Origin of the sequence: Stenotrophomonas maltophilia (assembly GCF_003970865.1) — a bacterium.
Taxonomy (GTDB): Bacteria; Pseudomonadota; Gammaproteobacteria; order Xanthomonadales; family Xanthomonadaceae; genus Stenotrophomonas; species Stenotrophomonas maltophilia_AR.
Map to the genome: position 1 here is coordinate 1 of NZ_RXLZ01000026.1, position 56,516 is coordinate 56,516.

Consider the following 56,516-nt stretch of genomic DNA (forward strand, 5'->3'; position numbering starts at 1 on the left):
CCTACCCTTGTTACTTCGCTTTGGTTTTTTTTTAAAGACACTACTGACACCTTTCAATCTTAAGACGTGCTTTTTTGTTTCCAGATCAGCACCGCATACGGGGTAGGACTCCGTTTCGTGGGCCCGGACATGTGTATCAGGGACAGGCTCGGGCGACTTCTCCTCTCGGCTATCTTCCTGGTCAGCGGCATCGGCAAGCTCGCCGATGCGTCCGGGACCATCGGTTACATCGCATCAAGCGGCCTTCCCCTGCCACAGCTGGCCTACGTGGCAGCGCTGGCCGTGGAGCTTGGCGGTGCCCTGCTGCTGGTGCTCGGCTATCAGGCACGTTCCGTGGCGTTGTTGATGGCACTTTTCGCGCTGGCCACCGCGATCGGATTCCACGCCAACATCAGTGACCAGAACCAGCTGTTCCACTTCCTGAAGAACCTGGCGATGGCCGGCGGCCTGCTGCAGGTCTGCGCATTCGGCGCCGGCGCGTTCAGCCTGGATGCCCGACGCAACGCAGGAGCCGCGTCATGAAGGACACCTGCGAGGATTCAACCACGCCGGAAAGTCCCGGCCGTCGTCACCTGCTCGAGGGCGGTCTGTACGCCGCGGCAGCAACCGTGCTGGGGGCTGGCCTGAGCACCGCAACCGTCGGTCGCGCCGCTGCGGCGCTGCCCGCTCCCCAGACAGGAGGTCCCATGTCACCCGACGCCCTTCAGGCCCTGTCGCTGTTGCTCCCCGGCGCGGTGTTCGCGCAAGGCAGCAAGGCATACGACAGCAGCCGCAGCACCTGGAATGGAACGATCGAGCAGTCTCCTGCCGCGGTGGTGCAGGCGCGCTCCAGGCAAGACATCATCGCCGCGGTCACGTTCGCCAGCGCACACAACCTGGGTATCGCGATCAAGGCGACCGGGCATGGCGCCCTGAAGGCCGCCGGCAACGATGCGATCCTGATTGATACCTCGCGCATGAAGCGACTGGTGGTCGACGCAGAACGCCGCACGGCCACCTTCGAGCCTGGCGTGGTGGCCATCGAGTTCCTGCGTGCTGCCCAGGCGCACGGACTGGCCGCACCGACGGCTGTTTCACCCTTCGTTGGAATGACCGGCTACACGCTTTCTGGCGGTTATGGCGACCTGCCGCGGGTATTCGGCCTGGGTTCGGACAATCTGATTTCGGCCGAGGTCGTACTCGCGGACGGCAGCACCCTGCGCGTCAGTGAGACCGACAATCCAGACCTGTTCTGGGCAATGCGCGGTGGCGGCGGCAATTTCGCGGTGGTCACGTCGATGACGGTGCGTCTGCACCCGGTCAAGCAGGTGTTGTCCGGTGTACTCACCTACGACATCGAAGATGCACGTCGCCTGGTTTCGAGCCTGCGCAGGTGGGATGACACGATTCCAGACAACATGACCATGGCGCTGAGCTTCTTCGCAACGTCCGTTACCGGCACGCCGCGCCCGGTGGTCACGCTCGCCCTGGTCTATTTTGGCAATCCCGAACAAGGGCAGCCGCTCGTCGATGCGCTGGTGGCTGACGTCAAGCCCATCAGCAACACGGTCAAGGCGCAGAGCTATCTCTCGTACTTCGAGAATGACGTCAAGGACCCGGGCTATGGCTTCCGGAACTACTGGCATGGCGTACTGATCGACGAACTGACCGACCCGGTGGTCGACATCCTGCGCTCTACCGTCGAACAACCGGATTCGATGATGATGCTGTTGTTCAGCTACTACCGCGGCGGTGCGTGGAGTCGCCTCGACGAAGGCACGACGGCGGTATCGCATCGCAATGCCAGTTGGCTGCTGAACGGCCGTGCCTTCTTCAAGGGTGATGCCGCCACCGTGGCCAGGGCGCAGGCGCAGGTGTCCGGCCTGGCAAGGCAGCTGGCGCCCTACAACAGTGGCGTGCCTTTCACCTACGTCGAGTACGAGGGTCCGTCGCGACTTCCGGACGTGTACGGCGAAGCGAAACTGGCGCGACTGCGGGAGATCAAGCGCCGCTACGACCCGTCGAACCTGCTGCGCTTCAACGCGAATATTGCGCCTGCGTGAGGCCCCCCGTGGCCCGTGCTTCGGCCTGCAGCCAGTCACGGAACTGCATCACCTTCGGCAGCGAAGCGCAGGCCGGCCGGTACACGATGTAGTACGCCAGCGCCGCGGCAACGGCGATCTGCGGAAACAGCCGTACCAGCCGGCCTGCTGCCAGGTCGTCCCGCGCCATCACGCTGCGCGCCAATGCCACACCCCTGCCTTCGATGGCGGCCTGCAGTACGGCTGCGGAGTTGTTGACCTGCAGGCCGCGGGTAGGGTCCACATTGCCGGCGCCCGCACGGTGCAGCCACTCGCTCCAGCCCATGAAGCCGGCACGACTGTCCACCGACAGATCGTGGATCAACGGCTGTCCTTCCAGCTGCGACGGGTGGTCCAGCGGCCCATGCGTGCCAAGCCAGGCACTCGCGCAGACCGGAAATACCTCCTCCTCCATCAGCCTGTCCGCCGTCAGCCCCGGCCACTGGCCGTGGCCATAGCGCACGCCGATATCGATGCCGTCACGCTCGAAATCCACCAGGTTCAGGCCAGTGTGCAGTCCCACATCGATATCCGGCCAATCGTTCTGGAAGTGTTCCAGCCGTGGCAACAACCACTTGGAGGCGAACGCTGGACTGGTGCTCACCGTCAGCAACCCGCCATTGGCATCTTCCTGAAGCCGCGAAAGGCCACGGGTCAGCCGATCCAGTCCTGCGCGGATGTCCGGCAGCGCACGTTCTGTGGCGTCGGTCGGGATCAGCCGACGGGCACCGCTCTTCTCCCGCGTGAACAGCTCCACGCCCAGCACGTCCTCCAGCGACCGGACAAGCTGGCCTATCGCAGCCGGGGTCACGTGCAGTTCCGCTGCTGCGGCACTGAAGCTCTGATGCCTTGCCGCGGCCTCGAGCGCACGCAGCGCGGTGAAGTTCAGATGTGCCTTCATCAGCAAGATGGTTTTTCTTTGCGTCCGGCCAAGAATAAAGCATTTGAGAGGCACGCCGCGGGGGCGGAGGATCGGCCTCCTCTCCCCGGCCGGCGATCATCGGCCACGCATACGAAGGCACTCCAGATGAACGACATCTTCAAAGGCAACAAGGTTCTGGTCATCGGCGGCACCAGCGGCATCGGCCTGGCATCGGCACGCAAGGTCCTGCAGGGCGGTGGCCGGGCCGTCATCGTCGGCCAGCGCGCCGACAAGACCGAGCGGGCACGGGCCGAACTTGCACAGTTCGGACCGGTTGCAGCGCTGTGCGGCAACCTCGCCACCGACGACGGCCTGGACAGCCTGATGGCGGGCATCGCCAGCGCGCACCCGGATGTGGATCTGCTGGTGAATGCCGCCGGCATGTTCGTGCCCAAGGCGTTCCTGCACCACAGTGCCGACGACTATGAGCAGTACATGCGCTTGAACAAGGCGTTCTTCTTCATGACCCAGCAGGTGGCGGCGAGCATGATTGCGAATGATCGCCCCGGTGCCATCGTCAACATCGGTTCGATGTGGGCACGCCAGGCCATCGCGGCCACGCCGTCGTCCGCGTACTCGATGGCCAAGGCGGGACTCCACGCCCTCACCCAGCATCTGGCCATGGAACTGGCGGGAAACAGCATCCGCGTCAACGCCGTATCCCCGGCCGTCGTGCAGACACCGATCTACGAAGCGTTCATCCCCAGCGAAGACGTGCAGAGCGTGCTGGAGGGATTCAACGCCTTCCATCCGATTGGCCGCGTCGGCACCGCGCAGGACGTGGCCGAGGTGATCGCGTTCCTGCTGTCGGACAAGGCGTCATGGGTGACGGGCGCGATCTGGGACGTGGATGGCGGCGTAATGGCCGGTCGCCCCTGAGCAAGTGCAGGCCGGGCGTCGGCGCCCGGCCTCTGCAACCTGTCTACCCTGCTTCGCGGATCTGGCGTGCGGCCTCCCGGAGGCTTTCGATCAACCCCGCGATGGCAGGGTCGCTCGTCGTCGCTTCGCGCCAGTACATGCCCAGCGCACCTGCAGTGCCCATCGACAACGGCAGCCGCGCCATCTGCTTCAGGCGAACGAAATGGTCGGCCACGTGCGCCGATACCGCAAGCAGCAGATCGCTGTCGCGCAGCAGCGAGATGCTGGCCAGCATCGACGAAGACTCCACCGTGCACGGCGGTGGCGCCAGGCCGATTTCCGCCAGGCTGGATTCAAGATTGCTGCGGATTGGAGTGCCTGTCGGCCAGACGATCCATGGATATCCGAAAGCCTGCTGCCAGGTGGGTGCTCGTTTACGCGTCAACGGATGCCCCGGACGTGCGACCAGCACGATCGGCTCCACATACAGCAGCTCGTACTGAAGGCCGGGAGGCGGGCTGCTGCTCCCAAGGCGGCCGACGGCCACGTCCACCTGTACCCGCTCCAGCTGTACCAACAGTTCGTCCATCGGACCTTCGCGCAGGCCGATCTGGATGTCCGGCTGCAGCCGCATGTAGCGCACGATCGCATCGGGCACCAGGTTGAATGTCGCCGCCGGCGACGTCGCCAGCATGACCCGGCGCAATCCTCCGTGGCGTACGGCTTCCACATCCTCTTCCGCACGCTGCATGGCGTTGAGGACCCGACGCGCGTACAGCAGCACCAGATGCCCGGCGCGTGTCGGGCTGATGCCACGCGCGTGGCGCTCGAACAGCGGCGTGCCGACGTCATCTTCCAGTTCACGCAGCCATTTGGACAGGCCGGGCTGCGTGGTGTGCGCCGTGCGGGCGGCTTCGGACAGGCTGCCGGTCTGCTCCAGCAACAGCAGCCACTGCAGATGCCGCATATGCAGGCGGCGCGACCAGTCGAGCAACTCGGGCATGTGAATTCCTGTATGGATCAATACGCAAATATCATTTTCGCATTGTAGGTCAACCTCCTAGTCTTGGTGTCGATGGCACCGCTCCGGGTGCCGGCAGGACGGAGTTTCCGATGCATTCGATCTCTTCCCTCGACGCACGCACCGCGTTCAACCAGGACATCGCCGCGGACCGCCTGGTGCCGCTGTGGGACCAGCTGCACTCGCTGGTGCCCCGCGAGCCCGCCAGGACCATCCAGGCAGCACTGTGGCGCTACCGCGAACTGCGCCCGCACCTGATGCGCGCCGGGCGATTGTTGACCGCCGCCGAAGCGGTGCGACGGGTACTGGTGATGGAGAATCCGGCGATCCCCGGCCGGGCATCGATCACCCAGAGCCTGTATGCGGGCCTTCAGCTGATTCTGCCGGGCGAGGTTGCGCCCAGCCATCGCCATACGCAGTCGGCCTTGCGCCTGGTGATCGAGGGCCGCTCTGCCCACACCGTGGTCGATGGCGAGCGCATTCCGATGGCGCCGGGTGACTTCATCATCACGCCTTCGTGGACCTGGCACGACCACGGCAATCACCAGGAAGGCGAAGGCGGAGAGCCGGTGGTCTGGCTGGATGGACTGGATATTCCCCTGCTCGGCTTCCTTGGGGCCCAGTTCGCCGAAGAACACGCCAGTGAAGAGCAGCCGCTGACACAGGCCGACGGCAGCAGCCTGGCCCGCTATGGATCGGGCCTGTTGCCGGTCCGCCACCGCGTCCGCTCACCGGTGTCCCCCCTGTCGCACTACCCCTATGAGCGTACCCGGGAGGCCCTGCATGCGCTGCTGCGCAACGGCGAGCTTGATCCCTGGGACGGCATCAAGCTGCGTTACGCCAATCCCGCGACCGGGGGCTGGGCCATGCCCTCCATTGCCACCTGCATGCAGCTGCTGCCGGGCGGCTTCCAGGGCCGAACCTGGCGCAGTACCGATGCCACGGTGTACTCGGTGGTGGAAGGCCGCGGTGACGCCATCATCGGCGGCCAGCGATTCGCCTTCGAGCCGAAGGACACCTTCGTGGTGCCGTCGTGGGCTGGCCTCTCATTGCATGCCAGCGAAGACGCGACACTGTTCAGTTTCTCGGACCGACCGCTGCACGAGGCCCTGGGCCTGCTGCGCGAATCACGTGAGCCGGTCTGAGGCATCGACCATCCACGGCTACCGGTTTCCGATCCCCTTCCCTTTCTGTACCAGGAGTGGCGTCAATGTCCTATCTGTTCCCACCTGCGCCGGTGGTTGGCGTACCGATCGTCGGCAGCGCTGACCGCTTCCCTGTCCGTCGCGTGTACTGCGTCGGGCGCAACTATGCCGCCCATGCACGCGAAATGGGCTTCGACCCGGACCGCGAGCCCCCGTTCTTCTTCTGCAAGCCCGCTGATGCTGTGATTCCGGTACAGGACGGTGAAGAGCTGCTGCTTCCGTATCCCCGCGAGACCCATAACTACCACTACGAGATCGAACTGGTGGCCGCGATCGGCACCGGCGGTTCGGATATCCCCGTGGAAAATGCGTTGTCCCACGTATTCGGCTATGCCACGGGCCTCGATATGACCCGGCGCGACCTGCAGATGCAGATGCGCGAGATGGGGCGCCCCTGGGAAATCGGCAAGGCATTCGATCAATCGGCACCGATCGGGCCCTTGCATCCCGCTGCACACAGTGGGGCAATCACACAGGCCGAGCTCTGGCTGCAGGTCAACGGAGAAGACCGGCAGCGCAGCAGCACTGCCGCGCTGATCTGGTCGGTGGCCGAGACCGTCGCCTACCTCTCGCGCTTCTTCGCGCTGCAGCCGGGTGACTTGATCTTTACCGGCACTCCCGAAGGAGTGGGTGCCGTCGTTCCCGGCGACCTGATGGTCGGCGGCATCGCCGGCCTGGGCGAACTGAAGGTGCGCGTGGGCGCCTAGCCCAGGCTTGCCTGCGATGGCCCCGAACGGGGCCTGCTTCCACGTCACAGGGCTGCGCCGCGCGCGGCCAAGGGGAGGGTCATGTCCGCAATCCTGTACAAGGGCGCTGTCGACGTCCGCGCGTTCGTCGATGCGCAGAAGCTGAGTGGATTCCAGTGGCGGGTACTGGGACTGTGTTTCCTGGTGGTTGCACTGGATGGGTTCGACACCGCCGCCATCGGCTTCATCGCACCGGCATTGAGCCATGACTGGTCGTTGAGTCCGGGGCAGCTCAATCCGGTCCTGGTGGCCGCATTGGGTGGGCTGGCAGTGGGTGCGTTTGCCTGTGGGCCGCTTGCAGATCGCTTCGGCCGCAAGCGCATCCTGATGCTTTCAGTGCTGCTGTTCGGTGGATTCAGCCTGGCCTCGGCGTGGGCCGGTTCGGTAACCGAGCTGAGCGTGCTGCGCTTCCTCACGGGCCTTGGCCTGGGAGGCGCGATGCCACAGGCGGTGACGCTCACCTCCGAGTACTGTCCGCAGCGGCGTCGCTCGCTGCTGGTCACCACCATGTTCTGCGGCTTCACCCTGGGCTCGGCGCTGGGCGGGGTCGTCTCCGCGCATCTGCTGCCGCTGTACGGCTGGCGCTCCGTGCTGGCGCTGGGCGGCATCCTGCCCCTGCTCGTGTTGCCTGCACTGGCACTGTGGCTGCCCGAGTCCGCGCGGTTCCTGCTGCTCACACCCGGCAATGAAGCACGTGTGGCCCGCCTGTTGCGTGCGATCGCGCCGCTGCCGGCCGGGTGGACCGGTGGGTTCGTCGACGCCTCCGATCCCGTTTCCGCAGTGGGCGCCGATCGTTCGCCGCTGCGACGCCTGATCGCGCCGGAACTTCGGCAGGGAACCCTGCTGTTGTGGGGCGCGTTCTTCATGAGCCTGCTGATCATCTACCTGCTGACCAACTGGCTGCCTACGCTGATCAAGGGGACCGGCCTGAGCCTGAGCCAGGCAGCGCTGTTGACGGCCCTGTTCCAGGTAGGGGGCACGCTGGGTTCGATTCTGCTGGGCGCGGCGATGGATCGGGTCAACCCTTATCGTGTGCTGGCACTGGCGTACCTGGCTGGCGCACTGTGCATCGGCGCAATCGCGCGCTACTACACCGATTTCTGGTTGCTGGGTGCATTCGTGGCCGGCGTGGGCTTCTGCATCAGTGGCTCCCAGGTCGGGGCGAATGCACTCGCCGCGTCGTTCTACCCCACTGCCAGCCGGGCTACCGGTGTCTCATGGGCGCTCGGTGCAGGGCGCATCGGTTCCATCGTCGGTTCACTCAGCGGCGGCGCAATGCTCGGCCTGGGCTGGGGCATGCACGGCATCTTCAGCCTGCTGATGATTCCGGCGGCCCTCGCTGCGCTGCTGATCTTCTGCATGGGCCGACGCTACCGCCCTGGCGCCGCGCCTCCGGCAGCGGCTCCGGGGCACTGATTTCTCCGCTACGAGCCTGCCATGATCCTCTACAGCTTCTTCAACAGTTCCACCTCTTACCGGGTGCGGATCGCCCTTGCGCTGAAGGGACTTGCGCACGAACTCCGCACCGTCGACATCCGTGCAGGCGAACAGTACGCCGGGCCACACCGCACATTGAGCCCTGTGGGAGGCGTGCCGGTGCTGGTCACCGACGAGGGCGAGGTGATCACCCAGTCGCTGGCCATCCTCGACTATCTGGACCGCATTGCCCCGCAGGTTCCGCTGTACCCGGCCGATCCGGTCCAGCGTGCCCACGTGCTGGAGCTGGCGCTGCTGATTTCCTGCGACATCCACCCGCTCAACAACCTGCGTGCGCTGAAATACCTCGCCGATCCATTGGCGGTGGGCCCTGAGGCGCGTTCAGCGTGGTATGCGCACTGGATTGCGGAAGGGCTGGGCGCCGCCGAGGTACTGCTGCAACGCCGTGGATCGTCGACGTACTGCTTTGGTGATTCGCCTGGCGCAGCAGACTGCTGCCTTGTGCCGCAGGTGGCCAACGCATTGCGCATGGGGTGCGACCTGACGCCCTACCCACGCGTGCAGCAGATTCATGCGACCTGCCTTTCCCATCCCGCGTTCCAGGCCGCAGCGCCGGAGCGCCAACCCGACCATCGCCCATAAGCCTCGCCAGCCCTCGCTGCGTGCATCGGCTGGTGCCTCATCGTCCATGTGTTTCCGGGAGAGATCGCATGACCCTTCATTCTTATGCTGGCCGTTGCTGTACCACCCCTGTTGCGATGTGCCTGGCGACCCTGATGGGCACGTTGGCGACCATGCCGGCCCACGCGGCATTGCCCTCTGGCAATCTGGGCCTCACCTCGTTCAATGATGGCAAGTCAAAGCCAGGCGATCTGTTCCAGCAGTTCGTCAACGTCTACGAGGCAGACCGGTTCATGGATGCGCACGGTCGGCCGCGCCCGGTCGACAATGAGCTGCAGACGCTTGTGTTGGCGACCTTCGTCGGCCGCATCACCGAGCACAAGGTGTTCGGCGCCTGGTACGGGTATGAGGCGCTGCAGCCGATTGTTCTGGTGGATGCGGATTACACGCCTGCGGTGCGTGCCGGCAATGGGCTCGGCAACCTGAGTGTCAGCCCCGTGGTTCTGCAATGGCCCGAACAGACACTGTTCGGGCGGCCCTACTACCAGCGGTTGAACCTGCAGGTGCAGCTGCCGACGGGAAGCTATCGCCGTGACCGGGCCATCAACCCGAGCAGCAATGCATGGGCCTTCAATCCGCATTACGCGCTGACCTGGGAGTTTGCCGACAACTGGGAGCTCAGTTCACGCATCCACTATCTGTGGACAGGCCGCAATTCCGACCCGAACCCAGCGATCGCCGCCGACTACATCCAGCCCGGCCAGGCCCTGCATGCGAATGTGTCGGTATCGCGTGCCGTCGGGCAGCACTGGCGCCTTGGCGTATCCGGGTATGCGCTGAAGCAGATCAGCGCCGAACGCATCGATGGCAGGACACGCGCCGATTCGATGGAACGTGTCAGTGCGCTGGGGCCCGCTGTGCAGTTCGGCACCGGCAGGACCCGGATCATGTTCCACTACTACAAGGAGTTCGACGCCGCCAACCGCAGCGAGGGAGACCGCGTGCTGGTGCGCTGGTTCCAGCTGTTCTGATGGATCAGACCGCCTTTCAGATTCGCGTCGTGGCCATGAACCGTTCACGGTCCTGCTGCGTGCGGCGACGGATCTCCTCCAGCGCCTGGCTTTCGGTCGCCTGCAGCATGGCCTCGAACAGGCGCTGGAAGTGATGGCGCATCGCATTGCGCGCAGCCACCGGATCGCGCGCACGCAGGGCTTCGAAGATGGCCATGTGCTCGTCGGCACGGCTGGCGCCATCATCATGGCAGACCCGTGCATAGACCTCGGTCACCCGCGGCAGTTCGCTGCGCATGCGCCAGATCTGCTGCACGAAGAACTCCACCACCGGGTTACCGGAAAGCCGTGCGATGGCCAGGTGGAAACGGCGGTCGTACTCGCCGGCTTCCGCGTCGCTCAGGTCGCGACGGCACAGCGCTTCGGCCAGCGCCTGCAGCTCGGCAATGCCGGCATCATCCAGATTGCTTGCCGCCAGAGCGGCGGCCTCGGCCTCGAACACCGCGCGGGCGGCAGTGAGGTCGAAGGCACTGACATCCGGCAACCCACCCGGAGCCTGCGTCGGGCGCGGCTTCACATGCACGCCCGAACCGATGCGGATCGCGATCCAGCCCTGTGCTTCCAGTGCGATCTCGGCTTCGCGGATGGTGACGCGGCTGACACCGAACCGTTCGGCCAGTTCACGCTCGCCCGGCAGCCGCGAGCCCGGCGGAAATTCGCCGTCCTCGATCAGCTTGCGGAGCTTGGCAGCGATGGTCTGGTAAAGGCGGTTGGCGGACATGCGGCTGACCCTTGGCGATTCCTTCCGGGTCCTTGCCCTGCCACCGCGGCCGGCAAGGGTCCGGTTGGAGCGACGGCGCGACCACTGGCCGCGCCGCCCTGTTCAGAACTTGTATCGTACACCGAAATACGCACGCCGCCCGTAGGTAACCACTTCGCGGAAGTTCCCATAAAGCGGCTGGTAGGCCACGCGTGGCTCGTTGGTCAGGTTCATCAGCTCCAGCGACAGCGACAACTGCTTGTTCACCCGGTAGCGCAGGCGCAGGTCCACGCTGGTGTTGTCATCGTAGTAGCGGTTCTGCTGCGCGGTGTTGCCGGTGAAGTCCTGGTAGTAGTGCGAGCGGAACTTGCCGATGGCCTGGATGTTGAAGCGCCCGACGTCCCAGTAGATCGAGCCGGACAGCACGTGCCGCGAGAAACCACTCAGGCCAGCCGGCGGCACGATCGCCGGAATGATCGTGCCATCACTGGCCAGCTGCTCGCCCAGTCGCGAGTCCTGGGTCCGGTAGTCGGCATCGGCGTAGTTGTAACTGACCTTGAAGCCCAGTCCATCGAACGGCTTGGGCAGGTAGGACAGTCGATGGGTGGCGGTCAGCTCGAAGCCGGTCAGCGTGCTGTCCTCGTCGGTGGTTACCTGCTGGCGCACCGGCACGGTCACGCTCTGGCCGTCGATGGTGTAGGTCTCCGGCACCAGCGCAGTGGCGGTGCCGCCGTTGAACTGCTTCCAGTACACCGCGCCGGCCAGCATCGTGTCCGGGTTCGGGTACCACTCCAGTGACAGGTCGCCGTTCCAGGACATCAGCGGCTGCGCGGCGGGGTTGCCGCTGGCGCTGATGTCATCCAGCGCGTCGGCCAGATTGCCGTAGGTGGCATCACTGCTCACGTTGATGGTGCGCCCGGCGCCCAGCGCAGCGATGTCCGGCCGTGACATCGCGCGGTATGCACCGACCCGCAGCAACACGTCCGGGCGTAGTTCGAAGGCCGCGTTGAGGCTGGGCAGCAGCTTGTCGTTGCCCGCCTTGAACACCTGCGTGCTGTACTCGCCGGTGGGTTGCAGGCGGATCGTGCCGTCACCGTTGTCCTCGATGCGCAACCCGGTACGCACGCCTTCGGAGCGAACATCGGTCTTGACCCAGCGCAAGCCGAGGTTGCCGGTCACCGGCAAGCCGAACAGGTTGCTGCTGAACTCACCCATCAGATAGAGCGCGCGTGTCTTCTCGGTGATATCGACATTGTTCGGATCCTGGAAACCCGGATCCAACCCACTGTCGAGGCTGCCACGGAACGACTGGTACAGGCAGTTCGGATCGAAGTACGCCCACGAGGAGATCGTGTTGCCGCTGGCGGCATCCATGAAGTCATCCTGCGGGAACGGCGCGCGGCAGGCCTGGTTGGCGGCGATGATCTTCGCCTTGTCGGCCGCCACGCGCTGGTCGTAGTCGGTTACCAGGGTGTTGTCGCGCAGGCGGTAGTCAGCCTGGCTGGCACGCACGCCGCCCTTGATGCGGGTGAAGAAGCCGGACTCGGGCATGAAGCTGGCATCGAAGCGACCGGCCTTGATCCTGTGGTCGTTCTCCGTTGCGCTGGAGGTGACGCGCGCCGCGCCGGTGTAGGCGTCCCAGTTGTTGGGGTCGAAGTTCGGCGCCAGGGCAACACTGGGCACTTCGCCGTGCCAGTCCCAGTCATAGTCCACGTAGCCGGTGGCACCACTGCTGATGCCCGGCACGATGGCATTGTTGACGTCGCGCTGGTTGGCGCGCAGGCGGGTCATGCGCTCGCTGTCGAGGCGATTGGTGTGCGAGTACGAAAGATCGGTGGACAGTTCCCAGGCCGGGGTCGGTCGCAGGATCAGGTTCAGGCCACCCCCGGTGTATTCCTCGCCACGCCAGTAGCGGTTGGAAGTGGAGTCGATCGAGGTGCTGCCATGCAGGTGACGCACGATGCCCCCTGCGTCCACATCGCGCCGGGTGATGCCGCGGCGAGCGTTGGACAGGCTCAGATCGCTGCGGTTCTCGTACCAGTTGCGCTCGGTGTGTTCGAAGTCGAGGTTCACTTCGACCACATCGTTGGGCCGCCACTGCAATGCGGCGAACTCGCTCTGCCGGTCGTTGCGCTCCTGCTTGAGGCGGTAGATGCGGCTGCTTGGCACCAGGTAGTACGGCGCGCCGTTGGCGATGGCCTGCGCGGACACTTCATTGCAGTTGGCATTGCCCACGTTCTGCGTGCCATCGCAGGCATACCAGGTGGAACCACTGGTGATGCTCTCTTCCGGGTCGGTGCCATCCAGGCGCTGGAAGCCCAGCGAGATGCCCAGCTTCTGCCCGTTGCCGAACTCGAACTGGTCGATGTAGCTGGCGGTGCCGCGATAGCCGATGCCGTCGTCGTCGCGGTACTTCTTGTCATACTCGGCCCAGCTGCCACGCAGGTCCAGCTGCGCCGCACGCTTGCCGTACTCCAGTGGACGCACTGTTTCCAGGCCGATGGTGCCAGCCACGCCGCCTTCGATGATGTCGGCGCGCTGGGTCTTGTAGATGGCCACCGTATTGATCAGCTCGGCGGGAAACATGTTGAAGTTCACCGAGCGGTCGCCGCTGCCGTTGGTGATCTCGCGGCCATTGAAGTTGGTGCTGCTGAGGAAGGCGCCCAAGCCACGGATCGAGATCTCCGACGCACCGGTCTTGTCGCGGGTCGAGGCGGCGCCGGTCAGGGTCTCGATCGCGTCGGCCAGCGAGGGCGCCGGCAGGTCGCCGATGTCATCGGCCGAGAGCACGTCGGCAATGACCGTGTCGTCGCGCTTCTTGTTGATCGAACTCTGCATCGATTCGCGGATGCCGGTGACCTGCACCTGGTCCAGCGTGGTGGGATCCTGCCCTGCCGCGTCCTTGCTGGATTGCGCCTTGGCCGTGGGCAGGCCCGCCAGCACGGCGAGCAGCGCCACGATCAGGGGTGTGGGGGACAACGAGATGCTGTGCACTGCTCCGGCGGGTCGCCGCATGGTTTCCTCCTCCCAAAGGATCGCCTGCATGCCAGGCGTGGGACGCAGCTTCGGCACGGCGACATGAAAATGTCAACCAATTGGTATGCGAATGTTCAAATGCCTTTGATCCATACCAGTTGATCGCAATTTAATGTGCTCATGCAGCATGACTTTGCGCGAAAGCTGGCTTACAACAGACCCGAAAGTGGTATGCAGGCTCACCCTGAAACGACGGCCCGGCCGTCCCTGGAAGGATTTCATGCGCATTCACTCGCTGGCGCGTCACCCGTCCAACAACGCATCACTATTTTGCCTGACCACTGGTCTGGTCATGTGCCTGACCACTTCAGCGGCAAGTGCAGCCAGCTGGCTCGTCCACGATGTCGCGGAGTTCACTACCGCTGCCTCGGCGCTGCAGCCCGGCGATGAGATCGTGTTGGCTGACGGCACCTGGACCGACGCCCGGCTGCTGCTGAAGGGCCAGGGCACGGCAGACGCGCCGATCGTGCTGCGCGCGCAGACCGCCGGCAAAGTTGTCCTCAGCGGGCGCTCAGACCTGCGCCTGGCGGGGAGCTACCTGCAGGTGTCCAACCTGGTGTTCCGCAACGGCTATGCGCCGGGTGATGCGGTGGTGGCGTTCCGCGAGTCGAGCAAGGCCGTCGCCAGCAACAGTCGAGTCACCGGCCTGGTGATCGATGATTACACCAACCCCGATGCCAGCGACCAGGACTACTGGGTATCGCTGTATGGCAGCAACAACCGGTTGGATCACAGCCAGTTGCGCGGCAAGACCAACGCCGGGCCGACCGTGGTGGTGGTGCGCGATGCCACCCAGGGCCTGGACAACCAGCACCGTATCGACCACAACTGGTTCGGGCCGCGCCCGGCGCTGGGCGTCAACGGGGGCGAAACGATCCGCGTCGGCACCAGCGATAGCTCACTGAGCGATTCCAACAGCACGGTGGAGGACAACTGGTTCGAAGGCTGCGACGGCGAGACCGAGATCATCAGCAACAAGTCCGGTGGCAACACCTACCGTGGCAACGTGTTCTACCGCTCTGCCGGCGCACTCACGCTGCGCCATGGCAACGGGAACCGTGTGATCGACAACGTCTTCCTCGGCGATGACAAGGCCGGCACCGGCGGCGTACGCATCATCAACGCCGACCAGACCGTCAGCAACAACTACTTCGAGCGGCTGGCCGGGTCCAGCAACCGTTCGGCGTTGGCGGTGATGGATGCGCAGGCCAGTCCGCCGCTGTCCGGCTATGCGCCGGTGGTGAATGCCACGATCAGCCGTAATACCTTCGTGGACGTAGCGAAGATCAGTTTCGGCGTCGGCCACGATGAAGCCAAAGGCATCGTGGTCGCCGCCAGCAGCAGCCGCTTCACCGGCAACCTGATCGTCAACCGCAGCAGCAGGAACCCGCCAACTGCCGCCAGTTCGCTGGCCGGCATCGACTTCAGCGGCAACGTGCAGTCGCCGTCAGCCAGCACCGTGTTCCCGGGTGGCGTAGAAGGCCGTGGCGTCAGCCTGCAGCAGGCTGCCAGCGGATTGTGGGTGGCCACGCCTGCCCTGCCCGCCGTGGGCGCCGATCCTGCTCTGGCGATGACCGCGCGCGAGGCGACCGGCGTCGCCTGGTATCCCAAGGTGGGCGAAGTTGCCCCGTCACGCACCGGCAATGGAGTTGATCGATGAGGTTGCAGCCGCTGTTCGTTTCCCTGGCCCTGGCCGCCCCCTTCGCCCTGCTGCCGACCGCGTCGCTGTCCGCAGCGCCCGCAGCCGCCGCGCGGCAGGCCGACACCGCGCCGGTGCTGGTCACCGCTGCGCAGTGGCAGCAGATGGCCAGCGAAGGCCGCCGCTACCCGTGGTTCTCCAAGGAGCAGGCGCGCACCGAGGCAACACTGAAGAAGATGATGAAGGCCGGCATCGACGTGCCGGTGCCCAAGGACAAGGGCGGCGGGCGCACCCATGAACAGCACAAGCGCAACTACCAGGCACTGTTGGCGGCGGGCACGCTGTACCGGCTGACCGGCGACCGGGCCTACGTGGACTACGCGCGCGACATGCTGCTGCAGTACGCCAAGCTTTACCCCACGCTGGGCCCGCACCCGGAAGGCCGCGGCCAGATTCCCGGCCGCGTGTTCTGGCAGGTGCTCAACGATTCGGTGTGGCTGGTCAACGCCATCCAGGGCTACGACGCGATCCGTGACTCGCTGTCCGCCGAGGACCGCGACACCATCGAATCGAAGGTGTTCCGGCCGATGGCCGAGTTCCTCGTCAGCGAACCGAAGAACTACGACCAGATCCACAACCATGCCACCTGGGCGGTGGCCGCCACCGGCATGACCGGCTACGTGCTGCGCGACAAGGAACTGGTGGAGAAGTCCCTGCGCGGCAGCCAGAAAGATGACCGGTTCGGCTTCCTGCGGCAGATCGACCTGCTGTTCTCGCCCGATGGCTACTACGAGGAAGGCCCCTACTACCAGCGCTATGCGTTGGCGCCGTTCCTGCTGTTCGCCAACGCCATCGAGCGCAACGAGCCGCAGCGGAAGATCTTCGCGCGCCGTGACGGCGTGCTGTTGAAGGCCGTGGATGTGCTCGTGCAGACCAGCTACGACGGCCTGTTCTTCCCGATCAACGATGCGATCCTGGACAAGGGCATCGACACCGAAGAGCTGGTGGCCGGCATCGGCATCGCCTATGCGCGCACCGGTGATGACCGTCTGTTGTCGGTGGCCCAGCAGCAGAAACGCCTGCTGTTGTCACCCGAAGGCCTGCAGTTGGCGCAGGCGCTGGCCGCGGGCAAGGCCAGGCCCTTCGATTATCGACCGGTGCTGCTGCGCGATGGCCCCGACGGCGAACGCGGCGGCCTGGCGATCCTGCGCATGAACGGCGAACGCGGCCAGGCACTGGTACAGAAGGACACGATGCAGGGCATGGGCCATGGCCACTTCGACAAGCTCAACTGGCTGTTCTACGACAACGGCAATCCGGTAGTGACCGATTACGGTGCAGCACGCTTCCTCAACGTGGAAGCCAAGCGCGGTGGCATCTACCTGACCGAGAACCGCAGCTGGGCCAAGCAGACCGTGGCCCACAACACCCTGGTGGTGGACGAGCAGAGCCACTTCAAGGGCGACTGGAAGCGCGGCCAGGAGCATGCCCCGCAGGTGCGCTTCTTCCAGGCCGATGCCGATACCCAGATCGCCTCGGCAACGATGCGCGATGCCTATCCCGGCGTGGTGTTCACCCGTACCCAGGCGCTGCTGCGCCACCCCGAGATGGGCCTGCCGGTGGTGCTGGACCTGCTGCAGGTGCACGGCGACAAGGCCGCGCGCTACGACCTGCCGCTGCACTTCAACGGCCACATCGTCACCACCGGCTTCGAGGCCGAACACTTCCCCGCCCAGCGCCCGGTGCTGGGCAAGGACAACGGCTACCAGCACCTGTGGCTGGATGCACGCAGCAAACCCGGCAGCGAGCCGCGTTCGCTGGCCTGGCTGCTGGATGGACGCTTCTACACCTACCGCTTCGGCAGCAGTGCGCCGTCACAGGCGCTGCTGGTGGAAAGCGGCGCGAACGATCCGGAATTCAACCTGCGCCGCGAGCCCGCCCTGCTGCAGCGCGTGGAAGGCCAGAAGGACGTGACCTTCTTCAGCGTGCTGGAGCCGCATGGCGAGTACAACGGCACCGCCGAGTATGTGCACGGCGCAGACAGCCGCATCAGGGACATCGTGCGCAGCCGGGGCAGCGATGCCGAGGTGATCGAGCTGCGCCTGGCCAGTGGCGCGCGCATCGCCCTGGGCGTGGCCGACGACAGCAGCGCCAAGGGCGAGCACAGCGTGTCCGTCGAAGGCCACACTTACCGCTGGAACGGCAGCCATGCGCGCATCGACCGTAGCAATGGTGACGGCAAATGAACGGCCCTGCGGTGGTGGCCAACCTGCGCAAGGTGCCGGTGCGTTCAGCAGTGCGCTGGCTGATCGTGGGCCTGATTGCCGTGGCCACGGTCATCAACTACATCGACCGCAACGCACTGGCGGTGATGTGGCCGGAAATCGCCAAGGAAGTGGGCGCGACCAAGGATGACTACGCCCTGCTGGTAACGGTGTTCATGCTGTTCTACGCCGCCGGCCAGTTCCTGTTCGGGCGCCTGTTCGACATGATCGGCACGCGCCTGGGCTTCGCCCTGTCGATCAGCGTGTGGTCGATCTCCATCGCCCTGCACTCGATCACCCATTCGATGTTGTCCTTCAGCCTGGTGCGGGCGATGCTCGGCATCAGCGAAGCGGGTGCGTGGCCCGGCGCGGTCAAGGCCAATGCCGAGTGGTTCCCGGCGCGCGAGCGCGCGTTGGCGCAGGGCGTGTTCAACGCAGGCGCCTCGATCGGCGCGATCGTTTCCGCACCGGCCATCGCTGGCCTGTACCTGTGGCTGGGCTGGCGCGGCACCTTCGTGCTGGTCGGTGCCATCGGTTTCCTGTGGCTGCTGCCGTGGCTGTTTGTCTACCGCGCCGGGCCGGACAAGCACCCGTGGGTGAGCGATGCCGAGCGCCGGCTGATCCAGGAAGACCAGGCCGGGCAACAGGCGGTGGTGGCGCCGAAGGCCAGCGTTCGTGAGCTGCTGGCCCACCGGCAGAGCTGGGGCATGCTCGCCTGCCGCTTCCTGCTGGACCCGATCTGGTGGCTGTTCGTGTCCTGGCTGCCGATCTATCTGGCTGAAACCTTCGGCTTCGACATCAAGCAGATCGGCCTGTTCGCCTGGGTGCCGTTTGTCGGCGCGATGCTGGGCAGCCTCAGCGGCGGCTGGCTGTCCGGCCGGATGATCCGCGCCGGGCACAGCGTGGATCGCGCCCGCAAGCTGGCCATCACACTGGGCTGCGTGATCATGGCCCCTGCCCTGCTGGGTGCCGTGCTGGCCAACCAGCCGCTGCTGGCGGTGCTGGCGATCGCTGCGGTGCTGTTCGGCTTCCAGGTGGCCATCGGCAACATCCAGACCCTCCCCGGCGATCTGTTCGACGGCCGCTCGGTGGGCACGCTGGCGGGCCTGGGCGGCCTGGCGGCGGTTGCCGGCACCTTGATCACCACCTGGCTGGTGCCGGTGCTGACCCGCCACTCCTATGCCCCGATCTTCATCCTCGTTGCCGCGCTGGTGCCGCTGTCGCTGGCTGCGCTGTGGTGGTGGACCGGACCTATCCGGAAGCTCGACCGCCGCGGCGGTTGAGCCGGCATCTCTCTTTACATTCCCCCGCAAACCAAGGAGTTTCCCGCATGTCGTTCCAGGACAAGGTGGCCATTGTCACCGGCGGTGGCCGCGATATCGGCCGCGCCGTTTCGATCAAGCTGGCTGCCGCCGGTGCACGCGTCTGCATCAACTACGCCAATGATGAAACCAGCGCCCAGGAAACGCTGGCACAGATCCAGGCTGGCGGTGGCCAGGCCATCGTGCATCGCGCCGACGTCACCGATGCCATGGCCGTCGCCGGCCTGGTCGCTGCGGCACAGGCCGCGTTCGGCAAGCGCATCGACCTGCTGGTGAACGTGGCCGGTGGCATGGTGCAGCGCCGGCCGCTGGCCGACATCGACCCGGCGTTCTTCCACACCGTGATGGACCTGAATCTGACCTCGACCTACCTGACCACGCACGCGGTGGTGCCGCACATGCGCGAAGGCGCGGCCATCGTCAATTTCGCCTCGCAGGCAGGTCGTGATGGTGGCGGTCCGGGCGCATCGATCTACGCCACCGCCAAGGCGGCGGTGATGACCTTCACCCGTGCCATGGCCAAGGAGCTGGGGCCGAAAGGTATCCGGGTGAACGCACTGTGCTGCGGCATGATCGCCACCCGCTTCCACGACGAGTTCACCAAGCCGGAAGTGCGCACGGCTGTTGCCGGCGCCACCCCGCTGCGCCGCCAGGGCGCGCCGGACGAAGCCGCCGACGCTGCGGTGTTCCTGGCCTCGGATGCGGCGGCGTTCATCACCGGCGTGAATCTGGACGTCAACGGCGGCACCTACTTCTCCTGACACCTGACCGGACTCCTGCCCATGCAGCGCTGGACACTTCTGTTTTCATTGACGCTCTGCTCCGCCATGACGGCGCCCGCTGTGTGGGCCGCACCCGTGTGGGTCACCGCCTGGACGGCCGCGCCTGCGCCCGACCGCAAGGACGGAACGTCCGATGCGCCCGTACAGTTCGCCGCACAGACCGTGCGCCAGGACATGCGTATCGGCAGCCGTGGCGATGCGCTGCGGCTGCGCATCAGCAACGAGCTCGGCACGGCGCCCTTGCGGGTCGAGGACCTTCGCGTGGGAGTGAAGAACGGCAAGACCGCACCGCTGCCGGTAACGGTGGATGGCCGCGCGGTCATCGAGGTGCCGGTGGGTGCCGCGCTGCTGAGCGACCCGGTGCGGATGCCGGTGGCGGCGCTGCAGGAGATCAGCGTGAGTGCCTATTTCCCGCAGCCCGCCCGCCCCGCCGTGCGCCGCACCGAGCTGCGGGTGGCGGATGGCAGGCAGACAACCGTCGCCGACAGCGTGCGGCTGAGCTACCAGCAGAACGTGTTCTCGGCAGTGATGGTGCAGCGCGCAGATCGCCCTCAGGTGATCGTGGCGCTGGGCGATTCCATCACGGAAGGCGCCACCGCACGTCGCGGCACCTTCAACCAGTGGCCGGAGCGGTTGGCGCAGCGCCTGCAGCAGACCTGCCCGAACCGGTTCGTGGTGCTCAACCAGGGCATCAGCGGCAACAAGCTGCTTGACCATGGCCGTAGCCACAGCGCGCTGTCACGATTGGATCGCGATGTGATCGCGGTGGCCGACGCCGATCAGGTCATCCTGTTCGAGGGCATCAATGACATCCGCCACGGCGGTGGCGCGCAACCGCTGCCTGGCCGCAATGCCGCGGACATGCTGCTGGGCTATCAGCAGGTTGCGGCGCGGCTGCATGCACACGGCATACGCGCCTGGCTGGGTACGTTGACCCCATTCGGCGGTTCCGAGCGCTACGAGCCCGTGTCCGCAGCCACCCGCACCACGATCAACCAGTGGGCACGCGGCGGCAACAGCGGCTTCGATGGCATCATCGATTTTGATGCCGCGCTGCGTGACCCGAAGGCAGCCGAATCGTTGCCCAACGACATCACCCGCGACCATCTGCATCCCAACGACGAAGGCTACCGGCGCATGGCCGATGCCATCGATCTGCGCATGCTGGGCTGCACCGCCCCCGAGTGAGAGAGAACCGATGAGCCGCGTCGTCTGTTTCGGTGAGTTGCTGCTGCGCCTGGGCGCACCCGGTCGTGAACTGCTGCTGCAGACGCCGCAGCTGCAGGTCCACGTGGGGGGCGCCGAGGCCAATGTTGCGGTCTCGTTGGCCTGCCTGGGCCATGATGTGCAGATGGTCAGCACGGTAACCGGCAACGCGCTGGGCCGGCATGCCGTGGCCGAGCTGCGGCGGCATGGCGTGGGCGTGGCCGGCGTGCGTGAAGTGGAGGGTGACCGCATGGGCCTGTACTTCCTGGCGACCGGTGCGGTGCAGCGCGCCAGTGAAGTGGTGTATGACCGGGCGGGGTCTGCATTCGCAAACAGCAATGCCAGTGACCATGCGTGGCCCGCCCTGTTGTCCGGCGCGCACCTGCTGCATGTATCGGGCGTCAGCCCGGCGCTGGGCGCCAACGTGGCCGAGTCGGTGCTGGGGGCCGTGCGTGGGGCTCGCGCGGCCGGTGTGCAGGTGTCCTTCGACGGCAACTATCGTCCCTCACTGTGGCAGCGCTGGGATGGCGACGCAGCGGCGATCCTGCGCGAGGTCTTCGCCGAGGCCGACATTATCTTTGCCGATCATCGGGACATCGAACTGGTGCTGGGGCTGCACTTTCCGCAGGACGACGCGGTCGCCCGAACCGAAGCCGCTGCGGCCGCTGCCTTTGCCGCCTTCCCGCACCTGCAGTGGCTGGCCTGCACCCAGCGCCACGTAGTGAGTGCAGACCATCACATCCTGGGCGCGCTGCTGCTGGGGCGCGACGGCACGCGGACGCAGGCACCACCACGCCCCCTACCCGGTATCGTTGATCGCATCGGGGGTGGCGATGCCTTTGCCGCCGGCATCCTGCACGGATTGCTGTCCGGGCTCGACGTAGAAAGCACCGTGCGCTTCGGACTGGCCGCGGGCGCGTTGAAGCACGCCATTCCCGGCGACTTCAGCCCGGTAGCTGAGGCGCAGGTGCTGGCCCTGCTGGGCAATGCAGGCGCGGATGTCCGGCGCTGAACGTTGAACGCGCGTGGTCACTCTGCCGGCGCGCTGACGAAGCGACGATTGGGGCGCAGGTAGATGCTGCCGGAACGGGCATCCAGCAGGATATTGAACTGCTGCAGGACTTCGCTGCCAAGCGTCCCGTCGTCCGTGGAGCCTTCGTCATCGACAGTGATCGAGGCTTTCGGCCCTTTCAGTTGCAGGGTCGAAATGCTGGCCAGGGGCACACGGACGTCCACCGCGCGGATCTTCCGGCCCGCGCTGCCGCTGAACTGTGACGTGCCGAGTCGTTCCGGGAACGCCTCCTGCAGGCGGTGGGCGGTGCCGAACGCGTAGGACAGGTCGATGTTGCCGTTGCTGCCCGTGTCCAGGGCAAGCCAGGGCGCGAAGGTGCTGCTGCCGTTGCCGAGCGTGACCTGGATGGCCGGGATATTGTCGATCCAGCGCACGTTGGCCCGGACATACCCGGCAAGGTCGGGAACATCGTCGTGCACGCGCAGCAGGCTGCGGTCGTAGTCGATTTCCAGGACCTTGCCCTGGAAGAAGGTCCAGCCCAGCACCGCATCGAAGGGGCGTCCCTTGTAGTCGATCACCACCGCTCCCATCGGTCGCTGCATGCTGCCGATCCGGACCGCGTTGTGCGTGCTGTAGTCGAGAAGCGTCACGCCATCGGAACCCGTGTTCTCGCTCTGGTCATCAATGACCAGCTTCGCGTCCTGCTGGATGTGCCTGGCAACCGCCATGGCCGACGCGCCGGTATCGACGAGAAAGCGCAGTGGTCGCGAGCCATTGATCGTACCCTCGACATAGATCCGGTGATCCTTGCCCTGCTCGAAGGGAATGTCGGTGACCGCAGCACCTGCTGCGAGAGGCACCAGCATGATCAGCATCGCGCATTGCAGCGCAGTACGAGGCAGTTCGTACATCCCAGGGCTCCTTCCGTCAGTAGAGCCGCAGCAGGTGCCGTGCCCATTGCGGATTGGATGCCGCTGCCGGTGAAAAGGTTTAATGCACCGGTGCAGCGCCACCGGCAGGCCACCGGGACCGGATCATCGTCCGGAGATCCACGCTTCAAGTGCGGCGGTGTCCCGCATGTCGCCGTCATAGCGGCGATCCGGAACATGCGGTTCATTGGAACTGCGCACCCGGCCTCGGAAAACCTTCATCGGTACGGAGATCCTGGCCAGGCCGCTCGGCAGCCGCTCCGGCCTGACATCCATGTAGAGGCTGTCGGCTGAAGTTTCGACGCCGACCTGCATTGCGCCCAGCCGTTTCCACAGATCCAGCGCATCGAGGCAGGCCGAGCCGCAGGAGGCATCGGCCACGACCACCACCCTGCCCGTGTGTCCGGGCCCAACCTGTTCTACCTGCGATGCCGCGGCGGCCGGATCATTGGCCGGTTCCCGCCACAATGGCTGACCTTGCTCCCTTGCCTGCGCCATCCCTTCGGTCACGGACTCCAGCATGTGAAGCAGCGCGGGTGATGCGTCAGGTGCCTGCTTCAGTTTCTCCAGAAAACCACGAAGCTGTGCGATGTTGGGCTCGGACGCCCGCCACTCCACCCAGCTGTCGTCACGCACTGCATCCACGGCGTCGCGCCCCCAGATCAACCGCGCCAGCTCGATGCTCCAGTGCGACGCACCACCGCTGTTGCCGCGCACATCGAGCACGATCAGGGGCGCCTGCCGCAACGCATCAGCCACCGGTGTGAGTTGCTGCAGCATCCGGGGCAGCTCCTGGAAATTGGCCGCAGTGGGATCGGCGTTGAAGCTGCTGGTGGTGATCCAGTAGCCACCGCCTGGCATCGTGTGCCAGCCATTGACCGGGCGGAAGCTGCGCCGGGTATCGGTCAGGCGCTCCTTCCGGGCTGCCGGATCGAGTGGCGTCCAGCGCAGCGCATGGCGCTGCTCTCGACCATTCACATGAAAAGCGCAGCTGCGCAGCGTGGGCACGAACGGATTGCCCTGCTCCAGCAGCACTTCACCGCCACCCTGGATGCGGCTGGCCTGCAGGTTCCAGCGCCCGCTGAAGTCACCCACCCGGCGCGCGGCCAGCGTCTGCGCATCGATGCCGTCACAGGACAGCAATCGAGCCCCCAGCGGCGGATGGCCCGGACCACCGTCCACGGTCATGACCACCTGCGCATCGCCGTCGAAACCGGTCAGGAACCCCGGCCACTGCGTTGGAAGATCGGGAACATCGGCAAGTGCGTTGAGGCTGACGTGGCCGTCATTGAAGGAGGCCGCGTAACCCTTCATGGCCCACCAGTAGCCTGCGAAGCTGTCGACGTTGACCGCGCGCGCGCGGGCAAGCGCCGAGGCAGCCTCCAGCTGCGGAACGAAACCGGGATTCCGCAGATCCACGGCGCCCGGGTGGCTGCCGCGCATGGCGGCGTCGGCAGCGTCCAGATCCTTCAACAGCGTGTCCGACCAGTCGATCGGCGCACCTTGCGCGGTGGGCGCCGCAAGCACCGCACCGAGCAGCAGCCATGCAATGACCATGGATTGATCCCGTTGCCGGAACAAACGCCAGTCTCGCAGTTTTCCAGCCTGGCGTACCGCGCCCGCCGCAACGGGCGCGGCCTTCCATCAATGCAGCGGCAGCTTCAGTACCGACGGCGCGTTCACCGGTGAACTGAAGGTCACCGTGCCACCCAACTGGCTGATGCCCGCATAGCGCAGATCCACCGTATCAACCACCAGGGTCAGGCGGCTGCCGGCCGGAATGTTCCAGCTGCTGGCTTCCAGCCGCAGGTCGATGGTCTTCGCCTGCCCCGGGGTGACACCACGCAGCGTATAGGGCTTGTGGCTGATCAGCTGGCCGTTGCCCAGCACGTCCTCGGCATACAGATAGGCATAGAGCGTGGTGTTGGCGCGGCTGGGCGTGACGGTCAAGCGCACTTCCGGCGTGCCGTCCAGGCGCTGCGCACTCCATTGGATCGGCCCCTGCCAGACACCTGCGGCGTTGCGGCCCACGAACGGCACATAGGCACCCGGCGGCAGATTGATCATCTGCAGTGCACCGGAGGCCATCGCCACGCCGGAATTGGCAGCGGTCAGCAGGCCACTGCCGATGCGGTAGCTCCAGCCGGTGCTGCTGCCGCTCGCGGCCAGGCCGCCCGTGGGCAGCAGCAGCCCTTTGGGTGCGGTCAGCGCATAGCTGACGGCGCCGGCATTGGTCGCCTGCCAGTTCGGGTAGGTGCTCCAGCTGCCCTTCTGCGACTTCAGCTGCACCGCAGGCTGCCGGTCGATGCCATTGGCTTCGCCCTTGAGGTAATGGTCGAACCAGTCGCCCACCGAATCGTAGACCTCGTTGGGAATACCCAATGCGCCAAAGGCTTCGTTGAGCGCGTGATCGCCATGGCGCAGCTGCAGCTGCTTGGGGCCTTTCAGGCGGTTGAAGAAATCAACCAGCTGGCCTGGCGGGAACAGGCTGTCGTTGAAGGCGTTGGCCAGGAACACCGCTGGCTGGTTGGCGTTGATCTCGTCGATGCTGGACCCGGGGCTGCGCTGCGCCGCCACCGGCAACAGCGTGTCCACCGCGCCCTGGTAGTTGCCGACCAGCACATTGCGATTGATGGTGGACAGCTCCGGTCCGGGGCGGCCGGTGACCAGCCCGGCTGCCACCAGCAGCGCGATGCCCTGCGCGCTGGGGGTGTCGTTGCTGTACAGCGACGCCTGCAGGTCGGCCCAGCCGCTCAATGCGGCCACTGCCTTGATGCGCGGATCGCGTGCGGCCGCCAGCAGGCTGGTGCCAGCCCCATAGGAGATGCCCGATACGCCGATTCGTGACGGGTCGGCGCGGGTGTTGTCCAGCGCCCAGTCAATCAGCGCACTGACGTCCTCGACCGTGGCCGGCCCGGCGATGTCGATGCTGCCGCCGGATTCCCAGAAGCCACGCGAGCTGTAGCTGATGACCACGTAGCCACGCCGGGCCAGCGACTGCGCCACGCCCACGTATTCCACGCTGGGCACGGCCCAGCTGCTGGGCATCACCAACAGGGGATACCGTCCGCTGCCCGCGTCCTGCGGTTCGATGACGAAGGCCCCGAGAGGCGTGCCATCCCAGCTGGGAATGGTGCGATGGGTGGTTTTGACCGTGGCCGCCCAGGCGGTGGGCGCCAGCCCGGTCAGCAGGATCAACAGCAGCAATACCTTGCGCATCGTGGTCTCTCCCCGTCGATGGTGGTGCAACGGGTTGGACCGTACCAGTGCGAATGGTGGGTGACACCTTGCGACGCAGCATCGCCGGGCAAGGGCTCCGCCTTCAATGCGAATGCGACGTGCTATCATTCAGCAACGTCAAGAACGTCCCAGCCATCGCCAGCGGACTCGCTCCAGAGTGCTGCCCGATGTAGAAAACCCGATCGTTCACTGCCTGCCATGTGCAGCGCTGCACCCGCGCCTACTCCTGGCCCAGGTGCCTCATCCCCCCCTCTTTCCAGCGTAGTCGCGACCCTGCGGCTGCTTGCGCTTTCATGGACATTGGAGCCAAAGGAACCCGTGCAATACGGATACCAGTCAATACCAGGCCGCGCCCGCCCCGCGCCCTCAGCCATCCTCGCCTTCGCGCTCGCGCTTTCCCTGGGCGCCTGTGGATCTGAAGCCGACCGGGTTCACGCGCCTTCTCCATCAATCACTGATGCGGCATCGGAACCTCTGTCCGCCGCCGCGATCCGGCAGGGTGCTCCGTTGCACGCCGCCGGGAACTCGGTACTTGATCGCTACAACCACACAGATCGACTGCGCCCCCTCATTGCGGATCTCGAATACCTGTCCGGCAGCGGCGATGGCAGCGCCAGCCTGATCCTGAGCCGCGTCTACAGCGAATGCAGCGGCTCGATCGACGCCTCGCTGCTCAGCGTCGCGGAGATTCCGCGCGAACGCCTCAGTGCACTTGCGCGCAGCAGCGGATGGCTGAAGCAGCGCTGTGATGGCGTCGCCGTCACCGCGCCCGAAGCCATCGAAAGGCAGCGTCACTACCGCGATCTTGCCGCCGAACAGGGCAGTCTCGTGGCCCAGATCGAAAAGACCGTGCTTTCGGGAGCGCTTGTCCTGACCGACAGGAACTTCTCAGTCGAGGATCACCGGACACTGGTCGACGCGGTCCTGATGCAGGACGACGGCGAAGCCTACATCGCACTCGCTGGCCTGATGGGTGACACCGCTGCCAGCCGCACCCGGCAGATGCAGCCTTTCAAGGTCGGCACGCAGGTGGATGAAGTCGCTTGGATCCTGGCCGGCTGCCAGAAAGGAGTGCCCTGCGGTACCGACTCCGCCCTGCTGAACCGCATGTGCGGGCAAGCCGGCATGTGTGGCTATGGATCGGTCGAGGATACCTACGCCAATGGCGTACTCACCAACGAAGAAATGGACGAGGCGCGTACCCGCGCTTCTACGATCATCGCAATGTCAAGGAAGATGAAGTGAACGCATCTGTGGTACGGAAGTTGTTGCTGGTAACGCTGATGGTCCCGGCGACTGTTATGGCTGCCAAGGGCATGGGAAAGGTGATCAATGCCGCTGATCGCATCTACAAGGATCTGGCCAATGTGGTCGATGCCAGCATCGGCTCCGATCTCGGGATCCGGCAGGCCGCCATGTTCCAGATGGTGGGTGCCTACCGCCTGTCGCATGGCCTTGCTTCGGTGAAGCGCGGCGAGACAATCACCTTCATCTGGCCGGACGGCTCCGCCGAGAAGGGACTGGCCGCTGATCCCTTCCTGACCACTGGCATCGAGCCGATTCCAGGCACTCAGATGACCAAGAAACAGATGTCCCTGCGCTGCGGCTCCTGCCACAACCAGTACAAGTGAACCGCAGGAAGCAACCGGTTCCGGCTGGCTGCACACTGCACATCCGGACGCTCCCTGCCGCACCCTAGCACGCGCGCGTTTCACCCACGCGCTGCGTGATCTGACACATCTCCAGTGCTTGCGGGCGGTCACAGCTTCGTCTTTTCGTCGTTGACCTAAAGACGGCAGCTTGTGACGCTTACGGCACGGCAGGGCCTGCATGGCCCCACCCGTGCGGTCACCTACCGCAATCCGCAGCACCCGACTCCGCAACGTCTCCACATGACCTCGCTCCGGCACGGTCGTGCTGGACGTCTGCGCCCTGAACTTCTGCTGGAGAACCGCAATGCGCCTTGCAAGCTTCTTCCTCGCGTTCGTCCTCAGTGCCGTCGCCGGCGCTGCCCAGGCCCAGGTCGTCACCCTCAACAAGGGTGGCTTCGTGCTCACCTACGATTGCAGCATCCACAGCGCCACGCGCTACGAGTACACGCTCACCGCAGACACCGGCTCGACTGCGCGCCCGTCAAGTTTCTACAAGGACCCCGACCTGCCGGCCGGCTGCGTGGGCCAGAGCAGCACCGCCTCGTACGCCAGCATCAGTTCCGGCTATGACCGTGGCCATCTGGTGACGTCCAACCACATGGACTACAACGCAACCTACATCCGCCGCGCCAACTACATGACCAACATCGTCCCGCAGGTGTCCAGCTTCAACCAGGGCATCTGGGTGAAGGCCGAGAACGTGGCCGAGTGCTACCGCGACATTGCGCCGGTGGATGTCTATGGTGGTGTGGTCTACGGCGACGCCTCCAACGACTACTTCCTCTCCAGCCACGGCATCCCGACGCCGGAGTTCTTCTGGAAGACCATCATCACCCGTGATCCGAACACCGGCACGGCCAAGGCGATCAGCTGGATCATTCCCAACGAAGCCAATCTCGGCAGCCTCGACAGCTACCTGGTGACCATCGCCGATCTGGAGGAGCTGCTGGGTGCCAGCTACGTGGCGATCAACGCACCGGCCTCGCTGAAGAACATGCTGCCGACCAGCACCTGGCCGCAGCCGGCGGGCTGTGATCTGGGCTGACCGGCCTGCCGGGAACGGGTGGCACCCGGTCCGGGTGCCACGCAAGGATGGCTGTGGGAAAATGGCGGGCAATTGCACCACCGCATTGCCCCCTGGAGCTGTAGATGTCCCGTTTCCCGTTTGATGCCGTGCTGTTCGACTGCGACGGCGTACTCGTCGACTCCGAGCCGCTGGTCGCCCGCGTTCTCTCGGAAATGCTGACCGCACGCGGCTGGCCGCTGACCCCGGCGCAGGCGGGTGAAGTCTTCCTCGGCCAGTCCGTGGCCCATCTGGCAGGCCTGATCGAGGAGCGCACCGGCAAGCCGTTCACCGAGGAATGGCTGGAGGAGTTCCGCCAGCACCGCAACCGGGCACTGGAACGTGACCTTGAAGCGATCCAGGGGGCGCCCGAGGCCGTGCGTGCGATCGCTGCGGCCACCGGCGGGCGGATCGCCTGCGCTTCCGGTGCCGACCTGTTCAAGGTGAAGCTGCAGCTGGGCAAGGTGGGCATCCTCGATGCCTTCGGCGACCACGTTTTCAGCGGCCAGGACATGCCACGCACCAAGCCGCACCCGGACGTGTATCTGGCTGCTGCCGCAGCACTGGGCGTGGACCCGACGCGCTGTGCGGTGATCGAGGACACCGTCACCGGCGCCACTGCGGGCGTTGCCGCAGGCGCCACCGTCTTCGGCTTCAGTGAGGGCGGCCCGCACCACAGTACGCCCGAAGCCCTGCGCGCTGCCGGTGCAAAGGTGATCTTCCAGCGCATGGACCAGCTGCCGGCCCTGCTTGCCGCCTACGCAGTGAACGCCGTCGCCTGACCCTGCTCAGCCCGCAGCGCCCAGTACGGCGCTGCGGCGCTTTCCGGCGTAGTGCAGCGCGAACAGGTACAGGCCGGTGAACAGTTGCAGGAACAGCGGCGGCAGCGGCGAATAGGCGATCCACGCCGCAGGCTCGCCCTGCCCCAGCCCGCGCACCACGAAGTTGGCGATCACCGCCAGGGTGAAGACGATCGAGGTCCAGCGATGCACGGGCCGCGCCCAGCCACCCCGGCTCATTGACGACGCCTCGCTTCGGAGCGGGCTTCGATCATCTTCCAGCCATTGCCGGACGGGTCACGGAATCCGGCGTCGACGGCGCCATAGCGCTCGATCGGCTCCTGGGTGAATTCCACGCCCTGTGCCAGCCATTGCGTGTAGCGCGCCTGGCAGTCATCGACCGCCAGCACCAGGGGCGGCATTGCGCCTTTGGCCACCAGCTGCTGCAGCGAAAGCGCGGTGGCCGCATCGTGGGTGGGCGGGCCTGGCACGAACAAACCCAGCTGGAAGCCGTCCTGGCCCGGGCTGCGTACCGTCAGCCAGCGGTAGCTGCCGTTGCGTACGTCGGTATGCACTTCGAAGCCGAGCTTGCCGACGTAGAACGCCAGCGCCTCATCCTGGTCGCGCACATACAGGCCGACCGTGTTCACAGTGTTCGTCATGGGACCTCCCTCAGATGGGGTCCACGTTAGCAATCGCCTCGCGGCGGCGCTTCTCCAAAACTGCGATCTTCAGGTCCGGGCGCTGCGCGGCGCGTGCGTGGCATTCGGGCACGCTGGCCGACGCCGCCTGGCCAGCACGCTCACGCTCACGCACACTGCCCGGGCTGTCACCGGTGATGTCACGGAAGATGCGGCCAAAGGTACCCAGGCTGCTCCACCCGGTCTGCGCGGCGATTTCGGTGACCGGCAGGTCGGTGTCACGCAACATCGCCACGGCCCGTTCGATGCGCCGGCTGAGGAGATAGCGGTGCGGCGGCAGCCCGAAGGCCTGCTTGAACGAGCGGGCGAAGTGCGCCGGCGACACTGCACTGACCTCGGCCAGGCGCGCGACAGGCCATTCCTCATGGCTGGCCCGATCCATCCGGTCCTTGGCACGCAGCAGGCGCCGCAGCAGTTCGGGGCTCTGGTTCATGGCATCACCGCCTGGGCCAGGTAATGGCGGCTCGCACGCCGCGCCTCGGCGGCCTGCTCGACCAGCCAGTCACGCAATGCAATGACCTTGGCACTGCCATTCCGCGCCGTGGGTGCCACGAACCAGAAGCTGCGACCATCGCTGGCGACACCCGGATGCGCCTGCACCAGCCGCCCGCTGTCCAGCTCGGCCTGGAAAAGGATCGGCGAACCAATGGCGATGCCCTGCCCTGCGATCGCGGCGCCGACATCCAGATGCTCGACGGCAAAGGGCGCGACGAAACTCTCCGGTGCCGGCGGTGGAATGTGCCCGTGCGCGGCAAACCACAGCGCCCACCAGTCCGGCCGCCCGAGCAGGGGAATCTCCAGCACGGCGCTGCCCAGCCCACGCGCCGCCGGCAGCAGCGCTGGCGCACACAACGGTGTGAACACGCTGGGAAACAAGGGAGTTGCCTGAAGACCTGGCCATTCGCCCTGGCCATTGCGGATGGCCGCATCGAAGTGACCGGCGGCCAGATCCTGCGGCTCTGCCGACAGGTCCAGCTCCAGCACGAACTGCCGGTGGCGGGCGCGGAACGTGCCCAGCCGCGGCGTCAGCCAACTGGTGCCCAGCGTTGGCAGCACGGACAGGCGCAGTCGCGCCGCATCCACCTCAGCGGCGCGCATGAAGCTGGCGCGCAGTGCATCGAATGCCCGGGTGGCCTCCTGGGCGACGCTGGCACCTGCCACCGTCAGTTCCACGTGCTGTGCGTGGCGCACGAACAGGCAGGTACCGGTCTGGGCCTCCAGCCGCCGCACGTGATAGCTCACCGATGCCGCACTGGTGTCGAGCTCTTCGCCGGCACGCGCGAAGCTGCCCAGCCGCGCCGCCGCCTCGAAGGCGCGGATGGCGGCAAGCGATGGCAGCTGGCGTTGGGTGACCATAAGTGTGACTTAGCCTGAGCCCCGATATCTGCGTGGTCAATCCCCCTCCTGTCCGCAACGATGGAGGCACCTTCCACAGGGGATCACGCACATGGATCGACGGCAGTTCCTGGCCACCCTGGCCGCCGCGGCGGCGTCGACTGCCCTGCCCTCCGGGCGGGCGCTGGCCAGCCACGGCGAAGACTGGAAATGGTTGCAGGGTAACTGGCAGGTCCGGCACCAACGCCTGAAGGAGCGCCTGGTCGGCGATACCCGTTGGGAGTCCTTCACCGGTTCCAGCGCGGTCTGGCTCACCCTGGGCGGACTCGGCACCATCGATGACAACGTCATGGCGCTGCCTTCAGGTGCCTACAGGGGCCTGGGCGTACGTGCATTTGATCCGGTGTCTTCCACGTGGTCGATCTGGTGGATCGATGGCCGCAATCCTGCCCATATCGAAGCCCCCGTGCGTGGCGTTTTCGAGGGCGATGCGGGCAGCTTCCGCGGCACCGACCGGATCGACGGACGCCCCATCGACGTGTGGTTCCGCTGGCATGACATCCACGGCGAGGAGCCGTGGTGGGAGCAGGCGTTCTCCGACGATGCTGGTGCGCACTGGGAAGTGAACTGGCGCAACGGGTTCCGCCGCACCGCTGCGATCCCCTCTCCGCTTCCGAAACTGCCGGATGCGCCGGGCGATTTTGATTTCCTGGTGGGTCATTGGAACGTGCGCCATCGTCGCCTGCGCGCTCGGCTGGCAGGCAGCGATGCGTGGGACGCGTTCAACGGCACCCTGCACAACTGGCCGGTATTGGGAGGATTCGGCAACGTGGGTGACAACCTGATGGACGTGCCTGGAGCACCGCTGCGCGGCATGGGCATCCGCGCCTGGAACGCGGCGGAGCAGCACTGGCTGAGCTGGTGGCTGGATGGCCGGGAGCCGACCCGCATCGGCGCGCCACTGCGCGGTGGTTTCCAGGCCGGTGTCGGCCGCTTCTTCGGCGAAGACCAGCACGACGGTCGATCAATCCAGACGCGGGTGATCTGGTCGCGCATCACCCTGCGTTCGGCGCGCTGGGAACAGGCGGCTTCGATTGATGGTGGGCGCAGCTGGGAAACCAACTGGGTCAGCGACTTCGAGCGACAGGCATGAAGGCGCTGCTGGCCGTGATGCTGCTGGTTGCTGCGTCGCCTGCCGCGTCTCCATCCAGGGTGCTGCAGATCGTCGGCCCGGCCGAGCGCTTTGCCCCGGGCGTTGCATCCACGCAGTACGACGAGATTCGACTGACTTTGAGCCCGGACGGAAAAACCGCACTGTGGTTCAGCCGCAACCGCCCGGGCGGTCCGGGCGGGTATGACATCTGGGTCTCCCGCAACGATGGGCAGCGCTGGCGGCCGGCGACGCCGGTGCCGTTCAACACGCCGGGGCGCGACTTCGATCCCGCCTTTTCCGCCGATGGCCGCGTGGTGTATTTCTGTTCGGATCGCGCAGGCAGCCAGGGCGGCGACGATCTGTATCGGGTCAGCATGGGGAGCGACGGTCGATTCGCGGAGCCGGTCAATCTTGGCCCCGCAGTGAACAGCGCGGCCGATGAGTTCGCGCCGATGCTCTCGCCGGACGCCGCCACGCTGCTGTTCTCCAGCGATCGCGCAGGCGGTGCGGGTGGCCATGACCTCTACGTCGCTGCGATGGTGCGTGGCATGGCGCAGCCGGCACGGCCGCTGCCGGGAGACCTCAATACCGCAGCGCAGGAGTTCGATGCCACCTTCCTGGGCGACGGCCGGACGCTGGTGTTTGCCCGCGCCCTGGACTTCGGCAGTGCACCGGTGCGCCAGTTCATTGCCTACCAGCGTGGAGGCCACTATGACGCGGGCCTTGCATTGCCCTCCCCCTTGAACGAGGTCTCCGGCGACAGCTACGGCGCGATGCTGGATGGCTCACAACCCGACACCTTGACCTATTCTGCACGGCGCGCGGACGGTGCAGGGTTGGACCTGTACCGCATCCGCTACCGGATGATGCGCCCTTGAAGGCGGATGTTGTCGATTTTCGGCACCCCGGTTCGTCGAGAGGATGACTACCCAGGAGAAAGCGCAGATGGCCTCACACCAGTCCCTTGCCTGCACCTGCGGCCAGGTGCGCCTGACCGCCACGGGCCAACCCATTGCCACCGTCGAATGCTGCTGCGACAGCTGCCGCAAGGCCGGCGCCATGCTGCAGTCGATGCCCCGAGCACCGGACGTACTGGGCCCGCACGGCCAGACGCTCTTCGTAATGCACCGCAAGGATCGCGTCAGCATCGATGCCGGGCATGCCATGCTGCGCGCGTTGCGGTTGTCCAGCAGGGGCGGCAGCCGCCGCGTCCTGGCGGGATGCTGCAATACGCCGCTGTTCCTGGAGTTCAGCGGCGGCCATTGGCTGAGCCTGTATGGCCTGTTGTGGCCGGCATCGGCAAGACCCGCCGTGGAGATGCGGACCATGGTCAGTGATCTTCCCGATGCGTCTGTCCTTCCCGACGATGTGCCGAACCTGGAGACCCGGTCGCTGCGGTTCTATGCCCGGTTGATGAAGGCCTGGATCGCCATGGGCTTCCGCAGCCCACGCATCGAGATCGCGGGAGATACCCATGTCTGAGCCCGAGCGGATCGAGATCGAGAGCATCACCACGCCCGGGCACATCCAGCGCGTGGATCGCGCCAAGTATCTCGCCATGCGCCATGCCTTGCTGCGGGCGCTGCCTGCGCAACCGCCAGGCCTGACGGTTGTGCAGGCCAAACAGGCGCTGCTGCCGCACCTGCCCGCCTCGCTGTTCCCGGCAGGTGCCACCGCCGGCTGGTGGTTGAAGGCCGTGCAGCTGGACCTGGAAGCCAAGGGCGTGATCGAGCGCGTCGCGGGCAAGCCGTTGCGCCTGTTCAAGCACCTGGCGGCCGGCTGATCAGCGCTGCGCAGGCAGCTCCAGCCGGTGCTTGCGGCACAGGCGATACACCGTCACCCGCGATATCTGCATCTGCCGCGCGCACTCGGAGACGTTGTAGCCGGTCTGGCGCAGGGTCTGCAGCAGCAGATCGCGCTCGGCCTGCCCCCGTGCATCGTGCAGCATCGCCGCGGGCAGGACCGCCGCCGATGCGCCCAGTTCCAGGTCACGCTCACTGATCAGCTCGCCTTCGGCCATGATCGCTGCACGCTGCACACGGTTCAGCAGTTCACGCACGTTGCCGGGCCAGTCGAAGCGCCGCATGGCCTGCACTGCGGCCGGTGCAAAGCCGCGTGCACGCACGCCGTGGCGCAACCGGAAGCAGCGCAGGAAGTGCTCGGCCAACAGCTGCACGTCGGCACCGCGCTCGCGCAGCGGTGGCATCAGCAGGCGCAGCACATTCAGACGGTAGTAGAGATCGCTGCGGAACCGCCCCTGCGCCACCGCGTGTTCCAGCTCGACGTGGGTCGCGGCAAGCACACGCACGTCTGCGCGCAGCGGCTGGCTGCTGCCCACGCGCTCGAAGGTTCCCTCCTGCAGCACGCGCAGCAGACTGGTCTGTGCCTCCGCCGGCAGATCGCCCACCTCATCAAGAAACACCGTTCCGCCATGGGCCGATTCGAACACGCCGATCTGCCGCTTGTCGGCACCGGTGAACGAGCCACGTTCGTGGCCGAACAGCTCCGACTGCACCAGGTTGGCCGGAATCGCACCGCAGTTCACTGCAATGAAAGGCCTGCCGGCGCGCCCCGACAGCGCATGCAGCGCGTGTGCGGCCAGTTCCTTGCCTGTACCGGTTTCACCGGTGACCAGCACCGGCAGTTCCACCGGCGCAAACTTGTGCAGCACCGTGCGCACCGCATGCAACGCGGCGCTTTCGCCAATCAACGCGTGCGGTCCGTGCCCACTGCAGGTTGCGTCGACAGGCGGATCATCCGCGTCGAACTGCTGGCGCATTGCGCAGACCAGGTCCTGCAGGCCGAACGGCAGCGTGAAGCGCGCGCAGCATCGCTGCAGCAACGGCAGCCAAGCCGGCGATGTGGGTCCGGCACCCGGTGGCAGTACCGCCAGCCAGGGCAGATGCTGGTGCTGCTCGATCCACGGCGCCAGCAGCTGCAGCGCGACCGCATCGAGATGGCGCAGATCGAGCACGGCGAGCAAACGATCGCGCCCACGCAGGCCAATCGCCATGGCGGGATCGGGATGGATGCTGCGCACATACCAGCCCGCTGCCGCCAGCGCACTGCGCTCGTTTGCCAACGGCTCGCCAAACCAGAGCACGCAACGTGACGTAGAAGCCTCCGGGACCGCTGCCATGCTTCCCCCAGCATCCGGACACCGTCGGCGGACTGTCAGGCAATCACCGGCGTGCCGCCCCCCGCCGGGACCTCTACGGCCACCGGGGTGGCCTTTGTTGGGCGGATCCTAGCGCTTCCCTAAACGGCGACGCAATGAGCAGTGCGTCAAGAAATTCGAGGCTGAAGCGGCACCGTTGCAGACGGCGACGTCACCTGTAACACCGATGCGACAGTCGCCCGCCGCCCTTGCCCTGCGGTGCCTGGGGCTCCGAAATCCCAACAATTCCGCGACGTGCCTGTAACAGCATGGCAGCAGCCCGGTCAGGTGCTGCACGGTCACCATGTTGGCGCGTGGGCACTTCGAAGTTGGCACGGTTGATGCGTGGTTCCGCCGCACCCATCGCGGGAGATCGGCATGGACGGCACCACCCTAATTCGCGGCCTGGCCGCAGCGCTGGCAACAGCCCTGCTGTCGGTTGGCGCCGACGCGTCCGCATCGGGCGCCCGCCAGGGCGTGAAGGCACAACCGGGCGAAATCGTCCTGTTGCGGGACGTCTCCGCGCGGCCGGCCTATCGCATGGCACCACCGGGCATGGCGCTGATTGCCGACCCGAAGCCGCAGCGCGAGATCGCCACCGCATTGGGTGCCGGCGGCACGACGACCGGCATGGACGAGTTGAGCGATGAGGACTATGCCAGCATGGGCGCCGGCCAGGCAGCGTCCATCGCGGCGCCGGGTGGAACCACCGTTGAACGGGTCACCCAGCAGGCCCTGGGCGGCACGCTTGGCCGCAGTGGCGACGGCATGGTCGGCAGCAACCTGGGGGGCGCCATGAGTGGTCCGCTCGGTGCGGTCGGCAACAGCACCCGCGGTATCGCCGATACCGTGCGCGGCGCACTGGCCCAGTTCCCCCTGCAGGGCACGGCCCCGGCAGGTGGAAAATGAAAGCCCTGCACGGATTGCTTCTGCTGCTCGCTGCCGCGCCGTGGGCAACCCGGGCCGATGACTACAGCGGCATGCTCGCCTATCTCGACGTGGCCCGCATCGACGGCCACGCACTGGCCGGGGCCAATGGCGCCATCGCCGTGAACCAGGCCGCCGGGGACCTCAACGTGCAGGCCAACCTGCGGGGTATCGCCAAGGGCGATCGCGCCGACGTGGCGATCAATGCGCGGCAACTGCAGCAGGACAACCGCGTGCTGTCCGGGCCGCTGCAGGCCACTGCATTCATTGGCGGTGACGCACTGGCCGGTGCCAGTGGCATCGCATCCATCAACCAGGCCAGCGGCATCGCCAACACGACGCTCAACGTCGTCAGCGCGACGCTGGCCCGACAGGGCATACGCGAAACCGACGATACGGCCTTGGCCGCCGAGGGTTCCGCGTTGGCAGGGGGGCGGGACGACACCGGTCGCGGCGTCGCGACGGGCACCCGCAGCGCCGGTGTAGCCAGCACCGCACTGCGGGGATTCGACGGGGTCCTGCAACTCAATCAGATCGCGGGCAACGGCAACGACACGGCCAACGTACTGGGCCTGGTCGTGCAGGACCGCCCGTGACAACCACCCAACCGATGCACCACCTGATGAGAGAGAGGGCACCATGAAAGCGACCGTCAAACAGACCATGCTCGCCATGGCGATTGCCACTGCCTCGACCGCCGCTGCGGCCAATGGCTGGGACAACCAGAACGCCAACGCGAACATCAACCACAACCACACCGTCAGCGAAACCCGCAACGACACCCACAACCACACTGACAACGACGTGCGCAACCGCACCGTCAACGTCAATGTGCAGAAGCACAGCAACATCCAGGCCGACGAACGCAAGGAGAAGAACAACCACGGCGTCGACGTGAACCTGGAGAAGGACCTGCGGCTGAGTACCGACATCAATTTCTCCGGCGACCCGAACATCACCGGCGACATCGACCTCGACTCGGCGGCCATTGCCGTGATCGACAACCGCCAGTCGATCAGCAACAACGCCACCAGCAACAGCCTGGTCACCAACAGTGCGTCCATCGGTGACAGCGTTGGCGCCGGTGCATCGGGCAATCTCGGCTTCAACGTGGTCTCCGGCGACAACAATGCCCAGGACAATGCCGCGTCGCTGTCCGCTGCCGATGCGTCCTTCAGCTTCGGCATGGCCGACGCCGAGGTGTTCGTCAACCAGGCCGGCTTCGGCAACGCCACCATGAACTCCGGCGTCACCAACGCCGCAGGTCTCGGCGGCAACGCCTTCGGCGGCGCGTCCGGCAACATCGGCGTGAACATCGCCTCGGGCAACAACAACGAGCAGAAGAACGCGCTCGCGGCCTCGGTAGCGACCACGGCGGTGGCGCAGTCGAGCATCAGCTCCAACCAGGTCTCCACCGGCAACACGGTCAGCAATGCCGGCTTCGTGCAGTCCTACACCGATACCGTGCAGGTCGGCATGCGTGGCGGCGTCAGCGGCCTGACCCTGGCCTATGGCGCCGGCACCTACCGCGGCACCGGCAACGCCTACCAGATGGCCAACTACTACCTGGATACGTGGAATGGCGAGCTGCCGCACCCGGGTGGCAACAGCACCGGCCACATCGACCTGGACAACGAGATCCAGAACGCCACGATGAACCCCAACCGGCCGGGGGTGGGCGGCCTGGGCTTCGATACGCGTGAGAGTGGCACCAGCCAGTTCGTCGAACTGGGCGTGGCCGACCTGTATGCCAGCCTCAGCGGCACGGTCAGCACCACGCGCTGGGTGAACGTCAACGCGACCAACACCTCGGCGTTGTCCGGCAGTGCCTTCTCGGGCGCCTCCGGCAACATCGGCGTGAACGTTGCTGCGGGCACCGGCAACCTGCAGGCCAACAGCCTGGCCCTGGCAGTCGCCCAGCCCAGCACCGGCGGCGGTGGCGGCAACGGCGAGTAAGCGCAACACCCCGGCCGTCCGCCAATGGCCGGGTCCCCGGGAGCCCCTGTTCCTCCTCCCCCTTGGAACGGGGGCTCCCCCCTGCTGCCGGAGAACGTAGATGATCCGTTGCCCTCCATCGATGCGCCTGCTGGCCTGCCTGTTGCTGCTGGGCACCGCATCGGCATGGGCGGGCGAGGTCCACTTCGCCGGCGTGCTGCCCAACGGCGCGCTGCTGCAGCAGAAGGTCGAAAGCATGCAGGAGCGGCGCTACCGCAACGTGGTGCGCCAGCACACCGACTACAGCTGCGGGGCGGCCGCATTGGCGACCATCCTGCGCCATGCCTATCACCTGCAGACCGACGAAGCGACGGTGATCGAAGGAATGATGGGGGTTTCCGATCCAGCGCTGGTGGCAGAACGCGGCTTCTCGCTGCTCGACATCAAGCGCTACGTGGAATCGCTGGGCATGCGTGGCCGGGGCTACCGCATCGACGAAACACGACTGCGCACCCTTCGCGTGCCAGGACTGGTGCTGATGGACGTACGTGGATTCCGCCATTTCGTGGTGCTCAAGCAGGTGCGCAACGGCATCGTCGAAGTGGCCGACCCGATCTTGGGCAACCGCAGCCTGGCGCTGCCGGAGTTCCTGGCCGCCTGGCCATCGCGCGCGGTCTTCGTGGTGATCGGTAGCGATTTCGATCGCAACACGGTTCTTCTGCAACCCAGCGAACGGCCCAGTGCCCGCGCGCTCTACGCGCGGCAGGGGCCGATCACCGATGCCGAACTGGTCGACTTCGGCTTCAGCCACGCCGACCTGTTCTGAGGAGGTACGACCATGTTCCGCCAACACGTATGGATGGCTCTGCTGCTGATGGCCCCTGCCCTGCCCCTGCAGGCCGCCGACGGCAGGATCGGGCGTGGACTCACGGAAATCCCCGATCCGGAGCTGAGCCTGATGCGGGGCCGCTACACCGTGGGCGGCAACAACGTTGCCTGGTTCGGGGTCACCATGGTGTCGCAGTGGCAGGCCAGCAACGGCACGACCCTGCAGGGCAGCCTGACCCTGGGCATGGACTTCCGTGGCGGTGGGGCGCCGAAACTCAGCTTCCAGCCCAGCGTGCATGTCACGGCAGCCGACGCGCCGCTGCCCGATACCCACGGACGCAGCATCGACAGCAGCGGCCTGGCCAACGCCAGCGGCCTGGTGCAGAGCGTGCAGGTGGCCGGCGATGGCAATGTCGCGCGCAACGTCACCACGCTGACCGTTCGCGAGGGTGGCGTGCCGGCGGTTCTTTCTGATGGCGCAGGCAATGTCAGTGCGCAGCAGGGCGGCGCCAGCGCGACGGCGGTGCTGGAAGGCAACCAGGCACGCCTGCTGCTGCAGGTGGATGGCCAGGGGCTGGTGCAGCAGTGGATCCGCAATGGCAGCGTCGGCCAGGGCATCGCCCTCGCCGGTGACGGCCAGATCGCCAGCAACCAGCTGCGGCTGGAGCTGGTGCGCAACGCCGTGGGCGGCAATCTGCCGTTGAGCCAGAACGTGGCCCAGGCGATTGCGTTGAACCGCGGCATGGGGCCGGGCCAGTAGCAGGGCCTGGCATTGGGGGAAACGCTCCACAACGCAGGACACGAACATGCACACCCTGATGAGGATCACCCCGTTGGCGCTGGCGGCGCTGGCGGGCACCGCCCTTGCTGCACCGCCGACGCCTGACGATGGCGCTGACGTGCAGGCCCTGGCCAACCAGCTGGAACAGCTGAAGGCCAACTACGCACAGGAAGTGCGGCGGTTGCGCGAACTGGACATGCAGGTGCAGGCGATGCAGGCGCGCCTGGGCGGGCGGGTTGGCCCAGCCTCGACCCCACCGGCCGCGCCATTGGCGCAGGCGGCCGCCGCCGCGGTTCCGCCGAGCAGCGAGGGCTACGCCAGTACCGCTGCCGAGGCCCAGCAGGCCAAGCAGGAGTCGCGGCGCAGCGTGGACGACGTGAAGCAGCAGCAATCGGCCCTGTTCTCGCGCCGCTTCACCATCGAGAACAGCCTCACCTACGCACGCTACGACCGCAAGCAGCTCACCCTCAACGGCTTCCTCGCGCTGGACGCGATCTTCCTCGGCAACATCGCCATCGAGAACGTGGAGTCCGACTCGCTGACCTACAACGTGGCGGCCCGCTGGGGCGTCAGCCCGAACCTGACGCTCAACCTGGATGTGCCCTACCTGGCGCGGCGCACCGTGTACCAGAAAGGCGGTGCCGGCGGTGCAGCGGCCGCCATCGCGCAGGAGCAGACCAACGGCAACGGCCTGGGCGACATTGGCCTGAGCGCGAACTACCGGCTGTTCGGCGAACGCGGCTGGCGTCCGGAGACCGTGCTCACGGCCGGTGTCACCGCCCCCACCGGGCGCGCACCCTACGGCCTGGACTGGAAGGTGATCGAGCGCGATGACGACGACTACATCCGCTTCGCCGTGCCGCGCGAGCAGCCCACCGGCAACGGCGTATGGCAGGCCAACCTCGGCCTGTCGATGGTGAAGACTGCCGACCCGGCCATCCTGTTCGCCAACATCGGCTATGTGCACTCCATCCCACGCGGATTCAACGACATCGACAGCAATCCGGACACGGTCAACCCGGGCGACGTGAAGCTGGGCGGCTCGGTGTACTTCGGCGCAGGCGTGGCCTTCGCGTTCAACGAGCGGACCAGCCTGAGCCTGTCCTTCAGTGACCGCATCAGCGCCCGCGCCTCCACCCGCTTCCAGGGCGGCAAGTGGATGAAGGTGATCGGCAGTGACGCCAATGCGGCATCCCTGAACCTGGGTGTTACCTATGCGCTGAACCAGCACACCACGCTGGTGACGCTGCTGGGCATCGGGCTGACCCCGGATGCGCCGGACTTCACGTTGGCGTTCAAGATTCCGTACATGTTGTAGCTGCTTGAACAACTCGCCGCAGCCAGTCATCGGCATGGCTGGGACGGCTGCCCTGGCCTCATCGGTATCGGCTGAATACACACTCCAGAAGTGTGTCCATCGGCTTTGAATAACTTCCCTGCAGACTATAAAGGAGCTTCATCCGCCGAAAGCGCCGGCTGATCTCTTCATCAGAGAACTCAGGCGATCCCGATCGATTTGCGAGGAAGAATCCATCGATCACCGGACTCAGCACTGCCTCGACAAGCTTCACTGGATAACCACGCCCAAGAATGGGCCTGATCTCTTCCCGGAATCGGGAGTAGTCAGGGACATCTTCGAGTGAGCACTCATCAAGCAGCGCATGAATGGCGTCTGCGAATGCATCGGCCTCGACGGAGAACCGCGCTTCGATGTCTGGCAGCAGATCAGCAGCCCTGGCGAACGCACGATCGATCAGATCTGCAACCAGGACGATCTGTTCGAATGCCGCTTCGTCCTCACAGCAATCGCGCAGTGCCTGTCGCATCGCCGCAAGCCGATCTGGGAGAGCAGGATGAGAGTCCGCAACAGGCGCATGATCGCCCAGGCGTTCCAGCAAGGACCACGACTGCAGCGCGAACTCCGCAGCTGCATAGCTGAGCATGTGAAAATTCGGATCATCATCACGCGCCGAACTGGCGTGCATCGAGAGCTGCACCGCGATGTAGTCGCAGACAAGCTCCTCCTCCACGGCGCCGACAGTTTCTGGCCGCTCCTCCCGCAGCTTATCCTCGACGTCACACATCACATGCGCGAGTTCATGTGCAACCAGAAAACGCTGAGCACGCATGGCGAGCTCGCTGGCATAGATGCGCTGATGCTTTGAGATTTCGTAGTCAGGGCCGAAACTGCCCTCGCACTGCCACCAGACAATTTCGCCGAGAATGCGTGCCAGCTCGTCAAGCTCAAGCCCCCTGGAAGGATTGCTTTCAAGACGAATGAGCGCACTGGAAAGAGGTCTTGCGACCCGATAGAGGTACTCGGGGAGCGCTGAGGTCATCACGATGCCGTAACTCCCGTCCTGGAACGTCTGGACGTATACGGCAGGGTTGTGCTCGCAGATCTCCGCAGCTGAGATCCGGCCATCGTCAAGGCGGCTGATGATGGACTCTGGAAGCAGCGGCCGCAGATCTCGAAGAACCATCTGCACCCGGCAGGTGGCATCTGGCAAGCCAGTTGCCACAGGTAGTTCCAGCTCCTCGGCAATCTCAGCGATCAGTTCCGGACGCACTTTGCCGAGCGGGTGATCCTGTTCCTGCTTCCGACGTTCGATGAAACTGCTGGCTTGAGTACTCATCCCATCAGCCCTTCCGTTTGAGCTTGAGCTTGAGCCCCGCCTGGGTCCCGGCCGAGAACTTCCCGAGCAGTTCAACGCCGCCGCTTGCGGTTACGGCCAACGAAAGTTCGATCTCATCCACAACTACTGAAGTCGACGCCAGAAAGCCATCCTCCAGCATCTTCGAGAAATGATCGGCCATTTTTCGGACACTATCGTCCATTTCCATGGCACCCACTTCGACCACGCGTGCCATGCCGGACCGCATCGACGCCAGGCCATTTCTTACATTGCCTTCGGAAGGCTCTTCAACCAGAACGCGAATAACTTCCATGAATCCCCCTGTTCTTCCGTTGATACTCTGAAGTTCATGCTGCCTCGTTCGAGGCACGCCGATTATGTCTCGGCGGCGCGCCCCGGTGCCAGATCATTCTACTGCCGTGACCCGCTGAGCCGATCACGGCACAAGCGGTCGAAAGGAGCAACGGCATTCACCCACCGGCACCACAGCCGCCCCCGGCCACTGCTATATTCAGTCCAGCTCGGCAGGCATGGTGCCTGCCCTCGAATCACAGGGAGTTGGTCATGGGTCTGGTACAGGCGGTGAAGGGTGCGGTTGGCGGTGTGCTGGCCGACCAGTGGAAGGACTTCTACACCGTGCCGGCGGGCCTGCCGTCCACGGCGGCCCTGTTCGCGGCGGTGCCGCAGGGCACCAATGCCGGACGCGGCTCCAACACCAGCGGCTCGTCCAACATCATCAGCAACGGCTCGAAGATCGTCGTGCCGGAGGGCTACGGCCTGCTGCTGTTCCAGGACGGCGCGATCACCGCGTTCGTCGCCGAACCGGGTGGCTACGAGTGGCGTTCGGACGATCTGAACTCGCAGTCGATATTCGCTGGCGACGGCCTGGTCAGCACCTTCATCAAGCAGAGCTGGGAGCGCTTCAAGTTCGGCGGCCAGCCGGGCTCGCAGCAGGCGGCCTACTTCGTCTCGCTGAAGGAACTGCCGGACAACCGCTTCGGCACCCAGTCGGAAATCTACTGGGACGACGGTTTCCTCAATACCCAGGTCGGCGCGGTCACCCGTGGCTCGTACACGCTGAAGATCGTCGACCCGATCCTGTTCGTGAAGAACTTCGTGCCGGCCAGCTACCTGCAGCCGGGCCAGGTGTTCGACTTCACCGATCTGGACAATGCCGCCGCCAGCCAGCTGTTCAATGAAGTAGTCGGCTCGCTCGCACCGGCCTTCAGCCTGTACACCAACGATCCGGGCAAGGGCAACCGCATCACCAAGCTGCAGCAGGACTCGCTGGGCTTCGCGCAGAGCCTGTCGGCCGCCGTCGAGCAGGGTTACCAGTGGAAGTCCGACCGCGGCCTGGCCATTGTCAAGACCGCCATCGTCTCGATCGAGTACGACGCAAACACCCGCGAACTGCTGAAGACCGTACAGCGCGCCGATGCGCTGTCCGGTTCGCGCGGCAATTCCAACCTGCAGGCCAGCGTCGCCCAAGGCATCCAGTCGGCCGGCGAGAACGGCGGTGCGGCAGGCCTGGTCGGTGTCGGCATGGCGTCTGGCATGTTCGGTGTCGGCGGCATGCAGCAGCCGGTCACCCCGGCTGCCGACGATCCGGTCGCCAAGCTGAAGAAGGCCAAGGAAATGCTCGATCTGGGCCTGATCACCCAGAGCGATTACGACGCGCTCAAGGCCAAGGCACTGGGCCTGTAACCGGCAGGACGCACACCCAACATGTCCGATCCCCGAAACGGCCCACCGCCGCTGCCCGGATCCGCGTCCGCGACGCCGCCGCCCTTGCCGGCGGCGTCGTTGGATGGGCCCGGTTCGCCGCAGGACGTCCCTCCCCTGCCCGGCAGCTTCCCGCTGGACACCTCGAAGCTGCCACAGGCCATCCGCGATGAAGTGGAAGCCCCCGATCCTGTGGCCATCGATACCTCGGCCAGCGAGCTGAAGGACGGCCTCAACCGCTGCCCGAAGTGCGGCGCCACCGACATCCGGCCCAAGGCCGGTACCGACATCCTCGTCTGCCTGTACTGTCGTCACGAATGGCATGGCGCACGCGTCGAGGAGGAATTCGGGCTGGGCGAGGCCATCGACCAGCTGCGCGGTACGGTCATCGCCTCCGGTGCGCGTGACATCGATGCCGACACCTCGGCACTGATGACGTTCAAATGCACCGGGTGCGGCGCCGAAGTCACGGTCAATACCGAGAGTACGATGACGGCGCGCTGCCACTGGTGCCGCCACGTCTTCGGCGTCAATGAGCAGATTGCCAATGGAGCAGTGCCCGATGCGGTGCTGCCCTTCCACATCAAGAAGGACGATGCGGTCGCGCGCATCCGCCAGTTCGTCGACAAGCGCCGGATGTTCGCGCTGAAGGCATTCAAGGATCAGTTCACCCCGGAAAACGTGGTGGGCGTGTTCCTGCCCTACATGATCGTCGACAGCAATGTCAGCGCAGCGGTGGCTGGCAAGGGCGAGGTCCAGACCCGGCAGTACACGGTCGGCAGCGAGAAGAACAAGCGCACCCTGTATGACGCCGATGTCTACCAGGTCGAACGCCAGGTCGATTTCACCGTGGATGATCTTCCACTGGAGTCCTCTGCCGAGCGCGGCAATCTGGATACCCGCGCCAACACCAACAACATCATCAACACCATCCTGCCGTTCGATACCAAGAACGCCGTGAAGTGGAACGCCTCGTACCTGGCCGGCTTCACTTCGGAGAAGCGCAACCTGGATGTGGAAAAGCTGCGGCCGCGGCTGGAAGACCAGCTGCTGTCGATTGCCCGCGCACAGGTGGAAGGTTCGGTGAAGCGCTACAACCGTGGCGTGCGTTGGGAACAGGAGCAGCTGGAAGTACATGGCACCCGCTGGGTGTCGATGTACCTGCCGGTGTGGCTGTACTCGTACCACCAGCCCGGCAAGAACGGCGGCATGCTGCACTACATCGCGGTGAACGGCCGTACCGGCGAAACCATGGGCAGCGTGCCCGTGCAGCAATGGAAGATGCTGCTGGCGGCACTGGCCACCGGCACCGTCATTGAAGCCCTCGCAATTGCCTTCCTGGTGGCATCGACATGAGCGACGACAGTGGCCTCTGGCTGTTGGCGGCAGGTCCGGCCGGCGCAACCGCGCTGTACTGGGCGCTGTACCGCTATTACCGCAACACCGACAAATCGCATTCCTTCGAGCACGAAACCGAAATCGAGGCACAGCCCGTGACCGGTTCGGACCAGAAGGTCGACCGGATCACCGGCACCGAGGACAAGCGCATCCGCGGTGACAACGTGTATGAGTACCGGAAACGGGTGGTGAGGGTGAAACCCGATCAGTAGAGCCAGGCCATGCCTGGCTGAAAACCCGATGAGTAGAGCCAGGCCATGCCTGGCTGATCGACAACGCAGCAACGACGACGGTGAACAGCTTCAGCCGGGCAGATGTGTACGCACCTGCGACTGTGGGCTGCTTCGCAGATCAGCCCTGCCTGTCATGCCTATACTACCGCCGCTTCCACCCCGGCCATCGCAGCACCTGCCGGTGGAAGCGGCGGGGCTGGATGTCCCCGCCGGGCCGGCCGCCACGCTGCCGCCGGCCCTGCCAGTGATTTGTAACCCGACGCGGTTCAACCAATCACCAGGGGGAAGGCTATGCGCTATACACGTCGTGATTTTCTTGCCACCACCGCCAGTGCTTCATTGGCGTCCTTGGTCGCACCCGGGGCCTGGGCCAGCGGCGCTGCACCGGCCGACAAGGCCGTGCAGGCACGCTACCACCGCTACAACGTCACCAGCCCCGAAGGCCAGCGCATGCTGGCCAGCTACGCACGCGGTATCAAGGCCATGCTCGCGCTGCCGGCAGACGATCCACGCAACTGGTTCCGCAACGCCTTCGTGCACCTGATGGACTGCCCGCACGGCAACTGGTGGTTCTATGTCTGGCACCGTGGCTATGTCGGCTACTTCGAACAGACCATCCGCACGCTCAGCGGTGATCCGCAGTTCGCCATGCCCTACTGGGACTGGACCGAGCTGCCACGGATTCCCCCGGCGATGTTCGACGGCCTGCTGACGCCCACCGACAGCGCCTATGCGCCGTACACGCGCAACCTGGCGGTCTTCACCCGGTTCATGCGGCCGGCACTGCAGCGCTACTGGAACACGCTGGATGCAGGCCAACGCGATCAGCTCAAGTTCCGCGGCTATCTCACCGCAGACGATGTCTGGAACGATGTGACCGGCTACAGCGTCGCGGAAAAGACCGGCATCTCGGGCAATGCGGCCTATGCGATCACCTGCGGCGCCCGCTACCTCTGGCGCGAGAATCCCGGCTTCGATGCAAAGACCGCTTCGGCCGTGTCTCCCGATACCATTCACGCGGGGCTGTCGCCGGTCGAGTTCTACAACGACGATGTGAGTCGCAGCTTCACCAGCTCGCGCACGGCCTCGCACGTGGTGCAACCGGACGGCGCCACGAAATTCTCGGTGCTCGAAGGCTTCCCGCACAACAAGGTGCACAACTGCATCGGTGGCGTCGGCGCGGTCGATCCCGGCCCCTACGGCAACATGACCAACTTCCTGTCGCCACTCGATCCGATCTTCTACCTGCACCACGCCAACATGGACCGCCTGTGGGACGTGTGGAACCAGCTGCAGCAATCCCGCGGCAAGCCGATCATGCCCATCAACGTCGACCAGCGGCGTCAGTTCATGAACGAACCGTTCCGGTTCTTCGTCGATGCACAGGGCAAGCCCGTGGGCGAGCGTCCGGCCAGCGCGTTCTTCTCCACCACGGCCTTCGACTACGACTACGTCTACGGGGGCCGCAACGACCTGCTGAAGGCGGCCGCGCTGCCGGCGGCGACCGGTGCTGTGCGGCTGGTGCGCGGCACGCGTTCCGATGGCGCCGTCCGCGTGGCCGTGCCCAATGAGGCGGTACGCGCACACCTTGCCACATCGGGCCCGCGCCAGTTGATTGCCGAAGTGACCCTGGAGCGACCACGTGGCTTGAACAATACGCGCGAGTTCGACGTGCTGATCAACGCACCGGCCGGCACCGCGTCCGTGGCGGCCGACAGCCCGTACTACGCCGGCACCGTATCGTTCTTCGGGCCAACCATGGCCGGGATGGACCACAGCCATCCCACCACGTTCGCGGTGCCGCTGCCGCAGAAACTGGGGGCCCTGCAGGCACTCACTGCTGCCGATGGCGGAACGACCACACTGGAGATCCGCCTGGTCGCATCCTCCGGCCAGGCACCGCAGACGTTCCCGGTGCTCGACGCAGCCATCCTGGTGGCGCCGCTGCAGCCGTGATGATGCACGGCAGGTGCCGGTCTGTCCGACACCTGCCCTCGGCCTGGCAGGTTTCAGCCGGCCTGCCCCAGCCGCACCTTCAACTGCTGGATCTCCTGCTCGCTGACCCCGATCGACTTCAGGTAGCCCTCCGCACCACCGTACTGGCTGTGCAACGCCGCCAGGAACTGCTCCATGTTGTCCGGCGCGGTACCGGCCATGCCCGCCATCTTGCGACCGATCTCCGGGTTCTGCTTGACCAGCGCCATGATCTGCGCGTTCATCGCGCTGTCCTTCGGCTGACCTTCCAGGTAGTGCGCGGAGATCGCGTAGTTGTGCACGATCTCGGCCTTCGGCACGCCGGCCAGGTCCAGCAGCAGGCCGGCGATGATGCCGGTGCGGTCCTTGCCGGCCGTGCAATGGAACAGCACCGCACCGTCCTGCTGCGCGGCAATGCGCTGGAACACCTGCTTGAACTGCGGCTGGCTGTGGCCCAGCCACTGCACATAGGCTTCGCCCAGCGAATCCGGGAAACTGGTCATCATCTTCTGCAGATCCATCTTCTCCGTACCCATCAGCGAGATACGCTGGTAGTCGAAGCGGTCGTCCCTGGCCAGCAGGTCCGGCGACTGTGCTTCCTCATCGGCGGTGCGCAAATCAATGTCCAGTTTCACTCCAGCAGCAGACAACGCATCGCGGTCGGCTTCGGTCAGGCGGCCGAGGTCGGCGGTACGCACGAACGCATCGGCTGGAATCGGGCCGTGGCGGCCTTGCAGGCCGGCGAACGTACGCACGTTCCAGGCGCCCTGCAGCGGAATCACCCGTTGTGCATCAGCATCGACGGGCTTCACATTGGCGGCGGCGGGCGCCTTCGCGGCGACGGCCTGTGGCGCATCAGCGGCAACAGCCGTTGCGGCCAGCGGCAGGCTCAGCATCAGGGCCAGCGCGAGTTCGGTATGGCGGGTCTTCATGGGGTTCTCCGTTCGAATCAGAAATTGACGGCCACATCCAGGCCGAAGGTGCGCGGGTCGTTGAAGATGCCGCTCTGGCCCAGCGCCGCGCTGTTGATCTTGTAGAACAGGTGCTGCTCATCCAGCAGGTTGCGTGCCCACAGCGAGAACGACATCGTGGTGCCGGTGCTGTTGACCGGCACATCCACCCATGCCACCCGTGCATTCACCACGAACGAGCTGTCGGTGAGCATCTGGTCGTACTCGCTGGTGTAGTAGCCGTCGGACCAGTTGCCGTCCACATGGAACTTCAGCGCCGAGAAGTTGGCGAACGGCACCAGATAGTCGGCCGACAGGCTGCCCGCATTCTTCGGTGCCAGCAGCGGCTGCACGGTCACCTGCACGCCAGCGCCGAACGGGTCGGTTGCTGTCTGCGCATCGATCTTCGTATAGGCGTAGTTGAGGCCGAGGGTGAGGTTGTCCACCGGCATCACGTTGAATTCCAGCTCCGCACCTCGGGACTTGCCATCGCTCAGTGCGTTGGTGGTGACCATGGTGGTGCGGGTTTCACCGCTGTTCGGGTCGAACGGCAGCGAGAAGTCCATCTGCTTGTGCGCGATGGTCGAATCGAACACCGCCAGGTTCAGGCGCGCGCGGTTGTCCCAGAACTGTGACTTGAAGCCGAGCTCATAGGCCGTCACTTCCTCCGGACCGAAGGCGGTGTAATTGGTCGAACGTGAGTTGGCGCCACCCGCCTTGAAGCCGGTGCTGTACTTGGCATAGACCATGGCGTGTTCGCCAAGGTCGTAGGCAATGTTGACCATCGGGTCGAAGCGGCTCCAGCGGTCCTTGAACGCAAGGTTGGTGGCGGCACCGTTGACGATGTACAGGTTGCCCTTCTTGTCATCACGGGTGTAGCGACCGCCGGCAGTCAAGTGCAGGCGCTGCAGTGCTTCCGGCGTCCACGTGGCCTGGCCGAACACGCCCAGGCTGTCAGTCCACGCCTTGCTGGCACGGTCGATGCGCACCCGGGAGAGATCCAGCGGATTGGTCGCGGGGTTCACCGTGTAGCTGTTGCCACCCGGCCCCCACACCAGCATGTTCGGGGTCTGCGCATTGTCGCCAGCGGTCTCGTGGTAGTAGAACGCACCGCCAAGGAACTGCACCTGCGAGGTGTTTCCGATCAGCTGGAATTCCTGGCTGTACTGGTGCTGGTAGACCTGGGCCAGGCTGTAACGCCCGAACGGCGTGCCAGCGCCACCATAGGCCGAAATCGCATCGACCAGGCCCATGTCGAACTGGCCCTGGGTCAGCTCGCGGTAGGAGCTGATCGACTTCAGCTCAAGGGTGTCACTCAACGTCCACGACAGGTTCAATAGATGGCCACTGGTGCGGCCGATGTTGTCTTCCTGCGGCCCGCCCAGGATGGCGCTGCCGCGGCGGTCCTGGCTGGCACCTGCCTTCTGCGGCGGGCTCAGGTAGGCACCCGGTACCAGCACCTGGGTGTGGTACGGCGTGGTGGCATCATAGGATCGATCGAACGCGTACAGCAGCGAGAAATCATCGCTCGGCTGCCACAGCGCGCTCAGGCGTGCGCCGCGCTTGTCGTAGCTGTTGAAGTCGCGCTCGCCGCGCATGGGATTGTCGGTGGTGCCACCACGCTTGGCCTGAACGGCGTCGATCTTGAAACTGACATCGCCCACCTTGGGCAGGTCCAGGTGCAGCGCGCTGTTGTACCCACTGAAGTTGGACACCCCCGCGCTGACGCTGCCACCAAACTCGCCGGTCGGTGCCTTGGTCACGATGCTCACCGCGCCGCCTTCGGTATTGCGGCCGAACAGCGTGCCCTGCGGGCCCTTCAGCACTTCGATGCGCTCCACGTCGTAGAGCATGCTGCCCAGGCCCTGCGCACGGCCCATGAACACGCCATCGACATAGATGCCGACACCGGCATCACGCGCCGGCTGGTTGGCGTCGCCGGAGGCGCCGATGCCACGAATGCCGATATTCAGTGCAGAACTGCGGGTGGCGAACGGCGTGACCCGCAGCGACGGGATGGAGCCATCGGACAGGCTGCCGAGCGAGATCGCGCTGCGATCCTTCAGCGCTTCGGCATCGACCACCGACACCGAGATCGGCGTCTCCTGCAGATTGGTGGCGCGCTTCTGGGCGGTCACCATCACCTGGTCGAGGGCGACCACGGTGCGTGCGGCATCGGCGGACGCGCTGGCGTCGGCGCCCGGACTGTCTTCGGCATGGGCCAGCGCCGGCAGAGCGGCAGCGATGGCGAGGGTGAGCAACGGGCGGTGCAGCGTGGCGTGGCGCATCGGACTCATTCGCGGAAGGAGAAGGCCGGCGCAGTCTGGGAGGCGGGAATTACAAATGAATGACCGTTCATTCACACCTTTTGTGACGTACTATCCCGCCCCTGGACGCCCTGACCGCACGCAATGACGCCGAAATCCGCCGTAGTTTCGACCTCCGAAGATCCCGCTGCAGCCCATGCCGAGGCACAGCGACGGCGCATTCTGGACGCCGCCCAGAAGTGCTTCATCACCCGCGGATTCCATGCGGGTTCCATCGGCGACATCGCCGCCGAGGCCGAGATCAGCCAGGGGCTGATGTACCGCTATTTCGCCAACAAGCGCGCCTTGATCCTGGCCCTGATCGAGCGCCAGCTGCGCCACGACCAAGCCTCGATCAGCGCGATGCCGGCGGCCTCCGACCTGGTGGACGGGCTGCTGGAGTGCTACCAGCAATGGGCGCGTGGTGAGGTGCTGCCGATTCACGGCAATGCGATTGCCAGCGTGGCGCTGTATGCGGAGATCAACGCCGAGGCCCATCGCGATCCGGAGCTGGCCGGAGTGCTGCGTACCCATGACAAGCAGACCAGCGCAGCCATCCAGGCCTGGCTGCGCCAGCGCGATGCCAGCCTTGGCCGGGTTCTGGACGAAGAGCAGATTGCCGGCCGCACCCTGTTGCTGCGGTTGCTGGTGGAGGGCCTGGCGATGCGTGCCGTGCGCGATCCAGACCTGCCGCCGGCGCGGGTGCGCGCCCTGCTGGGCGATGCCATTGGGCGGGTGATGGCCGATTGAGCCACCCTCACACCGTCTCCCACCCCAGCGGTTCGATACTCGCGCGGTCCACCCTTCCGAGGATCCTGCGATGGCTGCACTGCTTGCCCGTAGCTGCCTGTCCGCGCTGTGCTGCCTGGCCCTGCCCGCCCTGGCCCAGGACGCCTCGTTCGGCTTCGGCGAACAAACCACCCGCACCGAACAGACCACACAATCCAGCAGCACCCAGACCCGGACCAGTGGCGCGATGACCACCCAGACCACCACCAGCGGCAGCTCGCAGTCCGGGACACGTAGCGAAAGTAAAGGGATGGACGTGGACTTCGGCTTCCACGACAACAGCGATGACTGGGGCCATGACCGCCGCCGCGATGATCGCGATGTGCGCGACAGCGACCTGTTCGGCAGCTGGACACTGGGCCAGGAGAACGGCAGCAACTGCACCATCGAGCTGAAGAACATCGAGTGGTTCGGCGGCTACAGCGCTTATGTGCCTGCCGGCTGCCCGGATGGCTTCTTCCCGGCCAATCGCTGGGTGCTGTCGGGCAACCAGTTGCTGTTGACCGACACCAGCGACACCGTATACGGGCGCTTCCGCGCGTCGAGCGGAGGGCGTTGGTCGGGGTATCGTGAAACGGATGGGGCGCGCTTGTATCTCAATCCCAAGGGGCGCTGAAGTGCCCTGTCCACGCAACCTGCCTGGCGTCGGTCGCTGGCTGCTGATGGCTGCGCTGCTGCCCGGCGCTGTGATCACCGCAACCAGCGCTGCAACGCCGCCGTTGGCACCTGTCGAGGCCCGCGCACCGTTCGCGCCCGCGCCATTCGCCGGCAGTGACGGCGCGCGCCATCTCGCCTACGAACTGCACATCAGCAATTTCTATAGCGACACTGGCACGCTGGTCCCGCAGGGGCTGCAGGTGTTCGCCGACACGTCCGCGTCGCCGCTGTTGAAGCTGGATGCTGCGGCGCTGTCCGCATGGGCGCGCCCCGCCGCTGCCGACGGTGCACCACCCTCGATCGCTGCCGGCAAGCGCCTGGTCCTGTTCGTGTGGCTGACACTGCCAACGGATGCGCCGATTCCCCACGTGCTCCGCCACCACATCGATTTCGCCACAGAAAAAGTCGGAATCACCACGCTTGATGGCGCCGCGGTCAACGTCGCCACATCGGCGCTGCCGGTGCTCGGGCCACCGCTGAAGGGAGGCCGATGGCTCGCGCATGAAGGTCCGGGCTCTGCGCAGTCGCACCATTGGGGCAGCCTGGTGGCGGTGAATGGCGCGCTGACCATCCCGCAGCGGTTCGCGCTCGATCTGGTCGGCGTGGATGCACAGGGACGCGCGGTCCATGCCGCTCCCGAGCGCCTGCAGAAGACGCGCCACCAGGATTGGGTGGGCTATGCCGCGCCGGTGATTGCCGTGGCCGACGGCGTGGTCCGCGATGTACGCGATGGCGAGCCGGAGCAGCCTCCCCTGGCCCCACAGCCCGAACCGGCGTCACTGACCAGCCACGGCCTGTTCGGCAATTACGTGGTGCTGGAAATTTCGCCCGGGGTGTTCGCCAGCTATGCCCACCTGCGCACGGGCAGCATCAAGGTCAAGCCCGGCCAGCGCGTGCAGCGCGGGCAGGCGCTGGGCGCGCTGGGCCAGTCGGGCAACTCCGCGGCGCCCCATCTGCACTTCCAGCTGTCCAACGGCGTCCGCTTCGAAGGCTCGGAGGGCATGCCCTACGTCTTCGATCGGTTTCAGTACTTCGGCCCGGAAACCGAAGCGCAGCTGTTCGGCCAGGGTGAGCCCTGGACCGCGCTGTCCGCAGAGCCACGCCAGCAGCAACTACCACTCAACGATGTGGTGATCGGCTTCTGAGCACGCCTTCACGGCAGAATTCTGTGCATCCGATCACATGGCAGATGCGGTTGTTCCAGGACTCACACCCACATCACCCAGCTGTGGCGATAGATAACACATGCTCACGTAGCGTCATGCCGACGCCTCTTGCTACCGCCCTCGCCTCCAGTCACGCCACGCGCCATGGACGAAGCCGACCGCCTGCTTGAAATCGACCGCCTGCACCTGCTCGACACGCCAGCCGAACCGGTGTTCGATGCAATCGTTGCTGCCGCCCGCGCAGCGACTGGCATGACCATGGGCCTGATCTCGGTGGTGGCTGAGGAGCGCCAATGGTTCAAGGCCAATATCGGGCTTGAAGGCGTCAGCGAGACTGCACGCGACATCTCGTTCTGTACCCACGCCATCGAGCAGGATGAACTGTTCGAGATCCCGGATGCCCGGCAGGACCCTCGCTTCTCCACCAATCCCCTGGTGACCGGCGGCCCGCGTATCCGTCACTACGCGGGAATCTCGCTTGGGTCGGCACAGGGCGCCCGTATCGGAACACTGTGCCTGCTCGATCCGATGCCGGGCGTACTGTCGCCCTCGCAGCGCGAACTGATGGTGCATCTGGCGCGGGTCACCACCCAGGTGCTGGAACAGCGCAGCACCCTGATGGCACAGGTCGGCCAGGCCAAGGCACTGCACCGCGAACTGAAACGAAGCGAGGACTTCCTGGAACGCACCAACCGCGCGGCACGGGTGGGCGGCTGGGAGATGGACCTGCTCTCCCACGAAGTGCGCTGGACCCGCGAAACCAAGCAGATCCATGGCGTGCGCGGCAACTATCAACCCACGTTCGACACCGCACTGTCCTTCTATCGGGAGGACAGTCGCAACATCATCCGCAGCGCGGTGCAGCGCTGCATCGATGAAGGCACCTCATGGGAAGTGCAGCTGCCGATGACCACCGCCGATGGGCGCTCCATCTGGACCCGGGTGGTCGGTGGCCGTCAGCAGGTGGATGGGCACCCTCGCCTGGTCGGCGCCATCCAGGACATCACCGAGGAGCGTGCCGCGCTGGATGCCCTGGAGGCGAGCGAGACGCGCTACCGGCGCCTGTTCCACTACAGCCTTGGCCTGATCTGCACGCACACGCTGGAGGGCGTGCTGACATCGGTGAACCCGGCGGCCGTGCAGTCGCTGGGCTTCGATGAGAGTCATATGATCGGGCGCAGCCTGTGTGATCTGATGCCTCCCGAGAAGCGTGCTGCGTTCAAGGCCTATCTCGCGCGGATCACGGTCAACCACACCGATGCCGGCGTCATCGAACTGATCGCCGCCGATGGCACCCGCCATTTCTGGGCGTATCACAACGTGCTCGACAGTGAGGCCAACCCTCCCTATGTGCTGGGCCATGCGCAGGATGTGACCGCACTGCGGATGCAGGAGCAGCAGCTGCGCGAGATGTCCTTCAAGGATCCGCTGACCCAGAGCTACAACCGCCGCTTCCTGCCACGCCTGGACGAGCTGGTTGATCAACCCTGGGCCTGCCTGATGTTCGATCTGGATCATTTCAAGCAGATCAACGATACGCAGGGCCATGCACGGGGTGACACGGTTCTGGTCGAGTTCGCCGCCTTCCTGCGCGCTCCATTGGGGGCAATGGAAAGCGTAGTGCGTATGGGCGGCGACGAGTTCATGGTGGTGCTGACCTGCCCGGAGCCCGGGAGGTTGGCCGCGCTGGAGCAGTGGTATACGCAGCAGGCCGGTCGGTCACCCACGCCCTTCTCACTGGGAGCGACCCACCACGCGCCGGGTGAGTCGGTGGCCGACACCCTGCAGCGTGCCGACAGTCGCCTGTACCGCGAGCGCGCACGCGTGCGCACGCACCCGCGACCTGCACCCTGAGACTCTCCCCGCAGCGGGTGCGGCCCTACTCCGCCGCCAATGCCTGGATCGGGTCGAGCTGTGCAGCACTGCGCGCCGGGAAGTAGCCGAAACCGAGCCCGATGGCAGACGAACATGCCAGCGCGGCGAGCACCGGCCCAGGCGTGAACAGGAACGGCACCCCCAGCGACAGCAGGCTGGACAAGGCGCCCACAGCCAACGCGAACAACACCCCCAGCACGCCACCGAACAGGCAGATCAACACGGCCTCGATCAGGAACTGGCGGAGGATGTCGCCCTGCCGGGCACCCACCGCCAGCCTCACACCGATCTCGCGCACGCGCTCCTTCACCGACACCAGCATGATGTTCATCACCCCCACGCCACCGACCACCAGCGCCACCGCTGCAATGGCCGAAACCAGTGCCGCCATGGTCTGGCTGGACTTCATCACCGCCTTGCGGATCTGGT

Annotated in this window: 53 protein-coding genes (1 of these 53 running past the window's edge); 36 read left to right on the top strand and 17 right to left on the bottom strand. The window is 65.7% G+C overall.

Annotated features, from left to right (window positions below; translation table 11 throughout):
• Positions 1-129: 129 nt before the first annotated feature.
• Both EKL94_RS10375 and EKL94_RS10380 read left to right on the top strand, forming a co-directional pair.
• Positions 130-522: a DoxX family protein gene (locus tag EKL94_RS10375; protein ID WP_126929026.1), complete on the top strand. Its 393-nt coding sequence runs from the start codon at positions 130-132 to the stop codon at positions 520-522.
• Positions 519-2,042: an FAD-binding oxidoreductase gene (locus tag EKL94_RS10380; RefSeq protein WP_126929027.1), complete on the top strand. Its 1,524-nt coding sequence runs from the start codon at positions 519-521 to the stop codon at positions 2,040-2,042. Before EKL94_RS10375 ends, EKL94_RS10380 begins: the two co-directional genes overlap by 4 nt.
• Here EKL94_RS10380 and gcvA read toward each other — a convergent pair.
• Positions 2,017-2,961 (bottom strand): transcriptional regulator GcvA, encoded by a 945-nt coding sequence (gene gcvA / locus EKL94_RS10385; RefSeq protein WP_126929028.1) that lies wholly within the window; start codon positions 2,959-2,961, stop codon positions 2,017-2,019. The two genes, EKL94_RS10380 and gcvA, sit on opposite strands and share 26 nt — an antisense overlap.
• 126 nt (positions 2,962-3,087) lie before the next feature.
• Between gcvA and EKL94_RS10390 the strand changes: the two genes are divergently transcribed.
• Positions 3,088-3,861, top strand: a complete 774-nt coding sequence (locus EKL94_RS10390; RefSeq protein WP_126929029.1) for an SDR family NAD(P)-dependent oxidoreductase — start codon at positions 3,088-3,090, stop codon at positions 3,859-3,861.
• Positions 3,862-3,904: 43 nt separating this feature from the next.
• Here EKL94_RS10390 and EKL94_RS10395 read toward each other — a convergent pair whose 3' ends face one another.
• Positions 3,905-4,843 (bottom strand): LysR substrate-binding domain-containing protein, encoded by a 939-nt coding sequence (locus EKL94_RS10395; protein WP_126929030.1) that lies wholly within the window; start codon positions 4,841-4,843, stop codon positions 3,905-3,907.
• A 110-nt stretch (positions 4,844-4,953) separates the two neighbouring features.
• On the opposite strand from EKL94_RS10395, the gene gtdA reads away from it, so the two are divergent.
• The 5 genes from gtdA to EKL94_RS10420 all read left to right on the top strand — a co-directional run bounded on the left by gtdA (position 4,954) and on the right by EKL94_RS10420 (position 9,901).
• Positions 4,954-6,006: a gentisate 1,2-dioxygenase gene (gtdA, locus tag EKL94_RS10400; RefSeq protein WP_126929031.1), complete on the top strand. Its 1,053-nt coding sequence runs from the start codon at positions 4,954-4,956 to the stop codon at positions 6,004-6,006.
• 65 nt (positions 6,007-6,071) lie between these two features.
• Entirely contained in the window at positions 6,072-6,773 is a 702-nt protein-coding gene (locus tag EKL94_RS10405; protein ID WP_126929032.1) for a fumarylacetoacetate hydrolase family protein, read from the top strand.
• An 81-nt stretch (positions 6,774-6,854) separates the two neighbouring features.
• Positions 6,855-8,228, top strand: coding sequence for an MFS transporter (locus EKL94_RS10410; RefSeq protein ID WP_126929033.1), 1,374 nt, complete (start codon positions 6,855-6,857; stop codon positions 8,226-8,228).
• 21 nt (positions 8,229-8,249) lie between these two features.
• A complete protein-coding gene (gene maiA / locus EKL94_RS10415) occupies positions 8,250-8,891 on the top strand; it encodes a maleylacetoacetate isomerase (protein WP_126929034.1) in 642 nt (213 codons plus the stop codon).
• 68 nt (positions 8,892-8,959) lie between these two features.
• Positions 8,960-9,901, top strand: a complete 942-nt coding sequence (locus EKL94_RS10420; RefSeq protein ID WP_221767982.1) for a SphA family protein — start codon at positions 8,960-8,962, stop codon at positions 9,899-9,901.
• A 16-nt stretch (positions 9,902-9,917) separates the two neighbouring features.
• Here EKL94_RS10420 and EKL94_RS10425 read toward each other — a convergent pair whose 3' ends face one another.
• Positions 9,918-10,661, bottom strand: coding sequence for a FadR/GntR family transcriptional regulator (locus tag EKL94_RS10425; RefSeq protein WP_005409753.1), 744 nt, complete (start codon positions 10,659-10,661; stop codon positions 9,918-9,920).
• 102 nt (positions 10,662-10,763) lie between these two features.
• Complete coding sequence (locus EKL94_RS10430; protein ID WP_126929035.1) at positions 10,764-13,655, bottom strand: TonB-dependent receptor; 2,892 nt, start codon at positions 13,653-13,655, stop codon at positions 10,764-10,766.
• Positions 13,656-13,896: 241 nt separating this feature from the next.
• On the opposite strand from EKL94_RS10430, the gene EKL94_RS10435 reads away from it, so the two are divergent.
• Genes EKL94_RS10435 through EKL94_RS10460 form a run of 6 tightly spaced genes read left to right on the top strand, consistent with a single transcriptional unit; the run spans position 13,897 to position 21,901 of the window.
• Complete coding sequence (locus tag EKL94_RS10435) at positions 13,897-15,336, top strand: polysaccharide lyase 6 family protein (RefSeq protein WP_126929036.1); 1,440 nt, start codon at positions 13,897-13,899, stop codon at positions 15,334-15,336.
• Positions 15,333-17,561, top strand: a complete 2,229-nt coding sequence (locus EKL94_RS10440; RefSeq protein WP_126929037.1) for an oligoalginate lyase — start codon at positions 15,333-15,335, stop codon at positions 17,559-17,561. Before EKL94_RS10435 ends, EKL94_RS10440 begins: the two co-directional genes overlap by 4 nt.
• Entirely contained in the window at positions 17,558-18,862 is a 1,305-nt protein-coding gene (locus EKL94_RS10445) for an MFS transporter (RefSeq protein WP_126929038.1), read from the top strand. The genes EKL94_RS10440 and EKL94_RS10445 overlap by 4 nt, the downstream gene beginning before the upstream one ends.
• Before the next feature lie 47 nt (positions 18,863-18,909).
• Positions 18,910-19,662: an SDR family NAD(P)-dependent oxidoreductase gene (locus EKL94_RS10450; protein ID WP_126929039.1), complete on the top strand. Its 753-nt coding sequence runs from the start codon at positions 18,910-18,912 to the stop codon at positions 19,660-19,662.
• 21 nt (positions 19,663-19,683) lie between these two features.
• Positions 19,684-20,871, top strand: a complete 1,188-nt coding sequence (locus tag EKL94_RS10455; protein WP_126929040.1) for a GDSL-type esterase/lipase family protein — start codon at positions 19,684-19,686, stop codon at positions 20,869-20,871.
• A 10-nt stretch (positions 20,872-20,881) separates the two neighbouring features.
• Complete coding sequence (locus EKL94_RS10460; RefSeq protein WP_126929041.1) at positions 20,882-21,901, top strand: sugar kinase; 1,020 nt, start codon at positions 20,882-20,884, stop codon at positions 21,899-21,901.
• Positions 21,902-21,918: 17 nt separating this feature from the next.
• Here the strand turns inward: EKL94_RS10460 and EKL94_RS10465 are convergent, their stop codons facing one another.
• The 3 genes from EKL94_RS10465 to EKL94_RS10475 all read right to left on the bottom strand — a co-directional run bounded on the left by EKL94_RS10465 (position 21,919) and on the right by EKL94_RS10475 (position 26,049).
• Positions 21,919-22,776, bottom strand: coding sequence for a retropepsin-like aspartic protease (locus EKL94_RS10465; RefSeq protein ID WP_185830018.1), 858 nt, complete (start codon positions 22,774-22,776; stop codon positions 21,919-21,921).
• Between the two features lie 159 nt (positions 22,777-22,935).
• A complete protein-coding gene (locus EKL94_RS10470) occupies positions 22,936-24,387 on the bottom strand; it encodes a S41 family peptidase (RefSeq protein ID WP_126929043.1) in 1,452 nt (483 codons plus the stop codon).
• An 87-nt stretch (positions 24,388-24,474) separates the two neighbouring features.
• Positions 24,475-26,049 (bottom strand): S15 peptidase family protein, encoded by a 1,575-nt coding sequence (locus tag EKL94_RS10475; RefSeq protein WP_126929044.1) that lies wholly within the window; start codon positions 26,047-26,049, stop codon positions 24,475-24,477.
• 339 nt (positions 26,050-26,388) lie between these two features.
• On the opposite strand from EKL94_RS10475, the gene EKL94_RS10480 reads away from it, so the two are divergent.
• From EKL94_RS10480 to EKL94_RS10495, 4 genes are all read left to right on the top strand, one after another.
• Entirely contained in the window at positions 26,389-27,315 is a 927-nt protein-coding gene (locus tag EKL94_RS10480) for a hypothetical protein (RefSeq protein WP_126929045.1), read from the top strand.
• A complete protein-coding gene (locus EKL94_RS10485) occupies positions 27,312-27,701 on the top strand; it encodes a hypothetical protein (RefSeq protein ID WP_126929046.1) in 390 nt (129 codons plus the stop codon). The genes EKL94_RS10480 and EKL94_RS10485 overlap by 4 nt, the downstream gene beginning before the upstream one ends.
• A 325-nt stretch (positions 27,702-28,026) precedes the next feature.
• On the top strand, positions 28,027-28,767 hold the full coding sequence (locus EKL94_RS10490) for a DNA/RNA non-specific endonuclease (protein WP_126929047.1): 741 nt from the start codon (positions 28,027-28,029) through the stop codon (positions 28,765-28,767).
• Between the two features lie 104 nt (positions 28,768-28,871).
• Positions 28,872-29,567, top strand: coding sequence for an HAD family hydrolase (locus tag EKL94_RS10495; protein WP_126929048.1), 696 nt, complete (start codon positions 28,872-28,874; stop codon positions 29,565-29,567).
• Between the two features lie 6 nt (positions 29,568-29,573).
• Here the strand turns inward: EKL94_RS10495 and EKL94_RS10500 are convergent, their stop codons facing one another.
• The 4 genes from EKL94_RS10500 to EKL94_RS10515 are packed head-to-tail and all read right to left on the bottom strand — an operon-like array spanning position 29,574 to position 31,621.
• Complete coding sequence (locus EKL94_RS10500) at positions 29,574-29,804, bottom strand: hypothetical protein (protein ID WP_126929049.1); 231 nt, start codon at positions 29,802-29,804, stop codon at positions 29,574-29,576.
• Positions 29,801-30,226: a VOC family protein gene (locus EKL94_RS10505; protein ID WP_049450762.1), complete on the bottom strand. Its 426-nt coding sequence runs from the start codon at positions 30,224-30,226 to the stop codon at positions 29,801-29,803. The genes EKL94_RS10500 and EKL94_RS10505 overlap by 4 nt, the downstream gene beginning before the upstream one ends.
• A gap of 10 nt (positions 30,227-30,236) precedes the next feature.
• Positions 30,237-30,698, bottom strand: coding sequence for a helix-turn-helix domain-containing protein (locus tag EKL94_RS10510; protein WP_126929050.1), 462 nt, complete (start codon positions 30,696-30,698; stop codon positions 30,237-30,239).
• Positions 30,695-31,621, bottom strand: coding sequence for a LysR substrate-binding domain-containing protein (locus EKL94_RS10515; RefSeq protein WP_126929051.1), 927 nt, complete (start codon positions 31,619-31,621; stop codon positions 30,695-30,697). The genes EKL94_RS10510 and EKL94_RS10515 overlap by 4 nt, the downstream gene beginning before the upstream one ends.
• 91 nt (positions 31,622-31,712) lie before the next feature.
• Between EKL94_RS10515 and EKL94_RS10520 the strand changes: the two genes are divergently transcribed.
• The 4 genes from EKL94_RS10520 to EKL94_RS10535 all read left to right on the top strand — a co-directional run bounded on the left by EKL94_RS10520 (position 31,713) and on the right by EKL94_RS10535 (position 34,536).
• Entirely contained in the window at positions 31,713-32,753 is a 1,041-nt protein-coding gene (locus EKL94_RS10520; protein ID WP_126929052.1) for a hypothetical protein, read from the top strand.
• Positions 32,750-33,631 (top strand): TolB family protein, encoded by an 882-nt coding sequence (locus tag EKL94_RS10525; RefSeq protein WP_126929053.1) that lies wholly within the window; start codon positions 32,750-32,752, stop codon positions 33,629-33,631. The genes EKL94_RS10520 and EKL94_RS10525 overlap by 4 nt, the downstream gene beginning before the upstream one ends.
• Before the next feature lie 67 nt (positions 33,632-33,698).
• Complete coding sequence (locus tag EKL94_RS10530) at positions 33,699-34,235, top strand: GFA family protein (RefSeq protein WP_126929054.1); 537 nt, start codon at positions 33,699-33,701, stop codon at positions 34,233-34,235.
• Positions 34,228-34,536 carry a DUF6958 family protein gene (locus EKL94_RS10535; RefSeq protein WP_126929055.1) on the top strand — a complete coding sequence of 103 codons (309 nt, stop codon included), beginning with the start codon at positions 34,228-34,230 and terminating at the stop codon, positions 34,534-34,536. The genes EKL94_RS10530 and EKL94_RS10535 overlap by 8 nt, the downstream gene beginning before the upstream one ends.
• On the opposite strand, the gene EKL94_RS10540 is transcribed toward EKL94_RS10535, so the two are convergent.
• A complete protein-coding gene (locus EKL94_RS10540) occupies positions 34,537-35,892 on the bottom strand; it encodes a sigma-54 dependent transcriptional regulator (RefSeq protein WP_126929056.1) in 1,356 nt (451 codons plus the stop codon).
• A gap of 396 nt (positions 35,893-36,288) precedes the next feature.
• On the opposite strand from EKL94_RS10540, the gene EKL94_RS10545 reads away from it, so the two are divergent.
• The 6 genes from EKL94_RS10545 to EKL94_RS10570 all read left to right on the top strand — a co-directional run bounded on the left by EKL94_RS10545 (position 36,289) and on the right by EKL94_RS10570 (position 41,699).
• Entirely contained in the window at positions 36,289-36,819 is a 531-nt protein-coding gene (locus tag EKL94_RS10545; protein WP_126929057.1) for a FapA family amyloid fibril periplasmic chaperone, read from the top strand.
• Complete coding sequence (locus EKL94_RS10550; protein WP_126929058.1) at positions 36,816-37,433, top strand: FapB/FapC family functional amyloid domain-containing protein; 618 nt, start codon at positions 36,816-36,818, stop codon at positions 37,431-37,433. The genes EKL94_RS10545 and EKL94_RS10550 overlap by 4 nt, the downstream gene beginning before the upstream one ends.
• 43 nt (positions 37,434-37,476) lie before the next feature.
• A complete protein-coding gene (locus EKL94_RS10555) occupies positions 37,477-38,793 on the top strand; it encodes a FapB/FapC family functional amyloid domain-containing protein (protein WP_126929059.1) in 1,317 nt (438 codons plus the stop codon).
• A 100-nt stretch (positions 38,794-38,893) separates the two neighbouring features.
• Entirely contained in the window at positions 38,894-39,598 is a 705-nt protein-coding gene (locus tag EKL94_RS10560) for a C39 family peptidase (RefSeq protein WP_126929060.1), read from the top strand.
• Positions 39,599-39,610: 12 nt separating this feature from the next.
• Positions 39,611-40,360: a hypothetical protein gene (locus tag EKL94_RS10565; protein ID WP_126929061.1), complete on the top strand. Its 750-nt coding sequence runs from the start codon at positions 39,611-39,613 to the stop codon at positions 40,358-40,360.
• 46 nt (positions 40,361-40,406) lie between these two features.
• Positions 40,407-41,699 (top strand): transporter, encoded by a 1,293-nt coding sequence (locus EKL94_RS10570; protein ID WP_126929062.1) that lies wholly within the window; start codon positions 40,407-40,409, stop codon positions 41,697-41,699.
• A gap of 58 nt (positions 41,700-41,757) precedes the next feature.
• Here EKL94_RS10570 and EKL94_RS10575 read toward each other — a convergent pair whose 3' ends face one another.
• Both EKL94_RS10575 and EKL94_RS10580 read right to left on the bottom strand, forming a co-directional pair.
• Positions 41,758-43,017 (bottom strand): phage exclusion protein Lit family protein, encoded by a 1,260-nt coding sequence (locus tag EKL94_RS10575; RefSeq protein WP_126929063.1) that lies wholly within the window; start codon positions 43,015-43,017, stop codon positions 41,758-41,760.
• A 4-nt stretch (positions 43,018-43,021) separates the two neighbouring features.
• Positions 43,022-43,330, bottom strand: a complete 309-nt coding sequence (locus EKL94_RS10580; RefSeq protein WP_126929064.1) for a Pepco domain-containing protein — start codon at positions 43,328-43,330, stop codon at positions 43,022-43,024.
• Positions 43,331-43,581: 251 nt separating this feature from the next.
• Between EKL94_RS10580 and EKL94_RS10585 the strand changes: the two genes are divergently transcribed.
• The 4 genes from EKL94_RS10585 (at position 43,582) to EKL94_RS10600 (ending at position 48,326) form a co-directional block, all read left to right on the top strand.
• On the top strand, positions 43,582-44,721 hold the full coding sequence (locus tag EKL94_RS10585; RefSeq protein WP_126929065.1) for an SPFH domain-containing protein: 1,140 nt from the start codon (positions 43,582-43,584) through the stop codon (positions 44,719-44,721).
• Between the two features lie 21 nt (positions 44,722-44,742).
• A complete protein-coding gene (locus EKL94_RS10590) occupies positions 44,743-46,095 on the top strand; it encodes a TFIIB-type zinc ribbon-containing protein (RefSeq protein WP_126929066.1) in 1,353 nt (450 codons plus the stop codon).
• Positions 46,092-46,349 (top strand): hypothetical protein, encoded by a 258-nt coding sequence (locus EKL94_RS10595; RefSeq protein ID WP_049409605.1) that lies wholly within the window; start codon positions 46,092-46,094, stop codon positions 46,347-46,349. The genes EKL94_RS10590 and EKL94_RS10595 overlap by 4 nt, the downstream gene beginning before the upstream one ends.
• A 312-nt stretch (positions 46,350-46,661) precedes the next feature.
• Positions 46,662-48,326 carry a tyrosinase family protein gene (locus EKL94_RS10600; RefSeq protein ID WP_126929067.1) on the top strand — a complete coding sequence of 555 codons (1,665 nt, stop codon included), beginning with the start codon at positions 46,662-46,664 and terminating at the stop codon, positions 48,324-48,326.
• Between the two features lie 53 nt (positions 48,327-48,379).
• Here the strand turns inward: EKL94_RS10600 and EKL94_RS10605 are convergent, their stop codons facing one another.
• Together EKL94_RS10605 and EKL94_RS10610 are read right to left on the bottom strand one after the other, a co-directional pair.
• The gene (locus EKL94_RS10605) at positions 48,380-49,276 is read right to left on the bottom strand and encodes a tyrosine-protein phosphatase (RefSeq protein ID WP_126929068.1); all 897 of its coding nucleotides are present in this window, start codon (positions 49,274-49,276) and stop codon (positions 48,380-48,382) included.
• Between the two features lie 17 nt (positions 49,277-49,293).
• Complete coding sequence (locus EKL94_RS10610; protein ID WP_126929069.1) at positions 49,294-51,591, bottom strand: TonB-dependent receptor; 2,298 nt, start codon at positions 51,589-51,591, stop codon at positions 49,294-49,296.
• 114 nt (positions 51,592-51,705) lie between these two features.
• On the opposite strand from EKL94_RS10610, the gene EKL94_RS10615 reads away from it, so the two are divergent.
• From EKL94_RS10615 to EKL94_RS10630, 4 genes are all read left to right on the top strand, one after another.
• Positions 51,706-52,350 (top strand): TetR/AcrR family transcriptional regulator, encoded by a 645-nt coding sequence (locus tag EKL94_RS10615; RefSeq protein WP_126929070.1) that lies wholly within the window; start codon positions 51,706-51,708, stop codon positions 52,348-52,350.
• A gap of 70 nt (positions 52,351-52,420) precedes the next feature.
• Positions 52,421-53,005: an AprI/Inh family metalloprotease inhibitor gene (locus EKL94_RS10620; protein ID WP_126929071.1), complete on the top strand. Its 585-nt coding sequence runs from the start codon at positions 52,421-52,423 to the stop codon at positions 53,003-53,005.
• Position 53,006: 1 nt separating this feature from the next.
• Positions 53,007-54,191, top strand: a complete 1,185-nt coding sequence (locus EKL94_RS10625; RefSeq protein WP_185830017.1) for a M23 family metallopeptidase — start codon at positions 53,007-53,009, stop codon at positions 54,189-54,191.
• A 165-nt stretch (positions 54,192-54,356) separates the two neighbouring features.
• A complete protein-coding gene (locus EKL94_RS10630; RefSeq protein WP_126929073.1) occupies positions 54,357-56,066 on the top strand; it encodes a sensor domain-containing diguanylate cyclase in 1,710 nt (569 codons plus the stop codon).
• A 25-nt stretch (positions 56,067-56,091) separates the two neighbouring features.
• Here EKL94_RS10630 and EKL94_RS10635 read toward each other — a convergent pair whose 3' ends face one another.
• A protein-coding gene (locus EKL94_RS10635) for a MacB family efflux pump subunit (protein ID WP_126929074.1) crosses the window boundary here: on the bottom strand, positions 56,092-56,516 show its 3' end. The gene runs 1,519 nt beyond the window's last position; only the last 425 of its 1,944 coding nucleotides appear in the window; its start codon lies off the right edge, out of view — the gene reads right to left on this strand; it ends in the stop codon at positions 56,092-56,094.

Bases quoted from the DNA above. Each gene is read 5' to 3' on its own strand.
- EKL94_RS10375 (WP_126929026.1), top strand. From the start codon at position 130: ATGTGTATCAGGGACAGGCTCGGGCGACTTCTCCTCTCGGCTATCTTC.
- EKL94_RS10380 (WP_126929027.1), top strand. From the start codon at position 519: ATGAAGGACACCTGCGAGGATTCAACCACGCCGGAAAGTCCCGGCCGT.
- gcvA (WP_126929028.1), bottom strand. From the start codon at position 2,961: ATGAAGGCACATCTGAACTTCACCGCGCTGCGTGCGCTCGAGGCCGCG.
- EKL94_RS10390 (WP_126929029.1), top strand. From the start codon at position 3,088: ATGAACGACATCTTCAAAGGCAACAAGGTTCTGGTCATCGGCGGCACC.
- EKL94_RS10395 (WP_126929030.1), bottom strand. From the start codon at position 4,843: ATGCCCGAGTTGCTCGACTGGTCGCGCCGCCTGCATATGCGGCATCTG.
- gtdA (WP_126929031.1), top strand. From the start codon at position 4,954: ATGCATTCGATCTCTTCCCTCGACGCACGCACCGCGTTCAACCAGGAC.
- EKL94_RS10405 (WP_126929032.1), top strand. From the start codon at position 6,072: ATGTCCTATCTGTTCCCACCTGCGCCGGTGGTTGGCGTACCGATCGTC.
- EKL94_RS10410 (WP_126929033.1), top strand. From the start codon at position 6,855: ATGTCCGCAATCCTGTACAAGGGCGCTGTCGACGTCCGCGCGTTCGTC.
- maiA (WP_126929034.1), top strand. From the start codon at position 8,250: ATGATCCTCTACAGCTTCTTCAACAGTTCCACCTCTTACCGGGTGCGG.
- EKL94_RS10420 (WP_221767982.1), top strand. From the start codon at position 8,960: ATGACCCTTCATTCTTATGCTGGCCGTTGCTGTACCACCCCTGTTGCG.
- EKL94_RS10425 (WP_005409753.1), bottom strand. From the start codon at position 10,661: ATGTCCGCCAACCGCCTTTACCAGACCATCGCTGCCAAGCTCCGCAAG.
- EKL94_RS10430 (WP_126929035.1), bottom strand. From the start codon at position 13,655: ATGCGGCGACCCGCCGGAGCAGTGCACAGCATCTCGTTGTCCCCCACA.
- EKL94_RS10435 (WP_126929036.1), top strand. From the start codon at position 13,897: ATGCGCATTCACTCGCTGGCGCGTCACCCGTCCAACAACGCATCACTA.
- EKL94_RS10440 (WP_126929037.1), top strand. From the start codon at position 15,333: ATGAGGTTGCAGCCGCTGTTCGTTTCCCTGGCCCTGGCCGCCCCCTTC.
- EKL94_RS10445 (WP_126929038.1), top strand. From the start codon at position 17,558: ATGAACGGCCCTGCGGTGGTGGCCAACCTGCGCAAGGTGCCGGTGCGT.
- EKL94_RS10450 (WP_126929039.1), top strand. From the start codon at position 18,910: ATGTCGTTCCAGGACAAGGTGGCCATTGTCACCGGCGGTGGCCGCGAT.
- EKL94_RS10455 (WP_126929040.1), top strand. From the start codon at position 19,684: ATGCAGCGCTGGACACTTCTGTTTTCATTGACGCTCTGCTCCGCCATG.
- EKL94_RS10460 (WP_126929041.1), top strand. From the start codon at position 20,882: ATGAGCCGCGTCGTCTGTTTCGGTGAGTTGCTGCTGCGCCTGGGCGCA.
- EKL94_RS10465 (WP_185830018.1), bottom strand. From the start codon at position 22,776: ATGCTGATCATGCTGGTGCCTCTCGCAGCAGGTGCTGCGGTCACCGAC.
- EKL94_RS10470 (WP_126929043.1), bottom strand. From the start codon at position 24,387: ATGGTCATTGCATGGCTGCTGCTCGGTGCGGTGCTTGCGGCGCCCACC.
- EKL94_RS10475 (WP_126929044.1), bottom strand. From the start codon at position 26,049: ATGCGCAAGGTATTGCTGCTGTTGATCCTGCTGACCGGGCTGGCGCCC.
- EKL94_RS10490 (WP_126929047.1), top strand. From the start codon at position 28,027: ATGCGCCTTGCAAGCTTCTTCCTCGCGTTCGTCCTCAGTGCCGTCGCC.
- EKL94_RS10495 (WP_126929048.1), top strand. From the start codon at position 28,872: ATGTCCCGTTTCCCGTTTGATGCCGTGCTGTTCGACTGCGACGGCGTA.
- EKL94_RS10500 (WP_126929049.1), bottom strand. From the start codon at position 29,804: ATGAGCCGGGGTGGCTGGGCGCGGCCCGTGCATCGCTGGACCTCGATC.
- EKL94_RS10505 (WP_049450762.1), bottom strand. From the start codon at position 30,226: ATGACGAACACTGTGAACACGGTCGGCCTGTATGTGCGCGACCAGGAT.
- EKL94_RS10510 (WP_126929050.1), bottom strand. From the start codon at position 30,698: ATGAACCAGAGCCCCGAACTGCTGCGGCGCCTGCTGCGTGCCAAGGAC.
- EKL94_RS10515 (WP_126929051.1), bottom strand. From the start codon at position 31,621: ATGGTCACCCAACGCCAGCTGCCATCGCTTGCCGCCATCCGCGCCTTC.
- EKL94_RS10520 (WP_126929052.1), top strand. From the start codon at position 31,713: ATGGATCGACGGCAGTTCCTGGCCACCCTGGCCGCCGCGGCGGCGTCG.
- EKL94_RS10525 (WP_126929053.1), top strand. From the start codon at position 32,750: ATGAAGGCGCTGCTGGCCGTGATGCTGCTGGTTGCTGCGTCGCCTGCC.
- EKL94_RS10530 (WP_126929054.1), top strand. From the start codon at position 33,699: ATGGCCTCACACCAGTCCCTTGCCTGCACCTGCGGCCAGGTGCGCCTG.
- EKL94_RS10535 (WP_126929055.1), top strand. From the start codon at position 34,228: ATGTCTGAGCCCGAGCGGATCGAGATCGAGAGCATCACCACGCCCGGG.
- EKL94_RS10540 (WP_126929056.1), bottom strand. From the start codon at position 35,892: ATGGCAGCGGTCCCGGAGGCTTCTACGTCACGTTGCGTGCTCTGGTTT.
- EKL94_RS10545 (WP_126929057.1), top strand. From the start codon at position 36,289: ATGGACGGCACCACCCTAATTCGCGGCCTGGCCGCAGCGCTGGCAACA.
- EKL94_RS10550 (WP_126929058.1), top strand. From the start codon at position 36,816: ATGAAAGCCCTGCACGGATTGCTTCTGCTGCTCGCTGCCGCGCCGTGG.
- EKL94_RS10555 (WP_126929059.1), top strand. From the start codon at position 37,477: ATGAAAGCGACCGTCAAACAGACCATGCTCGCCATGGCGATTGCCACT.
- EKL94_RS10560 (WP_126929060.1), top strand. From the start codon at position 38,894: ATGATCCGTTGCCCTCCATCGATGCGCCTGCTGGCCTGCCTGTTGCTG.
- EKL94_RS10565 (WP_126929061.1), top strand. From the start codon at position 39,611: ATGTTCCGCCAACACGTATGGATGGCTCTGCTGCTGATGGCCCCTGCC.
- EKL94_RS10570 (WP_126929062.1), top strand. From the start codon at position 40,407: ATGCACACCCTGATGAGGATCACCCCGTTGGCGCTGGCGGCGCTGGCG.
- EKL94_RS10575 (WP_126929063.1), bottom strand. From the start codon at position 43,017: ATGAGTACTCAAGCCAGCAGTTTCATCGAACGTCGGAAGCAGGAACAG.
- EKL94_RS10580 (WP_126929064.1), bottom strand. From the start codon at position 43,330: ATGGAAGTTATTCGCGTTCTGGTTGAAGAGCCTTCCGAAGGCAATGTA.
- EKL94_RS10585 (WP_126929065.1), top strand. From the start codon at position 43,582: ATGGGTCTGGTACAGGCGGTGAAGGGTGCGGTTGGCGGTGTGCTGGCC.
- EKL94_RS10590 (WP_126929066.1), top strand. From the start codon at position 44,743: ATGTCCGATCCCCGAAACGGCCCACCGCCGCTGCCCGGATCCGCGTCC.
- EKL94_RS10595 (WP_049409605.1), top strand. From the start codon at position 46,092: ATGAGCGACGACAGTGGCCTCTGGCTGTTGGCGGCAGGTCCGGCCGGC.
- EKL94_RS10600 (WP_126929067.1), top strand. From the start codon at position 46,662: ATGCGCTATACACGTCGTGATTTTCTTGCCACCACCGCCAGTGCTTCA.
- EKL94_RS10605 (WP_126929068.1), bottom strand. From the start codon at position 49,276: ATGAAGACCCGCCATACCGAACTCGCGCTGGCCCTGATGCTGAGCCTG.
- EKL94_RS10610 (WP_126929069.1), bottom strand. From the start codon at position 51,591: ATGAGTCCGATGCGCCACGCCACGCTGCACCGCCCGTTGCTCACCCTC.
- EKL94_RS10615 (WP_126929070.1), top strand. From the start codon at position 51,706: ATGACGCCGAAATCCGCCGTAGTTTCGACCTCCGAAGATCCCGCTGCA.
- EKL94_RS10620 (WP_126929071.1), top strand. From the start codon at position 52,421: ATGGCTGCACTGCTTGCCCGTAGCTGCCTGTCCGCGCTGTGCTGCCTG.
- EKL94_RS10630 (WP_126929073.1), top strand. From the start codon at position 54,357: ATGGACGAAGCCGACCGCCTGCTTGAAATCGACCGCCTGCACCTGCTC.